The 55,593-nt window shown below is 58.7% G+C and carries 59 protein-coding genes (2 of these 59 only partly in view); 32 read left to right on the forward strand and 27 right to left on the reverse strand.

What is annotated here, in order from left to right; genetic code table 11:
- From DJ564_RS22865 to DJ564_RS22875, 3 genes are all read left to right on the forward strand, one after another.
- Window positions 1-288, forward strand: partial view of a hypothetical protein gene (locus tag DJ564_RS22865; protein WP_109633562.1) — the 3' portion only. Its footprint begins 183 nt before the window's first position; the window shows 288 of its 471 coding nt (coding positions 184-471); its start codon lies beyond the left edge, outside the window; the stop codon is at window positions 286-288.
- Window positions 289-708: 420 nt separating this feature from the next.
- Window positions 709-1,602, forward strand: coding sequence for a sensor histidine kinase (locus DJ564_RS22870; protein ID WP_109633564.1), 894 nt, complete (start codon window positions 709-711; stop codon window positions 1,600-1,602).
- A complete protein-coding gene (locus tag DJ564_RS22875) occupies window positions 1,599-2,258 on the forward strand; it encodes a response regulator transcription factor (protein ID WP_109633565.1) in 660 nt (219 codons plus the stop codon). The genes DJ564_RS22870 and DJ564_RS22875 overlap by 4 nt, the downstream gene beginning before the upstream one ends.
- Here the strand turns inward: DJ564_RS22875 and yegS are convergent.
- Window positions 2,242-3,159, reverse strand: coding sequence for a lipid kinase YegS (gene yegS, locus DJ564_RS22880; RefSeq protein ID WP_109633567.1), 918 nt, complete (start codon window positions 3,157-3,159; stop codon window positions 2,242-2,244). The genes DJ564_RS22875 and yegS overlap by 17 nt on opposite strands.
- Before the next feature lie 323 nt (window positions 3,160-3,482).
- Here yegS and DJ564_RS22890 point away from each other — a divergent pair, with 323 nt between their 5' ends.
- The gene (locus tag DJ564_RS22890) at window positions 3,483-3,791 is read left to right on the forward strand and encodes a hypothetical protein (RefSeq protein ID WP_109633570.1); all 309 of its coding nucleotides are present in this window, start codon (window positions 3,483-3,485) and stop codon (window positions 3,789-3,791) included.
- A 67-nt stretch (window positions 3,792-3,858) separates the two neighbouring features.
- Here DJ564_RS22890 and glp read toward each other — a convergent pair whose 3' ends face one another.
- Window positions 3,859-5,085 carry a gephyrin-like molybdotransferase Glp gene (gene glp / locus DJ564_RS22895; RefSeq protein WP_109633572.1) on the reverse strand — a complete coding sequence of 409 codons (1,227 nt, stop codon included), beginning with the start codon at window positions 5,083-5,085 and terminating at the stop codon, window positions 3,859-3,861.
- Window positions 5,069-5,608 carry a molybdenum cofactor biosynthesis protein B gene (moaB, locus tag DJ564_RS22900; RefSeq protein ID WP_109633573.1) on the reverse strand — a complete coding sequence of 180 codons (540 nt, stop codon included), beginning with the start codon at window positions 5,606-5,608 and terminating at the stop codon, window positions 5,069-5,071. Before moaB ends, glp begins: the two co-directional genes overlap by 17 nt.
- Before the next feature lie 81 nt (window positions 5,609-5,689).
- On the opposite strand from moaB, the gene mobA reads away from it, so the two are divergent.
- Window positions 5,690-6,292, forward strand: a complete 603-nt coding sequence (mobA, locus tag DJ564_RS22905) for a molybdenum cofactor guanylyltransferase MobA (RefSeq protein WP_109633575.1) — start codon at window positions 5,690-5,692, stop codon at window positions 6,290-6,292.
- 76 nt (window positions 6,293-6,368) lie between these two features.
- The gene (locus DJ564_RS22910) at window positions 6,369-6,590 is read left to right on the forward strand and encodes a YgdI/YgdR family lipoprotein (protein WP_109633577.1); all 222 of its coding nucleotides are present in this window, start codon (window positions 6,369-6,371) and stop codon (window positions 6,588-6,590) included.
- Between the two features lie 70 nt (window positions 6,591-6,660).
- Here DJ564_RS22910 and DJ564_RS22915 read toward each other — a convergent pair whose 3' ends face one another.
- From DJ564_RS22915 to DJ564_RS22925, 3 genes are all read right to left on the reverse strand, one after another.
- Window positions 6,661-7,551 carry a pseudouridine synthase gene (locus DJ564_RS22915; protein ID WP_109633578.1) on the reverse strand — a complete coding sequence of 297 codons (891 nt, stop codon included), beginning with the start codon at window positions 7,549-7,551 and terminating at the stop codon, window positions 6,661-6,663.
- A 71-nt stretch (window positions 7,552-7,622) separates the two neighbouring features.
- On the reverse strand, window positions 7,623-7,940 hold the full coding sequence (locus DJ564_RS22920; protein ID WP_109633580.1) for a transcriptional regulator: 318 nt from the start codon (window positions 7,938-7,940) through the stop codon (window positions 7,623-7,625).
- A 167-nt stretch (window positions 7,941-8,107) separates the two neighbouring features.
- Window positions 8,108-8,344 (reverse strand): glutaredoxin family protein, encoded by a 237-nt coding sequence (locus tag DJ564_RS22925; protein ID WP_109633582.1) that lies wholly within the window; start codon window positions 8,342-8,344, stop codon window positions 8,108-8,110.
- 206 nt (window positions 8,345-8,550) lie between these two features.
- Here DJ564_RS22925 and DJ564_RS22930 point away from each other — a divergent pair, with 206 nt between their 5' ends.
- Complete coding sequence (locus DJ564_RS22930) at window positions 8,551-10,263, forward strand: monovalent cation:proton antiporter-2 (CPA2) family protein (protein ID WP_109633583.1); 1,713 nt, start codon at window positions 8,551-8,553, stop codon at window positions 10,261-10,263.
- Window position 10,264: 1 nt separating this feature from the next.
- Here the strand turns inward: DJ564_RS22930 and DJ564_RS22935 are convergent, their stop codons facing one another.
- Entirely contained in the window at window positions 10,265-11,473 is a 1,209-nt protein-coding gene (locus DJ564_RS22935) for an ammonium transporter (RefSeq protein ID WP_109633585.1), read from the reverse strand.
- 303 nt (window positions 11,474-11,776) lie between these two features.
- Between DJ564_RS22935 and DJ564_RS22940 the strand changes: the two genes are divergently transcribed.
- The 9 genes from DJ564_RS22940 to DJ564_RS22980 all read left to right on the forward strand — a co-directional run bounded on the left by DJ564_RS22940 (window position 11,777) and on the right by DJ564_RS22980 (window position 23,621).
- Entirely contained in the window at window positions 11,777-12,091 is a 315-nt protein-coding gene (locus tag DJ564_RS22940) for a YqjD family protein (protein ID WP_109633587.1), read from the forward strand.
- Window position 12,092: 1 nt separating this feature from the next.
- Window positions 12,093-12,482 (forward strand): phage holin family protein, encoded by a 390-nt coding sequence (locus DJ564_RS22945; RefSeq protein ID WP_109633588.1) that lies wholly within the window; start codon window positions 12,093-12,095, stop codon window positions 12,480-12,482.
- Window positions 12,479-12,820 (forward strand): hypothetical protein, encoded by a 342-nt coding sequence (locus DJ564_RS22950; RefSeq protein WP_109633591.1) that lies wholly within the window; start codon window positions 12,479-12,481, stop codon window positions 12,818-12,820. The genes DJ564_RS22945 and DJ564_RS22950 overlap by 4 nt, the downstream gene beginning before the upstream one ends.
- Window positions 12,821-12,946: 126 nt before the next feature.
- The gene (locus DJ564_RS22955; RefSeq protein WP_109633592.1) at window positions 12,947-14,110 is read left to right on the forward strand and encodes an EAL domain-containing protein; all 1,164 of its coding nucleotides are present in this window, start codon (window positions 12,947-12,949) and stop codon (window positions 14,108-14,110) included.
- Between the two features lie 67 nt (window positions 14,111-14,177).
- Window positions 14,178-15,509: a deoxyguanosinetriphosphate triphosphohydrolase gene (locus DJ564_RS22960; protein ID WP_109633594.1), complete on the forward strand. Its 1,332-nt coding sequence runs from the start codon at window positions 14,178-14,180 to the stop codon at window positions 15,507-15,509.
- Window positions 15,510-15,694: 185 nt separating this feature from the next.
- On the forward strand, window positions 15,695-16,087 hold the full coding sequence (locus tag DJ564_RS22965; RefSeq protein WP_109633595.1) for a response regulator: 393 nt from the start codon (window positions 15,695-15,697) through the stop codon (window positions 16,085-16,087).
- A gap of 254 nt (window positions 16,088-16,341) precedes the next feature.
- A complete protein-coding gene (locus DJ564_RS22970; protein WP_109633597.1) occupies window positions 16,342-16,968 on the forward strand; it encodes a response regulator transcription factor in 627 nt (208 codons plus the stop codon).
- A gap of 10 nt (window positions 16,969-16,978) precedes the next feature.
- Window positions 16,979-20,623, forward strand: coding sequence for a transporter substrate-binding domain-containing protein (locus DJ564_RS22975; RefSeq protein ID WP_109633598.1), 3,645 nt, complete (start codon window positions 16,979-16,981; stop codon window positions 20,621-20,623).
- Window positions 20,624-20,672: 49 nt separating this feature from the next.
- Complete coding sequence (locus tag DJ564_RS22980) at window positions 20,673-23,621, forward strand: HD domain-containing phosphohydrolase (RefSeq protein ID WP_109633600.1); 2,949 nt, start codon at window positions 20,673-20,675, stop codon at window positions 23,619-23,621.
- Here the strand turns inward: DJ564_RS22980 and DJ564_RS22985 are convergent, their stop codons facing one another.
- Both DJ564_RS22985 and DJ564_RS22990 read right to left on the reverse strand, forming a co-directional pair.
- Complete coding sequence (locus DJ564_RS22985; RefSeq protein ID WP_109633602.1) at window positions 23,622-24,104, reverse strand: GAF domain-containing protein; 483 nt, start codon at window positions 24,102-24,104, stop codon at window positions 23,622-23,624.
- Window positions 24,101-24,991 (reverse strand): ATP-binding protein, encoded by an 891-nt coding sequence (locus tag DJ564_RS22990; protein ID WP_109633603.1) that lies wholly within the window; start codon window positions 24,989-24,991, stop codon window positions 24,101-24,103. Before DJ564_RS22990 ends, DJ564_RS22985 begins: the two co-directional genes overlap by 4 nt.
- Before the next feature lie 168 nt (window positions 24,992-25,159).
- Here DJ564_RS22990 and DJ564_RS22995 point away from each other — a divergent pair, with 168 nt between their 5' ends.
- On the forward strand, window positions 25,160-27,481 hold the full coding sequence (locus tag DJ564_RS22995) for a response regulator (protein ID WP_109633605.1): 2,322 nt from the start codon (window positions 25,160-25,162) through the stop codon (window positions 27,479-27,481).
- On the opposite strand, the gene DJ564_RS23000 is transcribed toward DJ564_RS22995, so the two are convergent.
- The 3 genes from DJ564_RS23000 to msrB form a co-directional block, all read right to left on the reverse strand.
- Window positions 27,465-27,926, reverse strand: a complete 462-nt coding sequence (locus DJ564_RS23000; RefSeq protein WP_109633607.1) for a MarR family winged helix-turn-helix transcriptional regulator — start codon at window positions 27,924-27,926, stop codon at window positions 27,465-27,467. The two genes, DJ564_RS22995 and DJ564_RS23000, sit on opposite strands and share 17 nt — an antisense overlap.
- The gene (locus DJ564_RS23005; RefSeq protein ID WP_109633608.1) at window positions 27,923-28,408 is read right to left on the reverse strand and encodes a glutathione peroxidase; all 486 of its coding nucleotides are present in this window, start codon (window positions 28,406-28,408) and stop codon (window positions 27,923-27,925) included. The genes DJ564_RS23000 and DJ564_RS23005 overlap by 4 nt, the downstream gene beginning before the upstream one ends.
- Before the next feature lie 163 nt (window positions 28,409-28,571).
- The gene (gene msrB / locus DJ564_RS23010; RefSeq protein ID WP_109633610.1) at window positions 28,572-28,967 is read right to left on the reverse strand and encodes a peptide-methionine (R)-S-oxide reductase MsrB; all 396 of its coding nucleotides are present in this window, start codon (window positions 28,965-28,967) and stop codon (window positions 28,572-28,574) included.
- A 226-nt stretch (window positions 28,968-29,193) separates the two neighbouring features.
- Between msrB and DJ564_RS23015 the strand changes: the two genes are divergently transcribed.
- Window positions 29,194-30,405 carry a pyridoxal phosphate-dependent aminotransferase gene (locus DJ564_RS23015; RefSeq protein ID WP_008030363.1) on the forward strand — a complete coding sequence of 404 codons (1,212 nt, stop codon included), beginning with the start codon at window positions 29,194-29,196 and terminating at the stop codon, window positions 30,403-30,405.
- A gap of 316 nt (window positions 30,406-30,721) precedes the next feature.
- On the forward strand, window positions 30,722-31,609 hold the full coding sequence (htpX, locus tag DJ564_RS23020; protein ID WP_109633611.1) for a protease HtpX: 888 nt from the start codon (window positions 30,722-30,724) through the stop codon (window positions 31,607-31,609).
- A gap of 191 nt (window positions 31,610-31,800) precedes the next feature.
- Here the strand turns inward: htpX and DJ564_RS23025 are convergent, their stop codons facing one another.
- On the reverse strand, window positions 31,801-32,457 hold the full coding sequence (locus DJ564_RS23025; protein WP_109633613.1) for a thiopurine S-methyltransferase: 657 nt from the start codon (window positions 32,455-32,457) through the stop codon (window positions 31,801-31,803).
- A 103-nt stretch (window positions 32,458-32,560) separates the two neighbouring features.
- On the opposite strand from DJ564_RS23025, the gene DJ564_RS23030 reads away from it, so the two are divergent.
- Window positions 32,561-33,328, forward strand: coding sequence for a class III extradiol ring-cleavage dioxygenase (locus tag DJ564_RS23030; protein ID WP_109633615.1), 768 nt, complete (start codon window positions 32,561-32,563; stop codon window positions 33,326-33,328).
- 92 nt (window positions 33,329-33,420) lie between these two features.
- Here the strand turns inward: DJ564_RS23030 and DJ564_RS23035 are convergent, their stop codons facing one another.
- Window positions 33,421-35,094 carry a DEAD/DEAH box helicase gene (locus DJ564_RS23035; protein ID WP_109633616.1) on the reverse strand — a complete coding sequence of 558 codons (1,674 nt, stop codon included), beginning with the start codon at window positions 35,092-35,094 and terminating at the stop codon, window positions 33,421-33,423.
- 422 nt (window positions 35,095-35,516) lie between these two features.
- Here DJ564_RS23035 and DJ564_RS23045 point away from each other — a divergent pair, with 422 nt between their 5' ends.
- Entirely contained in the window at window positions 35,517-36,308 is a 792-nt protein-coding gene (locus DJ564_RS23045; RefSeq protein WP_109633618.1) for a crotonase/enoyl-CoA hydratase family protein, read from the forward strand.
- A gap of 138 nt (window positions 36,309-36,446) precedes the next feature.
- Here DJ564_RS23045 and DJ564_RS23050 read toward each other — a convergent pair whose 3' ends face one another.
- The gene (locus tag DJ564_RS23050; protein WP_109633620.1) at window positions 36,447-37,202 is read right to left on the reverse strand and encodes a spermidine synthase; all 756 of its coding nucleotides are present in this window, start codon (window positions 37,200-37,202) and stop codon (window positions 36,447-36,449) included.
- A 149-nt stretch (window positions 37,203-37,351) separates the two neighbouring features.
- On the opposite strand from DJ564_RS23050, the gene DJ564_RS23055 reads away from it, so the two are divergent.
- On the forward strand, window positions 37,352-38,698 hold the full coding sequence (locus DJ564_RS23055) for a class II 3-deoxy-7-phosphoheptulonate synthase (protein WP_109633622.1): 1,347 nt from the start codon (window positions 37,352-37,354) through the stop codon (window positions 38,696-38,698).
- Window positions 38,699-38,764: 66 nt separating this feature from the next.
- Here the strand turns inward: DJ564_RS23055 and DJ564_RS23060 are convergent, their stop codons facing one another.
- Window positions 38,765-39,994: a winged helix-turn-helix domain-containing protein gene (locus DJ564_RS23060; protein WP_109633623.1), complete on the reverse strand. Its 1,230-nt coding sequence runs from the start codon at window positions 39,992-39,994 to the stop codon at window positions 38,765-38,767.
- 64 nt (window positions 39,995-40,058) lie between these two features.
- A complete protein-coding gene (locus DJ564_RS23065; protein ID WP_010461302.1) occupies window positions 40,059-40,274 on the reverse strand; it encodes a DUF1127 domain-containing protein in 216 nt (71 codons plus the stop codon).
- 96 nt (window positions 40,275-40,370) lie between these two features.
- Here DJ564_RS23065 and DJ564_RS23070 point away from each other — a divergent pair, with 96 nt between their 5' ends.
- Entirely contained in the window at window positions 40,371-41,225 is an 855-nt protein-coding gene (locus DJ564_RS23070) for a LysR substrate-binding domain-containing protein (RefSeq protein ID WP_109633625.1), read from the forward strand.
- Here DJ564_RS23070 and DJ564_RS23075 read toward each other — a convergent pair.
- On the reverse strand, window positions 41,215-41,949 hold the full coding sequence (locus tag DJ564_RS23075) for a sulfite exporter TauE/SafE family protein (RefSeq protein ID WP_109636166.1): 735 nt from the start codon (window positions 41,947-41,949) through the stop codon (window positions 41,215-41,217). The genes DJ564_RS23070 and DJ564_RS23075 overlap by 11 nt on opposite strands.
- Before the next feature lie 124 nt (window positions 41,950-42,073).
- Here DJ564_RS23075 and DJ564_RS23080 point away from each other — a divergent pair, with 124 nt between their 5' ends.
- From DJ564_RS23080 to DJ564_RS23095, 4 genes are all read left to right on the forward strand, one after another.
- Entirely contained in the window at window positions 42,074-43,030 is a 957-nt protein-coding gene (locus DJ564_RS23080; protein ID WP_109633626.1) for a LysR family transcriptional regulator, read from the forward strand.
- Window positions 43,031-43,099: 69 nt separating this feature from the next.
- On the forward strand, window positions 43,100-43,561 hold the full coding sequence (locus DJ564_RS23085) for a MarR family winged helix-turn-helix transcriptional regulator (RefSeq protein WP_109636168.1): 462 nt from the start codon (window positions 43,100-43,102) through the stop codon (window positions 43,559-43,561).
- A 348-nt stretch (window positions 43,562-43,909) separates the two neighbouring features.
- A complete protein-coding gene (locus DJ564_RS23090; protein ID WP_047527178.1) occupies window positions 43,910-44,329 on the forward strand; it encodes an organic hydroperoxide resistance protein in 420 nt (139 codons plus the stop codon).
- 33 nt (window positions 44,330-44,362) lie between these two features.
- Window positions 44,363-45,379, forward strand: a complete 1,017-nt coding sequence (locus DJ564_RS23095) for an alpha/beta hydrolase (protein ID WP_109633627.1) — start codon at window positions 44,363-44,365, stop codon at window positions 45,377-45,379.
- A 135-nt stretch (window positions 45,380-45,514) separates the two neighbouring features.
- On the opposite strand, the gene DJ564_RS23100 is transcribed toward DJ564_RS23095, so the two are convergent.
- Both DJ564_RS23100 and earP read right to left on the reverse strand, forming a co-directional pair.
- The gene (locus DJ564_RS23100; protein WP_007943632.1) at window positions 45,515-46,084 is read right to left on the reverse strand and encodes an elongation factor P; all 570 of its coding nucleotides are present in this window, start codon (window positions 46,082-46,084) and stop codon (window positions 45,515-45,517) included.
- Between the two features lie 48 nt (window positions 46,085-46,132).
- On the reverse strand, window positions 46,133-47,275 hold the full coding sequence (gene earP, locus DJ564_RS23105) for an elongation factor P maturation arginine rhamnosyltransferase EarP (RefSeq protein ID WP_178082353.1): 1,143 nt from the start codon (window positions 47,273-47,275) through the stop codon (window positions 46,133-46,135).
- Between the two features lie 133 nt (window positions 47,276-47,408).
- On the opposite strand from earP, the gene DJ564_RS23110 reads away from it, so the two are divergent.
- Window positions 47,409-47,819 carry a hypothetical protein gene (locus tag DJ564_RS23110; RefSeq protein ID WP_109633631.1) on the forward strand — a complete coding sequence of 137 codons (411 nt, stop codon included), beginning with the start codon at window positions 47,409-47,411 and terminating at the stop codon, window positions 47,817-47,819.
- Window positions 47,820-47,833: 14 nt separating this feature from the next.
- On the forward strand, window positions 47,834-48,316 hold the full coding sequence (locus tag DJ564_RS23115) for a GreA/GreB family elongation factor (RefSeq protein WP_109633633.1): 483 nt from the start codon (window positions 47,834-47,836) through the stop codon (window positions 48,314-48,316).
- A gap of 6 nt (window positions 48,317-48,322) precedes the next feature.
- Here the strand turns inward: DJ564_RS23115 and cysB are convergent, their stop codons facing one another.
- From cysB to DJ564_RS23140, 5 genes are all read right to left on the reverse strand, one after another.
- Window positions 48,323-49,297 carry an HTH-type transcriptional regulator CysB gene (gene cysB, locus DJ564_RS23120; RefSeq protein WP_109633635.1) on the reverse strand — a complete coding sequence of 325 codons (975 nt, stop codon included), beginning with the start codon at window positions 49,295-49,297 and terminating at the stop codon, window positions 48,323-48,325.
- A gap of 114 nt (window positions 49,298-49,411) precedes the next feature.
- Window positions 49,412-49,915, reverse strand: coding sequence for a universal stress protein (locus tag DJ564_RS23125; RefSeq protein WP_094468374.1), 504 nt, complete (start codon window positions 49,913-49,915; stop codon window positions 49,412-49,414).
- Window positions 49,916-50,010: 95 nt separating this feature from the next.
- On the reverse strand, window positions 50,011-50,916 hold the full coding sequence (locus tag DJ564_RS23130) for a 5'-nucleotidase (protein ID WP_109633637.1): 906 nt from the start codon (window positions 50,914-50,916) through the stop codon (window positions 50,011-50,013).
- Between the two features lie 25 nt (window positions 50,917-50,941).
- Entirely contained in the window at window positions 50,942-51,898 is a 957-nt protein-coding gene (locus tag DJ564_RS23135) for a putative 2-dehydropantoate 2-reductase (RefSeq protein ID WP_109633639.1), read from the reverse strand.
- Complete coding sequence (locus DJ564_RS23140) at window positions 51,895-52,281, reverse strand: co-chaperone YbbN (protein ID WP_109633641.1); 387 nt, start codon at window positions 52,279-52,281, stop codon at window positions 51,895-51,897. Before DJ564_RS23140 ends, DJ564_RS23135 begins: the two co-directional genes overlap by 4 nt.
- Between DJ564_RS23140 and DJ564_RS23145 the strand changes: the two genes are divergently transcribed.
- On the forward strand, window positions 52,280-52,723 hold the full coding sequence (locus DJ564_RS23145; protein WP_109633643.1) for a PilZ domain-containing protein: 444 nt from the start codon (window positions 52,280-52,282) through the stop codon (window positions 52,721-52,723). The two genes, DJ564_RS23140 and DJ564_RS23145, sit on opposite strands and share 2 nt — an antisense overlap.
- 161 nt (window positions 52,724-52,884) lie before the next feature.
- Window positions 52,885-53,961 (forward strand): 3-deoxy-7-phosphoheptulonate synthase, encoded by a 1,077-nt coding sequence (locus tag DJ564_RS23150; protein WP_017339811.1) that lies wholly within the window; start codon window positions 52,885-52,887, stop codon window positions 53,959-53,961.
- A 73-nt stretch (window positions 53,962-54,034) separates the two neighbouring features.
- Here DJ564_RS23150 and DJ564_RS23155 read toward each other — a convergent pair whose 3' ends face one another.
- A complete protein-coding gene (locus DJ564_RS23155; RefSeq protein ID WP_109633645.1) occupies window positions 54,035-54,322 on the reverse strand; it encodes a GNAT family N-acetyltransferase in 288 nt (95 codons plus the stop codon).
- A 641-nt stretch (window positions 54,323-54,963) separates the two neighbouring features.
- Between DJ564_RS23155 and oprI the strand changes: the two genes are divergently transcribed.
- The gene (gene oprI, locus DJ564_RS23160; RefSeq protein WP_003172710.1) at window positions 54,964-55,215 is read left to right on the forward strand and encodes an outer membrane lipoprotei OprI; all 252 of its coding nucleotides are present in this window, start codon (window positions 54,964-54,966) and stop codon (window positions 55,213-55,215) included.
- Between the two features lie 123 nt (window positions 55,216-55,338).
- Here oprI and DJ564_RS23165 read toward each other — a convergent pair whose 3' ends face one another.
- On the reverse strand, window positions 55,339-55,593 hold the 3' end of the coding sequence (locus DJ564_RS23165) for a L,D-transpeptidase family protein (RefSeq protein ID WP_109633646.1). It continues 717 nt past the right edge of the window; only the last 255 of its 972 coding nucleotides appear in the window; its start codon lies beyond the right edge, outside the window — the gene reads right to left on this strand; the stop codon is at window positions 55,339-55,341.

A 55,593-nucleotide genomic window follows, 5' to 3' on the forward strand; every position in this document is an offset into this window, starting at 1 on the left:
CTGGAAGCGGTGTCTGAATTTTCGCTGCACATCCATGGCTTGTTGAACCACGCTCAAAGCCACATGGAGCTGCATGATCAGGCCTTGGGCGCGCTGAAGGACTGCTTCACGCTGATGGCCTGGCAACTCGAACTGATCGACCAGACCACCGGCCAACTCAGCCTGGATGACAGCGAACAGACTTCGCTGATCGAAGCCTTTGCGTTTCAGGTCGGACAAAGTCATTTTCAATTACCGGTTAATTCCAAACCGTTCACGCTCGTTTCCTATTCGGAGCGCCAGGCTTAATTCGTCCGATAACAATGCCGTGTTGCGTATTCTTATTGCCATGACGCCGCTCAAAAACTTGAGTGCGCTCATGTCGCAATTGAATATTTCATACCTGTAAACGGCAGTTCGATACGAATAACTATTCCCCCCGCCAAAACTTTTTCCATCGTAGAACTATCGTCCAAAACCTTTATTCCTGACCGAATAGACATATATAGCGAACGCGACCGACGGTATCTTAAGTGGTATTATGCCGACCATTAGTTGACGTCAATTAATGGCAAAGTGACTTCAGATGAGATCGGCCGGTTATATCAAGGCTGTAGTTTCAACCCTGGAGGGCACTGCTAATACGAGTCACTAATGATTTTCAGACAGAGACCCGTCAACCACGATGGCCGGTCTGCCCGCAGCGAACATCCATTGGCTCCATCCGCTATGTACGCCAGTCTCAAGTCAATCATCCTATGGCCACCCTCTCAAAAAAACGCGCGACGTTTTACGCTTCTGCTGTGTACCGGCTCGGCACTTGGCAGCTTGCTGGCGTTCAGCCTGTCTGTTCCACTGCCGGTGAGCCTGCTGCTCCTCAATATGGCAGCACTGGCCTGCGTCTGGGTACAACATGGCCTCTCACGTAAATCAATAAAATTTCAGCCACAAGAGCTGGCGGACCGTCTACTGGAAGTACAGGAAAACGAACGTCACCGACTCAGTCGAGAACTGCATGACGACATCGGTCAATTATTGACCGCTGCAAAACTTCAAAGTGAATGGCTCAAACGCCGGATGCCGGAAGACATGCAAGGCCAGTGTTCGGTGCTTTGCGACACGCTGGATGAAACCCTGGCCAAGGTTCGTGATGTCTCGGCCATACTCAATCCAAGGCAGTTGGCCAGTCTCGGGCTGGAGGCCAGTTTGCGTGCTCATCTGCTCAAGACCCTGGCTAATACTTCGGTGCACTGGAGCCTGGAATGCCATCAACGCTTGACCGGCATTCCTGAAGAAATGGCGGTGGCCGCCTTTAGAATCACTCAGGAAGCGGTGACCAATATTCTTCGCCACGCCGAAGCGAATAACCTGTTGATCCGCCTGCAACGCATGCCCCAGGGACTCGCGCTGTTGATCAGCGACGATGGCCTGGGGTTCGCGCCAGCAGCCGACCCCGGTCGAGAGGGACAGCGTGGAATGGCCGGGATGGTGGAACGGATCGATCAGTTGGGCGGTACTCTGGTCGTGACCAGCGAACCGGGCAAAGGCACTCAAATCGAAGCACTCTTTCCCTGGGCGCCCCGTGCGCTCGAACGGGCCAGTACGAATAAGGTTATGCATTGACTTGTAACTTACTTCTGGTGGATGACCACTCGCTTATCAGGGCCGGCGTGCGCGCTCTGGTGCTGGATATTCCCGGCTATGCGGTTATTGGTGAGGCCAATGACGGTTCGCAGTTACTCGAGATGGTCGAGAAACTGGTGCCTGACATTGTTCTGCTGGATATCTCAATGAAAGAGACCAGCGGCCTTGAGGCCTTGCAACGACTCAAACGGGTGCGCCCGCAAAGCAAGGTGCTGATCCTGTCGATGCACACCGATCCTGCACTGATCATGCAGGCGCTTGAGTCCGGTGCTCATGGCTATTTGCTCAAGGACACCACGGCCACCGAGCTGGAACACGCCCTGGATGCCTTGCGCAACAACGAACGCTACCTGAGCCCGGCCATCGCCCACACGGTCATCAACCAGGCACTGATCCGCAACCAGAAACACCAGCCCGAGCCTGCGGACTCGCACAACCTGACGGCCCGTCAGCTGGAAATCCTGCGACTGATCGTTCGCGGCAAATCCACCCGGGAAATCGCCAATGGCCTGGGCCTCAGTATCAAAACCGTTGAAACCCACCGCTCGCAGATCATGAAGCGGTTGCAGATCTACGACGTGGCCGGCCTGGTGCTGTTTGCCGTGCGCGAGCAAATCATCAGTCTGGACGATTAACCGCTCTCGAAGCGCTCAGCAGCGGCGAGTCCGCCGGCAAATGCACGCGCAATGCCGCTGGGCGCGCCGAGAATCGCAGGCTCTCGCCCTCAATAGGTTCGCCATCCAGATTGATGTAGAGGCCTTCGGAGACCTTGATCTCGACCCATGGAAGGCGAGCTCGCACAAACATGTTGTCAATGCCGAAGCCATCGGCCAGCAATGTTTTCAGCGTGCCGACCACTTCCTGCGGCGCGGGCAAGATGCTGATATCCAGCAGGCCATCGTCAGCCAGCGCCTCCGGGCATAGCACATGACCACCGCCCGCCTGCCGACCATTGCCGATACCCAAGGCCAATAGCTCACCGCTCCAATGAAAGTCCGGCCCCTGCAACTCGCCGTAGGCAGCATGCAACTCGCTGAAACGCGATAAGCCAGTGAACAGATAAGCTGCGCCGCCGAGGACTTTTTTCAGGTCTTCCGAGGTGTTCGCCGTGACCTGGCTACCAAAGCCGCCGGTGGCCATGTTCAAAAAGACCTGCCCGCCCACCTCACCCAGGTCGATAGCGTGCGGGGCTGCTTCCAGAAGGTCCAGCGCCAGAGCGGGTTCCAGCGACACACCGGCGGCGCGGGCAAAATCATTGGCGGTGCCCAACGGCATCAACACCAGGCTGGCCTGCGTCGAATGCGAGGCCATGGCTTCGGCGATATCACGCAACGTGCCATCACCGCCGCCGGCAATCAGTTGCGTATAGCCTGCATTCAGCGCCTCTTCCACCAGCCGCTGCGCGTCACCTGCCTCCCAGGTCACTCGGACCGCCAGCTCCCAGCCCTGCTGGCGCTTGTCGTCGACGGCCGCGCGGACCTCCTCGTTGAGTGCCTGCTTGCCATGCAGAATCAACAGCGCTTTGCGCTCACTCATTATTGTCGCTCCCATGTTTGGAATCCGTATGGGAGATGTTGACCTCACCAGCCCCTATAAAAGTCGCATGGATCTGATTTTTTTTGACGCGTGCAGCCTTGAGGTCCTACAGGGCGGGACATTTTCTTACAAGATGTACGGAATCGGCTCAATTGACCAACCTTGGCGATTGGTACACCTTGGTCTCCGCAGCATCAGTCATCAACATTAAACACACAGGGATGTGCAAGCCATGAGTAGACCCTCTTCAAGGGCCATACAAAGCGCAATCAACAAAAGTGTCGGCCACCCCATGGGCATTCAAGCAAGGAGCGTTTCAGCCCATGCAAAGTCATGACATCAGGTTACCGATCAGCCAGGTCGCGCCATTGGCAGACAATCGCGCCAATCACCAGGCTGAATTCAATAACAGCGCAAAGCCCGCCGGAGGAGCTGACATGGAACCTCGCGTCATTGAACTCGAGACACACCTCAAATACATCCGAAGACACATGGAAGAGGTCCGTGGTGATGTGAAATCCATCAAACACCGGCTGGCCTATTCCGCAGGTGGAATAGCCGTAGTCCTGGGGCTGTTGGGCTGGATCGCCAACAGCCGCTTCGATCAGGTCGTTTCACTTCTGGCCCGTTAATCGCTAGCCATGCACGCAAGCCGCTGCACGATCGACCAGGGCTTGCGTGGCAAGGCTGTACCCAGAATCAGCTCAGGACTTCGCTCAGCGGAATGAAGTTAACGTAATCACCTTCGATCAACGTGTGGTCTTCCAGCACTTCAACCAGACCATCGGCCCAGGCAGCACTGCGAAGCACCCCAGAGCTCTGATTCTTGTAGATGATTGCCCGCCCACTCTCCAGGCGCCCACGCAGATACTCTCGGCGATTGCCTGCCTTGGGCCATTCGAACCCGGCCGGCACCTGAAACTTCAACGGTTCAACCTCTTTCACGCCTTGGCGACGCAAGAGATAGGGCCTCGCCAACAAGGCAAATGTAACCAGCGTCGATGCCGGGTTGCCGGGCAAACCAATCACAGGAACGCCGCGAAAGTGCCCGAACGTCAGCGGCTTGCCCGGTTTGATGGCGAGCTTCCACAGGGTCAACTCGCCCTCTTCGCGCAAGGCAATGCCAAGGAAATCGGCCTCTCCTACAGACACGCCGCCAGTAGAAAGGATCAGGTCGACATCTTTCAACTCGCCAAGGCGGGCGCGGGTGGTCGGTAAATCATCTGGAAGAATTCCGGCATCGATCACTTCACAGCCCAAGTGCTGCAACCAACTGCACAGCAACACGCGATTACTGTTGTAAATCTGTCCCGGCCCAAGGGGCTGGCCCGGTTCAATCAACTCATCGCCGGTAGACAGGACCGCAACACGAACCTTGCGAACCACGTCCAGTTCAGCGCATCCCAGCGACGCCGCCAGCCCCTGTTCGATAGGTCCTAGACGTGTTCCAGCCGGCAAAACAAGTTCGCCAACGGTGGTTTCCTGGCCTTGTGGCCGGATGTTTTGACCCGGAGTCATCGTCTCGATAAAACGGACGCGCTCATCCGCCTGGACCTCGGCGTTCTCCTGCATCTCGACGCAATCAGCACCCGCCGGCACTGGCGCACCGGTAAAGATCCGGGCGCAGGTACCTGGCTTCAGCGGTTCGGGAGCCTGGCCGGCAAAAATCCTCTGGCTGACCAGCAATGGTTCTCCCGTCCAGTCAGCAATGCGCAAAGCGTAGCCGTCCATGGCACTGTTCGGCCAGGGCGGCAGATCAAGCGTCGAGACCAGGTCCTCGGCCAGTACACGTCCTTCAAGCTGCGCCAACGGCAAACGTTCACGCTCATGTATCGTTGATGCCTCAGCCATTTCCAGCAAACGCGCCAACGCCACCTCGACCGCCATCAAGCTGCCGGTTTTACCAGGCTTACCCACGGGATTCACAGGGTGCCGCCTGTTTCAGGTGAGTCACAAAATTGCAGGGACGGTGCCGCGAATCCAGCTGTTCAGCGAGGATGCCATCCCAGCCAGTACGCACGGCGTTAGTCGAACCCGGCAAGCAGCAAACCAGCGTGCCATTGGCCAATCCCGCCAGGGCCCGGGACTGAACAGTCGATGTGCCAATGTCCGCGACCGAAATTTGCCGGAACAGCTCGCCAAAACCATCGACTTGTTTGTCCAGCAGACAGCTCACCGCTTCCGGGGTACTGTCGCGCCCCGTGAAACCGGTACCGCCGGTGATCAACACCACCTGCACGACATCGTCGGCAATCCAGCTGGCGACTTGCGCGCGAATTTTGTAGAGATCATCTTTAAGCAAAACCCGAGCGGCCAGGTTGTGACCGGCAGCGCTCAAGCGGTCGACGAAGACCTGGCCTGACGTATCGGTTTCCAGGGTGCGGGTATCGCTGACAGTCAACACCGCGATGTTAAGCGGCGCGAAAGGTACTTCAGCCTTGGCTTTCATAGGCTCGTCCAGTTGTAGGATAAACAGCCCGGTGTTATATCACAGCGCCTCGTTTTTTCGCCGCCCCCATGGAGACTTGCCATGATCTCGAATACTCAATTGCCGCCCTGCTCCATTCTGCTCCTGGCAGGTGGCCGAGGCCAACGCATGGGCGGCCAGGACAAGGGTTTGCTGGAATGGCAGGGCGAGCCGCTGATAGCGCACCTGCATCGTAAGACCCGCGAACTGAGCGATGACCTGATCATCTCCTGCAACAGGAACCTGGAAAAATACGCGCCTTACGCCGACCAACTGGTCCATGACGATGAAGGCGATTTCCCGGGACCCTTGGCCGGTATTCGCGCCGGTCTCAAGGCCGCACGCCACCCCTATCTGCTGGTGTTGCCGTGCGACGTGCCGCGCATCGATGCCGCCCTGCTCCAGAGCATGCGCGAAACTGCCCACCAGCATCCGGACAACCCGCTGATGCTGCGCCATGACGATCACTGGGAACCGTTGCTGTGCATCATCCCCGTGGTGCTCTCGGCGGATTTCGAACAGGCATGGCACGAAGGCGAACGCAGCCCGGGACGCCTCATGCGCAAACTGGGCGTTACGGCCCTGCAATGCCCCGACAACGACCCGCGGCTGGCCAACCTCAACACGCCAGAGCTGTTAAGCACACACCACACTGTGTCAGACTGACACGAGAAGGAACTTGCGCGCGTTGTATACGTCTCAAGCTCAGTAACCAAAAGAATTCATATTCGGAGATACACTCATGACTCAACGGACCCTCGCCACTTTCATGCTCGCACTGGGCCTTGCGACCCTCGCCGGTTGCGCATCGCCTACAGTGATCACCTTGAATGACGGTCGCGAAATCCAGGCCGTCGACGCGCCAAAATACGATGACGAATCGGGTTTCTACGAGTTCGAACAGCTGGACGGCAAACAAACCCGCATCAACAAGGATCAGGTTCGTACCGTTAAAGAGCTGTAATCTTTACGGCACCACCGGATACAGAAAAGCCCGCTTTATAGCGGGCTTTTTCGTGCCTGAAGCATTGTGATCACCATTGCAGGGTGATGGTGCTCTCGAATTCACGTTGCTGGCCGGTGACCGGGTCGACAAATCGCAATCCCTGGGCCAGCAGCTTCAAGGGATTGGCATAGTCATCCTCAACATCCTTGAGCACCTGCGGGTAGAACGGGTCGTTACAGATGCTGGCACCCAAAGCGGTCATGTGCACCCGCAACTGATGTTTTTTGCCGGTCACCGGGTAAAGTCCATAACGCCAGAAATCGCCGTTTTTCTCACGAACCTCGACTGCCGTCTCGGTATTACTGACGCCCGGCCCCTCCTGCATGCGAAAGAATGGCTCGCCATCGACCAGCCGACTTTTATGAACCAGTGGAAAGGTGAGTTCAGGCAATGCGCGAGCGATGGCTTCGTAGCGTTTTTCGATTTGGCGTGTAGGAAATAATGACTGGTAAGCCGAGCGGCTCTCGGGGTTCGCTGAAAATAACACCAGTCCCGCCGTATGCCGGTCAATGCGATGCAAAGGCACCAGATGCGGGTTATCCAGTCGACGGATCAACCGTCGCAACAACGTCTGCTCCACGTATTCGCCAGCAGGCGTCACTGGCAGAAAATGCGGCTTGTCCGCCACCACCAGGTGGTCGTCGGCGTACAGGATCGATTCGACCACCGGGATCGGTTTTTCGTCCGGTACTTCACGGAAGTAATGAATCCGCAGGCCTTCCTTGTAACGCAGGTCAAGGGCAATCGGTTGACCTTGCCCGTCAAGCACGCGACCGCGAGCAATTCTGTCCAGCCATTGTTCACGACCGATGGCGCTGAAGTGTTCGCACAGGCAATCGAGCACGGTCTGCCACGGACCCGGCGGCAAGTAGAGCGTGCTGGCCTGATTGTGTGCAGCAGAAAAAGATGAAGTGGACATTCGAAAGCTCTGACCCTCAATGCAGGGCAGCATTATCCAACAGTGGCCGGAACGAACCTAGAAGAGAATCCTCAAGCCGGAATCTGCGCGCGCGCCGCCGCTTCAGTGAACTCCTTGAGCCAGCGCAACACATCGACCGCTTCCCAGCGACCGGGATCATAAAGCGCATACAGCAAGCCCTGGTAACCCACGACATCGAGCTGGCGGTGATAACCCGCGCGCTGGAACAATGCTTCGATTTCGGCAAAACAGGTATTGAAGTGCAGTTTGTTGAAAGGGGTTTTTCCTTCAAGGACGAGACCATCCAGACGCAGCTCGAGGACCGCCTCGCGCACAACATCGACCGACATCCGGTTCACGCTGTTTTTCAATTGTTCGACATTGACCACGATGTATCCCTCTCACGCCCGGAACTGCCTGCTCAAACCTGAATACCAGAAGAAAACGGCAACATTACGAATAACTGTATGCGCATACAGTATCGAAGAGCATCGGTTAAGCCAAGGGGATAAATCGCAAAGTTCGACAGACGGGACTTAGCTACCAAAAAATCTGTTTAACGCAGGAACGCTACCACCTCATCGGCACTGAATGGCCAGCCCAGCTCCGCACCGGTATCAACCCGCCGCAACACCGGAATACGTAAGCTGTAAGCTTCATACCATGTTTCATCGTCAGCGATATCCACCAGTTCCACCAGCAGACCACGTTCGACAAACTCCATTAGCATGGCTTCGGCCAATTCACAGAGATGGCACCCAACGGTGCCGAACAACTGACATTCAGGAGGCATGAGCGCTCAACCTAAAATATTAAGAGACTATTCTAGGCCCACCCTGAAAAGCCGTCGAGCCGTCGAGTTTCCTGCGCTGAAACACGACCCGCAATCGCAACGGCAAAACCCTGATGCATATCAGTCGCTTCAGAAGCCATTTACACGATGCTCAGGTTTTTTTTACCTCTACGCTTGAATAGCCAGCCCTATCACCGGAGTTATTAGTGTTCGCCAACCTCTTGATCATCCTCGCTTCCTCCTTGGTGGTGATTGCACTGTTCCAGCGCCTGCGTTTGCCACCGGTGCTGGGCTATCTGTGCGTGGGCCTGATGATCGGGCCGACGGCGTTCAACTGGGTGAATGAAAGCGACGAACTACCAGACCTTGCCGAGTTGGGCGTGGTGTTCCTGCTGTTCTCCCTTGGGCTGGAGTTTTCCCTCTCGAAAATGATTGCGTTGCGTAGGGTGGTGTTCGGACTCGGCAGCCTGCAAGTGCTGGGGACGGGGATAGTGCTGGGCGGCTTGTTGATGCTGCTCGGCATGGCGACAACGCCTGCGTTGTTACTCGGTGCCGGTCTTTCACTGTCTTCCACAGCCATTGTCAGCAAAGAGTTGAGCAGCCTCGGCGAGATTTTCAGCAGCCACGGTCAGAATGCCATCGCCGTGCTGCTGTTCCAGGATGTGGTGGCGGTGCTGCTGCTGACCCTGGTGCCGGTGTTCGCCGGCAACAGCGATCAGGCCTGGTACTGGGCATTGCCGATCACATTGGGCAAGACCGTTCTGCTGTTCGTCGGTCTGCTGATGGCCAGCCGCTGGTTGCTGCCCCGCCTGTTTCATGAGGTCGCCGCCGCACGCTCTCCGGAGTTGTTCGTGCTGCTGGCCCTGGTCATCGTTTTGCTGACAGCGTGGCTGACTCACCTGCTCGGTCTCTCCCCTGCCCTGGGTGCATTTCTCGCCGGTATGCTGCTGGGGGAAAGTCATTATCGGCATCAGATCGAAGCGGACATCCGCCCGTTCCGCGACATTTTGCTCGGGTTGTTTTTCGTCAGCATCGGCATGCTGATCAACTTGCAGCTGTTTGCCAGCCACGGCCTGATGATCCTCGGCCTGACACTCGGGTTACTGCTGATCAAGGGCACCGTGGTCGCGCTGTTGGTCAAATGGCGCGGCAGCGACGGCGAGACCGCGTGGCGCAGCGGCCTGGCATTGGCTCAGGGTGGCGAGTTCTGCTTTGCGCTGATGGCACTGATGCAGCAAAACAAAATGATGCCCGCCGACTTTGGAGGTCTTCTGCTGGCCGCGACATTCTGTTCAATGCTGGTAACGCCGTTGTTGCTGCGTGCCGCACCTCACCTTGCGACACGCCTGCATCGCAACCCCAACGAAGAAGTAAAACTGGCAGAAATCAGCGCGCTCAACGCCGATTTGCACAATCACGTCGTGATCTGTGGTTATGGTCGCGTGGGTCAGTCCATCGGCCGCGCGCTGCGCAATGCGTTGCAACCTTACCTGGCACTGGACACCGACCCGGTGCGTGTCCAGGAAGCCGCCGTGGGTGAAAACTGCGTGCATTACGGTGACTCTCGGCGCGGTGAACTGCTGCTGGCGGTAGGCCTGTCGCGTGCCAGGCTGCTGGTGATTGCCGTGGACCAGACTGACATCGCGCTGCTGATTCTCCAGGAGGCGCGCCGATTGAGCTCAACGATTCCGATCCTGGTACGCACTCGGGACGACAGTCAACTGGCCGAGTTGAAAGCGGCCGGCGCCAGCGAAGTCGTGCCCGAACTGCTGGAATCGAGCCTGATGCTCGCCTCCCACGCCCTGATCATGCTGGGTTTACCCGCGCATCAGGTGCAGGAGCGGGCCGACCAGATACGGCATGATCGCTATCGTCTGCTGCACGGTTTTTATCCCGGGAGCGATGATGAAGAAAAGTGAGTCAGTCCTGGCTCACGGCGCCGATCTTGTGCACCGACAAGTCCGCGCCGTAATACTCCTCTTCCTGGCTCAGGCGCAGACCATGCAACGCCTTGATCGCGCCGTACACCACAAAACCACCGAGGAGCGCCACGATCACGCCCAAAGAGGTCCCGATCAACTGGCTGATCAGGCTCACCCCGCCCAGACCACCCAAGGCGCTCTGGCCGAATATGCCGCAGGCGATTCCACCCCAGACACCGCACAAGCCATGCAACGGCCAGACACCCAGCACATCATCGATGCGCCATTTGACTTGAGCAGCGGTGAAGCACCAGACAAACAACGTCCCGGCGATCACGCCTGTGATCAGTGCGCCCACCGGGTGCATCAGGTCGGAACCGGCGCAGATCGCCACCAGCCCGGCCAGCGGGCCGTTATGCAGGAACCCCGGGTCATTGCGCCCCACTATCAGCGCCGCCACAGTGCCGCCGACCATGGCCATCAGCGAGTTCACCGCGACCAATCCGCTGACGCCTTGCAGCGTTTGTGCGCTCATGACGTTGAAGCCGAACCAGCCGACGATCAGGATCCACGAACCCAGTGCCAAAAAGGGAATGCTCGACGGTGCGAACGCCACCAATCGCCCTTCGCGATAACGCCCATGCCTCGGCCCGAGCAACAACACCGCCGCGAGCGCCAGCCATCCGCCCATGGCGTGCACCACGACCGAGCCTGCGAAGTCATGGAAGCTGGCGCCATATTGTTCAAGCAACCAGGCCTGCAGCCCGAAATTGCCGTTCCAGATCATGCCTTCAAAGAACGGATAGATGAACGCCACGATCAGCGCCGTCGCACACAACTGCGGGACGAACCTGGCGCGCTCGGCGATGCCTCCGGAAATGATCGCCGGAATCGCCGCCGCAAAGGTCAGCAGGAAAAAAAACTTCACCAGCCCATAGCCGTGATCGGCGTTGATGACCGCCGCCGGTTGCATGAAGGTGACCCCGTAGGAAATCCAATAGCCTATAAAGAAGTAGGCGAGGGTCGAAATGGCGAAGTCGCTGAGGATCTTCGACAAGGCATTGACCTGATTCTTTTGTCGAACCGTACCGACTTCAAGAAAGGCAAAACCGGCGTGCATGGCCAGAACCATGACCGCACCGATAAGGATGAACAACGTATTGGAGCTATGGACCAGACTGTCCACAGCGCTTTGCAGATTTTCCATGGGGTTGGCAGACCTGAAGGCTAAAAAAGCACCAAAGCGGTTCGCGCAGGAAGTCAGTGCACCAAGTTGCGGCCCGCCGGATCAAGGTGTTGATCGCGATGAACCGCTTTGGCGCACAAGGCCGATACCCTGACGCGCGTATTAATTGTTTGAATCAGGGTTTTCCTGAAATCATGCCCGGCAACAGCGCAACGACGCGGGCTGACGCACCATGACATAGCAAAAGTTGTACCAGTCATTTGTACTGAACCTTCACACAAGGCTCATACTCGAACGCTCAGAAGCCACTTACGGAGATCACCAATGGCCAGCATCAAAGCAAAGACTGCTCAAGAAATCCTCATGAACGATTTTCAAACACTAGTGAGCGACACCGAACGGTTGCTGGAACACACCGCAACCCTGGCCGGCGATCAGGCCGATGAGCTGCGCAGCCAGATCCACGACAGTCTGCTGCGTGCCCGCGAAACCCTGAAGCTCACCGAAGATTCTCTGCGCGAACGCGGTCAGGCTGCCGTTACCGCTGCCGAGGATTACGTGCAGACCAATCCATGGCAATCGGTCGGGATTGCGGCGGGCGTCGGCTTTTTGATTGGCCTGCTGGCCACTCGGCGCTGATATGTCTATCGGTGAATCCAGCTCGTCCGCGACGGGCACAAGCTCCTCATCGCGGCGCCTGGGTGCCGCTTTTCTTGGACTGTTGCACAGCCATGTCGAACTGTTTGGCATCGAGTTGCAGGAACAAAAAGCGCGTACCGTAAGCCTGTTGCTGTTCGCAGGCCTGGCGCTGGTGTTTGCATTGCTGTTGCTGGTGGGATTGTCGACGCTGGTGCTGATCCTGTTTTGGGACACCTACCGTTTGCCAGCAATCATCGGGCTCTGCGTGTTCTACACCTTGGCTGCAATATTCTGTGGGATGCGCCTGAAAGCGGCGATTTTCGATGAGTCCTCCCCCTTCCACGGCACCCTGGAAGAATTGGCCAACGATAGGGAGCGTCTGCTGCCATGAGCCTGCCTGAACTGCCCCATAACAGCTCGCGCACCGAAATGCGCAAGGCATTGATACGCCTGCGCATGGAAATGCATCGCCAGGAAATTCGTCACGAATCCGCGCAGCTGCTGCAACCCTTGAAGCGGGTACGCGGGATGACACAAAACCTGCACGACGGCTTCGGCATCAAGCACGCCCCGCTCTGGGGCATGGCGGCCGTGACGCTGCTCGGTTTTCTGACCGGTAAAGGCGCCAAGAGCGGCGGTACCAGCAGCCTGACTCGGCTGGTTCGCCTGGGCACAACGCTCGGGCCCTTGATCAAGTTGGTCATGCAGGGTTCTTCGCGCAAAGACTGAATAGCCACTATCTGGCTGCATTCTTGCAACACCACCGGGATTAACCTCTTTATCGAGAGGTTCAATCCTGTGTGCCTACCCGGTAAGCGGGTTAATCCAAAAACAAGACCTTACTAAGGAGGCCTCGTGATCGACGGGCAACCGCTCGCCTGCTTTCAGCCATTTATCGATACCGCCACGGGCCGTATTGCGGGTGTGGAAGCGCTGGGTCGACTCCGTCAGTCCGACGGTCAACTGGCCTCGGTAGGACCGCTGTTCGCCGATCCGCGAACCCCCGCCATCGCCCTTCGTCGTCTTGATCGCCAGATACGCGACAACGCTCTGAGCCGTCTGCATGAAGCGCCTGCGGACTGGTTTCTGAGCCTGAACATCTCACCGCGCTGGATCAGCCGTTTACGGCAGGACCAGGCGCTGCCGAGCCTCAAGCAAATGAGCCGGCACAACGTCGATCCGCAACGCGTCGTCTTTGAGATCACTGAACTGGGCGGCAACATCCAGCGCTTGGCCGAGGTCGTGGCCCGTTACCGACAGGCCGGGGCACGGATCGCCATCGATGATTTCGGTGCCGGCTACTCACAACTCGATCGCGTGCTGGCCCTGCAACCGGACATTCTCAAGCTCGACATGCGATTGTTCCAGGCCGCTGCACTGGGCGGCCCCAGTAGCGACGTGGTGAAGGCCCTGGCGCAAATGGCCGAGAAAACCGGTTGCTGGATCATCGCCGAGGGAGTTGAAACAGACGCTCAACTGAATTTCGCCCTGGAATGCGGTTCACGTTACGTGCAGGGGTTTCTGTTCGCCCGGGCGCAGGCAGACTTCTTTGCCACCGACGCCTTTGTCGAACGTTTCGCACAACTGCGCCAGCGTTATGTTCAGCAGAAACTGGGCGAGCGCGGACGACTGATGATCATGCGCCAGCAACTTTGCGAGTTGATGGCCATCCTCCAAGCCTGGGCCCTGGCCCGCGCGCCACTGAGCGCGCTGCCACAGCTGCAGGCATTTCCCTGGCTGTTGCGTTTCTATCAATGCGACCGTCACGGCACCCAATTGACGCCCAATCTGGAGTGGCGCAACAACGGCTGGGAAGCCGATAACCGCTACCTGGGCCATAACTGGTCGTGGCGGCCCTACTTTTATCACCTGCTGGCCGAGGGCTGGGACGAGCGGCGCCTGACACTGTCCACGACCTACCGCGATGCCACCAGTAATCAGTACTGCCTCACCGCCGGGCAATTTTTCGACAACGGCGAGCGACTGCTGCTCATCGACATCGACGCCGCCGGGCTCTAGTTCCGCTTGCAGGCACCGGCATGAACCCGGAAGCTAGAGGCTCAGTCACCTGACGGAGAGTCCAGCCTTGGATTGGCAAACCCTGCTTACCCGCGAACGCCTCGGAAAGCCTCTGCATAGCCCGGAAGAACTCGGCCGCAGCCCTTTTCACAAAGACCACGACCGCATCATTTTCTCGGGTGCCTTTCGCCGCCTCGGACGCAAGACTCAGGTTCATCCGGTCACCAGCAACGATCACATTCACACGCGCCTGACCCACTCGCTGGAAGTCAGCTGCGTGGGCCGGTCGCTGGGCATGCGCGTCGGCGAAACCATTCGCAGCGCCCTGCCCGACTGGTGCGAACCGAGTGACCTGGGGATGGTGGTGCAATCGGCTTGCCTGGCCCATGACATCGGCAATCCGCCCTTCGGGCACTCCGGCGAAGACGCAATCCGACACTGGTTCCAGCAGGCCGCGGGTCGTGGCTGGCTGGACGGCATGAGCGAAGTCGAACGCAACGACTTCCTGAATTTTGAAGGCAACGCCCAAGGCTTCCGGGTACTCACCCAACTTGAATACCATCAGTTCGACGGTGGCACCCGGCTGACCTACGCCACGCTGGGCACTTATCTGAAGTACCCGTGGACGGCAAAGCATGCCGATTCATTGGGCTACAAGAAGCACAAGTTCGGCTGCTATCAAAGCGAACTCCCGCTGCTGGAGCAAATCGCCCTTAAACTCGGCCTGCCGCAACTGGAGGAACAGCGCTGGGCGCGCCATCCGCTGGTGTATCTGATGGAGGCCGCGGACGACATTTGTTACGCGCTGATCGATCTGGAAGATGGCCTGGAGATGGAGCTGCTGGAATACGCCGAGGTCGAGTCTTTGCTGCTCGACCTGGTGGGTGACGATCTGCCGGAAACCTATCGCCAACTGGGCCCTCAGGATTCGCGCCGGCGCAAACTGGCGATCCTGCGAGGCAAGGCCATCGAGCACCTGACCAATGCCGCCGCCCGGGCCTTCGTCGAGCAACAGGACTCGTTGCTGGCAGGCACATTGCCCGGTGATCTGGTGGAGCACATGCATGGTCCGGCCAAGCGCTGCGTGTTGAATGCCAAGGACATGGCACGCAAAAAGATTTTCCAGGACAAGCGCAAGACGCTGCACGAAATCGGCGCTTACACCACCCTCGAAATCCTGCTCAACGCGTTCTGTGGTGCCGCACTGGAACAACACAACGGTCGAACGCCGTCTTTCAAGAGTCGCCGTATCCTCGACCTGTTGGGCAATAATGCGCCCGATCCTCACGGGCCTTTGCACACCTCGTTCCTGAGAATGATCGACTTCATCGCCGGGATGACCGACAGCTATGCCAGCCAAATGGCCCTGGAAATGACCGGTCGTTCAAGCCACGGCTGACAGTGCATCGATCAGCCACGCCATATTTTTTGCATGGCTGATCGATTTTTTGCGTATTTTTCAATTCAATCCCGACGTCAATAGAATTGCCCTACACCTTGTGCAGAGCCGACTGATCGCCTGAGCGGTCTGATCGCGAAATAATCATGCTCCCTCTGCTCCATAGATGAAGCATGAAAAATCTTATGTCTGAACAAGATTGGCGCATCCTGCTGGTGGAAGACCATCCCTTTCAGCTCAGGGCAACCCAATACCTGCTGGAGAGTTATGGCTTCACGCAACTCACCGCAACTGACAGCGCCGAAGCCGCCATGCAGCAAATGCTCAAGGCGTCGCAACCCTTCGACATCCTTCTGTGCGACCAATGCCTGCCCGATCTTCCGGGCCTTGATTTGATCGAATTCGCCAGTCAACGGGGAATGATCAAAAAGGCAATACTGCTGAGCAGTCTGACAACCCTTGAATTGGACGGTCTTGAAAAAATGGCCGGCGAACACGGACTGCCCTTGTTGGGTTACTTGATCAAGCCCCTGAAACAATCAGACTTTAGAAACTTATTGACCTCGGCCCAACTATAAAAAAACACAACAAAGTATTACTACGAAAATATTCAAGCACGTATGTAAAAGCTTTAAACCGATCTTTCCTACCCGCCGAACATACATACAAGAACTGAACGGATCCTCATGCAAAACCTAGTTGATCCGTAGTCCGATTCTTTTTACGCCGTAGGATTTGTCCTATATTGCCCCTATAGGTCCGTCAGTTCATGCCCCCCTCAACTATCTGAGCTAAGGTGCGCGCTTTATCTGAGCGCGTATGGGATTTGATTATGAACTCCGTTTTTATTGTCGACGATCACCCCGTCATCCGTCTTGCCGTCCGAATGTTGCTCGAACATGAGGGTTACAAAGTCGTCGGCGAAACTGATAATGGGGTCGACGCCATGCAGATGGTTCGTGAATGCATGCCCGACCTGGTCATTCTCGACATCAGCATCCCCAAACTGGATGGTCTGGAAGTTCTCTCCCGTTTCAACGCAATGAGTTGCCCCCTGAAAACACTGGTGTTAACGGCCCAGTGCCCGACACTTTTCGGGATCCGCTGCATGCAATCCGGCGCATCTGGGTATGTCTGCAAACAGGAAGACCTGAGTGAACTGGTGAGCGCGATTAAAGCCGTACTATCAGGTTACAACTATTTCCCCAGCCAAGCCTTGAATCCTGTTCGTGCTGACGATGAACGATACGCTGACCTGGAACTGTTCAAATCGGTCAACGACCGAGAGTTAATGGTATTGCAACTTTTCGCGCAGGGCCGCACTAACAAGGAAATTGCCAAAGGTATGTTCCTGAGCAACAAGACTGTCAGCACTTATAAAAAACGTCTCATGCAAAAACTCAAAGCCAAATCGCTTGTTGAACTCATTGATATGGCAAAACGCAACGCGTTAGTGTGAGAGAGACAGGATGCCCAGTCGTTTAAAGGATTATCTGACACTGCTGACCGCGGGCTTATGCCTGAGCACCTCAGTGCACGCGGAACAGACTGCAAGCGAGCATTACACCCTGCTCAGTCGCTCAATGAACGGACACATGGAAGTCCAGCTGGATAAATCACAACAACAGTGGCTTAACAATAAGCGTGAACTGATACTTGGCACTTCCGCCCCCGACTATCCTCCTTTCGACCTGACCATCAGCGGCCGCGACTACGAAGGCTTCACCGCTGATTACGCGGGCATCCTGGGCATGGCCACCGGTTTGCCAGTCAAGGTTCAGCGCTACGCGACCCGGGGAGACGCGATCGAGGCGCTGGAAGAAGGTGTGGTCGACATGCTCGGTACCGCCAATGGTTTTGAAGCCCGCAATGCCGACATCGTACTGTCCACTCCCTATGCCGTGGATCAGCCGGTTCTGGTGACAAGGGTAGGTGAAACCAGATCGCTGAGCGATGGCCTCGCCGGGCTACGGCTGAGCATGGTTTATCACTATTTGCCGCTGGACGAAGTCAAAGCCCTTTACCCGAAAGCGATCATTACCTCCTATCCTTCCTACCAGAATGCAATCAATGCGGTGGCTTTCGACCAGGCCGATGTTTTTCTTGGCGACACCATTTCCACCCATTACATGATCAACAAGGGCTACCTGAACAACATCCGCATGGCCAACTTCGGTAAACACGAAGCCCACGGATTCAGCTTTGCAGTGCATAAGGACAACCCGGATCTGCTCGGGATCATCAACGCCATCCTCAAGGCCACCCCTGCCAGCGAGCGAGAAAACATCGCCAAACGCTGGAGTGCGGGCAGCGACATTCTCCTCACCGATCAGAAACTGCAACTCACTGACCGCGAAGAACGCTGGCTGACTCGACATCCGGTCGTACGCGTCGTGGTCAATGAGGCGTTGGCGCCGCTGACTTTTTTCGACAGCGACGGCAACTTTCGCGGAGTCTCCGCCGACTTGCTCGAGCTGATCAGATTGCGCACCGGTTTGCGTTTCGACATCCATCGCAGCCGCAACGATGACGAGATGATCGAGCAGGTCAACAGCCATCAGGCCGACCTGATTGCCGCACTGCTCCCCAGTGCGCAACGGGAAACGCTGCTGAACTTCAGCCGCCCTTATCTGGAAAACTCGGTTGTCCTGCTGACTCGCAAAGCAGCCAGCAGCCCGTCAAACCTGACACAGCTGACGGGCAAGCGCGTTGCCATCGCCCAAGGCAATCCAATGGCGGATTACCTGCGCCGCGAGTTCCCGCACATCCAGCTGATCGAAACGCCGGACACCTTCAGTGCCGTGGAGTTACTCGCCGAGGGTCAGGCCGAAGGTGCGGTGAGTTCGTTGGTGATCGCCAACTATTTCATCTCATCGCGGATTTTCGAGCACACCCTTCAGATCAGCACCACCATCGGCACCCGGCAAGCCGCGTTCTCCCTGGCGACCGGGCGCGACGCCGAAGAGCTGGCTTCGATCCTCGACAAGGCATTGCTGAGCATCGCACCAGAGGAACTGGGCATTATCAACAGCCGCTGGCGAGGCTATTCATCGGCCTCGCAAAGCACCTGGCGCAACTATCACCGGGTGTTCTTTCAGATCATGCTTGGTATCGGTTTGCTGCTGCTGATTTCCGTGACCTGGAACGCCTACATGCGTCGCCAGATCAATCAGCGGCTGGCCGCGGAGCTCGCCCTGAACGACCAACTTGAATTCATGCGGTCACTGGTCAACGGAACGCCTCATCCCATCTACGTGCGCGATCGTCAGGGTTTGTTGCAAAGCTGCAATGACAGTTACCTGGAGACCTTCAGCGCCAGACGCGAAGACGTGATTGGTAAAAACGTCGTGCAGGGCAGCATGAGCAACTCATTTGAAGCTCAGGAATATCAGGCGGACTACCAGCGCGTCGTGGCCGAAGGTACGCCGCTGATTCTCGACCGGCCAATGCATATCGGTGGCCGCATGCTGACGATTTATCATTGGATACTGCCCTACCGGGATTCCAGCGGTGAAGTGCAAGGCATCATCGGGGGCTGGATCGACATCAGCGAGCGGCGACAACTGTTCGATGACTTGCGTGCCGCGAAAGAGCGTGCGGACGAAGCCAACCGCGCGAAGAGCACCTTTCTGGCGACCATGAGCCATGAAATCCGCACGCCGATGAACGCCATCATCGGCATGCTCGAACTGACCCTCAAACGTATCGATCACAGCCACCCGGATCGCCCGGCCATTGACGTGGCCTATCACTCGGCGAAAGACCTGTTGAACCTGATCGGCGACATTCTAGATATCGCACGAATTGAATCCGGGCGGCTGAGCCTGACCCCGGAGCGCGTCAACCTCAAAGAAACCGTGGCCTCGGTGGTGCGGATCTTCGACGGACTGGCCCGCCAGAAAAACCTTGGCCTGCGGCTGGACTTCAACCCGGCAGAACCGCTCACCGATGTCCTGCTGGACCCGATGCGCTTCAAACAGGTGCTGTCCAACCTCGTCAGCAACGCCATCAAGTTCACCGAACAGGGTCAGGTCCGTATTGTGGTGGAGCTGTATCCATGCGACGAACCCGACCGGGTGCTGCTGCAGTTGCAGGTCCAGGACAGCGGAGTCGGGATCAGTGAACAGGATCAACGCCGCTTGTTCGAGCCTTTCGCCCAGGCCGATCACTCCGCGCAATCCGCCAGAGGCGGTGCGGGGTTGGGCCTGGTGATCAGTCGCAATCTGTGCGAGATGATGGGCGGCAGCCTGCAATTGAGCAGCCAGACCGGTGTCGGCACTCAAGTCCAGGTCTCGCTGAACCTTGCAACGCTGCCAACCGAGCGGGTGACGGAAACCGTTCAACCGCCTACCCCAACCACTGCGGCTGCGCTGAACGTCCTGGTGGTCGACGACCATCCCGCCAATCGCTTGCTCATGTGTCAGCAACTGGAATTCCTGGGGCATCAGTTCAGCGCCGCAGAGGATGGAGAGGCTGGGTTGAGTGCCTGGAAAGACGGGTTGTTCGATCTGGTGATCGTCGATTGCAACATGCCGATCATGAATGGCTACGAACTGGCTCGCTCCATTCGCCAACATGAACAGCAAATGCAGTGTCGGCCTTGTACTGTGCTGGGATTCACCGCCAATGCACAACCCGAAGAAATACAGCGCTGCAAACAAGCCGGAATGGACGACTGCCTGTTCAAACCCCTCAGCCTCACTGCCCTGAGTCAATGGGTTGGAGATATCGCGCCGGTGCTCCGCGACCCGGCCTTCAGCCTTGAAGGGCTGCATCTGTTAACGGGCGGCAACCCGAAGCTGGACCAACGATTGTTGTCCGAACTGCTGAACAGCAACCGTCTGGACCGGCAGGAGTTGCTGGCGTTATCTCCCTCACAGGACCCGCAGTCCTTCATCGACGTGGCCCACAAAATCAAGGGCGCTGCGCGAATTGTCCAGGCAGGCCGATTGATCGACAGCTGCGAAGCACTGGAAAACGCCTGCCATGAAGTGTTCCACCCTGACGAAGTCGTCAAACGCACCAAAGCCATGGAGCGCGCGATGCTCGAACTGGAGCAGGCGTTGGAGCAACAGATTGGTCACAACGACAGAAGCAGAATGATGGAGCCTTAACTATGCTTGGACGCTGAGCAGTGTGTTAAACATCATGGAGAGACCCGCAATGCCCAGCCCACTGCGCCCGGATCAACGCCGGTTTCCCCTGCACATCCATATCAGTGTGATGTTCACCTTCCTGTTATTGCTGACCGGTGTGGTGCTGGGTATTTTCAACTATGGACAAACCACACAGATCATTCTTTCCAGCAGTGAAAAGCTCTTCAACCGCATCGAGCAGGATGTCCGCCTGGACCTGCAAGGCACCTACGAACCGATTCGCCATCTGCTGAGCCTGTTGGCGGACTACCCGGCGACCCGGGCATCGGATCTGGAGCAACGCCTGGCGTTGCTCAAACCCTTCAGCCAGTCGCTCAACGACAACCCCAACCTGGCATCGTTGTACCTTGGCTACGGTAACGGCGACTTTTTCATGGTTCGCCCCCTGCGGACCGCCGCCTTGAGAAGCGGGTTGAAAGCCCCGCAGACAGCGGCGTTTCAAGTCTGGAGCATCGAACATGACGGCAGCAGTGGTCAGATCCGCTCTCAATCCCTGTTTTTTGATCAATCCTTGACGCTTATCAACCGCTTGGACAATCCCGACGAAACCTACGATCCCCGCACCCGCGCCTGGTTCTCCAGCGCCCTCGGCGACGAGGACCAGATCACCACCGAACCGTACGTTTTTTTCTCCACTCGCAACGTCGGCACCACCCTGGCCCGGCGCAGTGGTAAAAACGCGGTGATGGGCGCCGATCTGACGCTGGCGGAACTGTCAGCCACCCTGGCCAAACATGTGGTGACGCCCCATACCGAAATCGTGCTGTTCGATGCCCAGGGCAATGCCATCGCTTACCCCGACACCAGCAAACTGATCATCGATGACCAAACCGCTCACCTGAACAAGGCTGCCGACCTGAGCCCAGGCCTCGGTGCCCTGCTTTCCAATCCACCCGCCGGCAATCGCCTCGACGCCGCCGGTCGGCAATGGATCGTGGCGCGCAGCAGCATGTCGGAGGGTGGCCCCCAGGGACTGCAACTGGCGTTGCTGGTGCCAGAAGACGAATTGCTCGCCGATGCCTACCGCATGCGTTGGCAAGGCGCGCTGATTACCCTTGCGACATTGTTGTTGTGCCTGCCCGTGGGCTGGTTGACCTCAAGGGTCCTGGTCAAGCCGTTGCGCGCACTGGTACAGGAAGCCGATGCGGTGCGCAGTTTCAATTTCAACTTTCCGGTAGGCCGCAGTTCGCCGGTGCTTGAAATTGATCAACTGAGCGTGTCGATGGCGCGCATGAAGGACACCCTCGGCAGTTTTTTCCAGATCACCGATAGCCTGAGCGCCGAGACCCGCTTTGCGCCGTTGCTGCAGCGGGTGTTGTTTGAAACCGTGAAGATCGGGCAAGCCCAGGCCGGCCTGATTTACCTGCGCGAACGTGACAGCGATCGCATGGAGCCCCAAGGCCTGGTCATCAATGACACGTCACAGGCGTTGCCCTCGTTCGGTGTTCAGGGACACGAGTTTCAGGATCCGCAGAGCCCTCAGTGGTTGCAGCAGTTGTCTAATGCCGACAATGTCGTCACCAACCTGGGTTTCGAACAGGCGGGGGATTTGCAGAAAGTAATGCTCGCGCTGGAATGCCCCCGGGTGCACCTGATCGGCATCCGGCTGCACAATCGGCACAACGAAACCGTGGGCCTGTTGGTCCTGTTATTAGCCGACAGCGGTACACAACGTGACCTGGAAAAATTGCGCCCGGACCGCATTGCGTTTCTCCAGGCTGTTTCCGGCGCGGCCGCCGTGAGCATTGAGAGCCAGCGCCTGCAAGCCAAACAGAAACAACTGCTGGACGCCTTCATTCAGCTGCTGGCCGGCGCGATCGATGCCAAGAGTCCCTACACCGGAGGTCACTGCCAGCGAGTGCCGGAGCTGACCCTGATGCTTGCCCAAGCGGCGGCTGCCAGTCAGGCCCCGGCCTTCAGCGATTACCAACCGACCGAAGATGAGTGGGAAGCGCTGCACATTGCGGCCTGGCTGCACGACTGCGGAAAGGTCACGACACCTGAATACGTGGTCGACAAAGCCACCAAGCTTGAAACGCTGAATGACCGCATCCATGAAATTCGCACCCGCTTCGAGGTTCTCAAGCGCGATGCCTGGATCAACTATTGGCAGGCTATCGCGCTGGGCGGTGACGAGCAGCACCTGGCCGAATTACGCAATGCCAACCTGGCCGGGCTGGATGATGATTTCGCCTTCGTCGCCCGCTGCAATCTGGGCGCTGAGGCCATGGCCGAGGCCGATCTGCAACGTCTGCGCAGTATCGCCGAACGCAACTGGACCCGAACCCTGGACGATAGAATCGGTGTGTCCTGGGAAGAAAACCGCCGCCAGGCACAAACTCCGGCACCGACCTTGCCGGTCAGCGAGCCGCTGTTGGCGGACAAGCCCGAGCACCTGCTCGAACGCGCCGAAAGCGAGCTGATCCCGGAAGATAATCCCTGGGGGTTCAAGCTTGATGTGCCGCGCTACAAGTACAACCGGGGCGAGCTCTACAACCTGAGCATCGCCCGGGGCACGCTGACCCGCGAGGAGCGTTACATCATCAATCACCACATGGTGCAGACGATCCTGATGCTCAGCCACTTGCCCTTCCCCGGCCACCTCAACAACGTCGCGGAAATCGCCGGCGGCCATCACGAAAAAATGGATGGCACTGGTTATCCGAAACAGTTGAAGCGCGAAGAAATGAGCCTGCCGGCACGGATGATGGCCATTGCCGATATTTTCGAGGCGCTGACCGCTGCCGACCGCCCCTACAAGAAGGCCAAGACCTTGAGTGAAGCGCTGGGCATCATGGCCACCATGTGCCGCGACGCCCATATCGATCCGGAGTTGTTCGGGCTGTTTATCAACGCCGGCATCTACTTGCAGTATGCCGACCGGTTCCTCGATCCACGACAAATCGATGCGGTCGACCTGTCAAGCCTGCTGGTCAAGGCCGGCTTGAGGGCATGATCAGCAATCGGTCAGGCGCAGGAAAATTGCCGCCAGTTGTTCGATACCGGCCTGATCGTCAGCGGTAAACCGCGCAAGTTTCGGACTGTCGAGGTCCAGCACGCCGATCAGGCGACCGTCCTTGACCAGCGGCACGACCAGCTCGCTGTTCGAGGCACTGTCGCAAGCAATGTGCCCGGGGAACGCGTGAACGTCCTCGACAAGCTGGGTCTGCAAAGTCGCCGCCGCCGTCCCGCACACGCCGCGACCGAACGGAATGCGCACACAGGCAATCTGCCCCTGAAACGGGCCGAGCACCAGTTCTTCATTACGATTGAGATAGAAACCGGCCCAGTTCAGGTCGTCGAGCTGGCTGTACAGGAATGCCGAAAACTGCGCGGCGTTGGCGATGAAGTCACGCTCGTCCGCCAGCAACGACTCTAGCTGCGCCCATAACATGCCGTAACCGTCCAGGCCTTGGCCACTCTTCTGTAAATCGATCATGCTTTGTGCTCCAACAGCTTGAGCCCCACCCAATAGCGGGCAAATTGATACGCGCAACGTCCATTGCGGTTGCCCCGGCCGGTTGCCCAGCGCACGGCGAGGATGTCCAGTTCTTCGTTGCGCTGCCACTCAAGGCCGGATTTTTCGGCCAATTGACCGATCCAGTGCTCGACGACGTCAAGGAAGTGCTCTTGAGTAAACGGATAGAACGACAGCCACAATCCAAAACGGTCCGACAGCGCGATCTTGTCTTCCACCGCCTCGCTGGGATGCAGCTCGCCATCGACCCGTTTCCAGTTTTCGTTATCGCTTTCCTTCTCCGGCACCAGGTGGCGACGGTTGGAGGTGGCGTACAGCAAGACGTTATCCGGCGCCTGCTCAAGCGAGCCGTCGAGCACGCTCTTGAGCACGCGATAGTCGCCTTCGCCCGATTCAAACGACAGGTCATCGCAGAACAAAACAAACCGTTGAGGCAGCCTGGCGATCTGTTCGACCACACGCGGCAGGTCCGCCAAGTGATCGCGCTCGATCTCGATCAACCGCAAGCCGGCCTTGGCGTGCTCGGCCAGCAAGGCGCGCACCAGCGACGATTTGCCGGTGCCGCGCGAGCCCCAGAGCAACGCGTGGTTGGCGGGCATGCCATCGAGGAACTGCTGGGTATTTCGCCCCAGTTGCTCCACTTGCCGGTCGACACCGATCAGGTCGGACAACCGTGTGTCGAGGCTGACCTGCAGCGGCAGCAGAAAACCGCTGCGGCCCTCGCGCTGCCAGCGCGCGGCCAGGCATTGCGTCCAGTCGATGGCTTGCCGAGGTGCAGGCAAGAGCGGTTCGATACGGGCCAGGACGGCATCGGCGCGTTCAAGAAAAGCATTCAATCGGGAATCCACGTCTTCTCCTCAGGCACGTTCACAGTGATGATGGCATTACAGCGACGCAACACAGCGCCTGGCGTCCCTTTAACCCCTTGTCGCACAAGGGCTCGCGCGAACATCGGTATCCATGCATGATCGACTATGCTTGAGCAGCGAAGGGAAACGGAAGTGGTTCAACACCCCATGGATATCAAGTTCACCCACCGGCTGTCGTACAAGCAAGCCCGGCTGACTGTGCTCGTCGGTTTCATTCTGGGCACGCTGCTCAGTCTGCTGCAAATAGGCATCGATTATGCCAGCGAAGACGCCTCCATCAACCGCGAAATCCTGTCTTTGCTGGAAATCAGCCATAACCCCGCGTCCCGTATCGCCTACAACATCGATGCCGAACTCGCCCAGGAACTAACCATGGGCCTGTTGCGCTCACCTGCAATCCTCGGTGCGCAACTGACAGACAACAACGGAACCGTTCTGGCCAGCGTCAAACGCCCGACCCAGCAAAACAACTACCGGATGATCAGCGACTTCCTGTTCGGCGCCAACCGTCAGTTCGAAGACCGCCTCTACCTCGACCAGTTGCCGGATGAATCCCTCGGCACCTTGCGCCTGGAAGTCGATACCTACGCCTTCGGCAGCCGTTTCCTGCGTCGGGCCGAGGTGACGCTGCTCAATGGTTTCGCGCGCAGCCTGATCCTGACCGGCATCCTGTTGGCGCTGTTCTACGTGATGCTGACGAAACCGCTGGTGCGGGTCATCCGCGAACTCAGCGGACGCGATCCGCGCAGCGCTGAACCGACCTGGCTGGAATACCCGAGCGGGCATAAAAACGATGAAATCGGTGTCCTGGTCAAAGTGGCCAACCAGCAATTTGAAAACATCGCCACCGAAATCCAGCAACGACGCAACGCTGAAAACCGCCTGACCGACTACCTCGGGCAACTGGAAAACATCGTCTCGGCCCGTACCGCGGAGCTCAAGGCGATCAATGCCAGGCTGAGTCAATCCAACCAGGAACTGGAAGTTGCGCGAAGCACCGCCCTGGATATGGCCGAAGCACGCTCGGTGTTCCTCGCCAACATGAGCCATGAAATCCGCACGCCACTCAACGGCCTGCTGGGCATGATCGCGCTCTCGCTGGACGGCCCACTCAATGCCGAACAACAGCAACAGCTGTCCATCGCCCATGACTCGGGCAAAGTCCTGGTGGAGTTGCTAAACGATATTCTCGACCTGTCGAAATTCGATGCCGGCCAACTCGAACTCGAACACATTCCGTTCGACCTCGGATCGCTGATCGAAGACACCGCCAACCTGCTGTCGCAGAACGCCGCACCCAGCGTCGAGTTGACCTGCCTGATCGATCCGCACTTTCCGGCGTTGGTACTGGGGGATCCGACTCGCGTCCGGCAGATCGTCAGCAACCTGCTGTCCAACGCCCTCAAGTTCACCCGGTTCGGTCGCGTCGATGTGCGCCTTTCAACGTTTGAGGATGGCGTCAGAATCGAAGTCTGCGACACCGGCATCGGGATTGCCCAGGATGCCCAGGTCAAAATCTTCCAGCCCTTCACCCAGGCCGGGGCCGGCATTACCCGGCAGTTTGGCGGCACCGGGCTGGGGCTGGCGCTGACTTATAATCTGTGCGAAGCCATGCAGGGGCGGCTGACCATCAGCTCGGAAGCGGGTTTTGGCAGCCAGTTCTGCGCCGACCTGCCGTTACCCTGCCACACCCGGGCCATGCCCCTGCAGCCTCTATCCGGCAAGATCATCGCGATCACTGCCGCCAACAGTGGTCTGGCGGAACTGTTGAAAAACCTGTTGCCCGGCTGGGGCCTCGATTATCAACAACGCGCCATCGATGACTCGTTGATCGGCCTCGACCCGGATGTGCTGATCACCGACTGCCCCGAATGCCTGTTCGGCCTGCGCCCGACCTTCGACGCCCCTATCCTGCTGGTGACCGCCTATGGCAGCTTCATGCCCAGCGAAGAAGCGAGCGCCCTGGCGCCCCTGCAACAACAGGCGCGGCCTCTGGCCCGCAATGCGCTTTACCAGACCTTGCGCCGGGTGTTGCAGCCGGAAAGCAACCTGATCAACGGAGCCCGGGTCGAAGCCCTTACCCCGCAACGGCGCGGACGCGTCTTGCTGGTGGAGGACAACCCGGTCAATCAATTGGTGGCCAAGGGCATGCTCGGCAAACTCGGTTGCGAGGTGATCGTCGCCGCTCACGGTGCCGAAGCCCTGGATCAGCTCGAGCACAACGAATTCGATCTGGTGCTGATGGATTGCAACATGCCGGTGATGGATGGCTACGAGGCCAGTCGGCAGATCCGCCGCAGCGGGCGCTGGCCACAATTGCCCATCGTGGCTTTGACCGCCAACGCCATGTCCGAGGAACGCGAACGCTGTCGTGTGGCGGGCATGAGCGACTACCTGGCCAAGCCTTTCCGCCGCGAAGAACTGGCTGCCCTGCTCGACCTGTGGATACCGACTACGACAGTGCCTTGATTTGTCCCAACAGGTGATCGAGGCCTTCACGCAGATCATTCAGGCGATCCAGATCGACGCCGCTGTCGCACAACAACCGGGCCTTGAGCGGCCCGACCTGATCACGCAAGGCCTTGCCGGCAGGCGAAAGACTCAGGTGCACCTCTCGCTCATCGCGCGCCGAACGCTGGCGCTGCACCAGTTGCAGTTGCTCAAGACGCTTGAGCAACGGCGTCAGGGTGCCGGAATCCAGCGCCAGGCGTTCGCCCAGCGCCTTGACCGTCGGCTGCTCCGGCGCCGCTTCCAGCCATTCCCACAACACCAGCATTGCCAGGTATTGCGGATAGGTCAGGCCAAGCTGATCGAGCATCGGCTTGTAGGCACGAATCACCGCTCGCGAGGCCGCATACAGTTTGAAGCAAAGCTGGCTGTCGAGCTTCAGGGAATCGACGGACAAGGTGTTCATTTGAGTAGGGCTTCGATCTCGCCGCTCAGGTCCTGCGGCTTGGTCGCCGGAGCGAAGCGCTTGACCAACTGACCGTCCTTGCCGATCAGGAACTTGGTGAAGTTCCACTTGATACCCTGGGAGCCCAGCACGCCCGGTGCACGCTTCTTCAACTGCACGAACAGCGGATGGGCGTCGGCGCCGTTGACGTCAATCTTCTTGAACAGCGGGAAGCTGACACCGAAGTTCAACTCGCAGAACTCGGAAATCGCCCCTTCGTTACCCGGTTCCTGCTTGCCGAACTGATTGCAGGGAAAGCCGAGCACCACCAGGCCTTGATCCTTGTAGGTCTGCCACAATTCTTCGAGGCCTTTGTATTGCGGGGTGAAACCGCATTTGCTGGCGGTGTTGACCACCAGCACGGCTTTGCCGGCGAAATCGGCCAGGGTTTTCTGTTCACCTTTGATGGTGGTCACCGGGATGGTCAGCAGGTTGTCGCTCATGGGGTCAGGCTCGATAGGAAGGAACGAGCACCAAACATAGCGAGCAATTGAATTGTGTGCAATTTAAATTATTCGACGCCGATCACCGTGGACGCCGGGCTTGCCCGCGCTGGCGTCCTTCAGGCCGCCAGCGCGAGCAAGCCCGGCTCCCACAAGGCTCGTCTTACTCGCGTGGCACCAGGTCCAGGCACACCGAGTTGATGCAATAGCGCAGGCCGGTCGGCGGCGGGCCATCCGGGAACACGTGCCCCAGGTGCGCGTCGCATTTGGCGCAGACCACCTCAGTACGGATCATGCCGTGGCTGACATCACGGATCTCGACCATCGCGCTGTCGCCGATCGGCGCGTAGAAGCTCGGCCAGCCGCAGCCGGAGTCGAATTTGGTCTTGGAGTCGAACAGCGGCTCGCCGCAGCAGATGCAGTTGTAGACGCCGTCGGTCTTGGTGTCGTTGTATTTGCCGGAGAACGGCCGTTCGGTGCCCTTGAGACGGCAAACGTTGTACTGCTCTGGATCGAGCATCGCCTTCCATTCTTCCAGGGTTTTATCCAACTTTTCCATCGTCACACCTCAGCAGCTGAAAAAGCCCGATCTGTACCTTTTCCACGGATCGGGCGGCACGTATGATTGCGCCTCGTCAAACGCCAGTCTGGCAGCCAGACCACGCGCATTCAAACGGATTTATGAGTGCTGCCTCTCAAGGCGTCAGGCCTGTGTGAATACGCAGGATTCCCAGCACGGTCGTTCATACGCCGCCTGGATCGTTCATTTTCGGGAACACATCGCCATGCAGGTCAGCAAATCGAACAAGCTCGCCAACGTCTGCTACGACATTCGCGGCCCAGTGCTAAAGCACGCCAAACGCCTGGAAGAGGAAGGTCATCGCATCCTCAAGCTGAACATCGGCAACCCGGCGCCCTTTGGTTTCGAAGCGCCGGACGAAATCCTCCAGGACGTGATCCGCAACCTGCCGACCGCTCAAGGCTATAGCGACTCCAAAGGCCTGTTCAGCGCGCGCAAGGCCGTCATGCAGTACTACCAGCAAAAGCAGGTGGAAGGCGTCGGCATTGAAGACATCTACCTGGGTAACGGCGTTTCCGAGCTGATCGTGATGTCGATGCAGGCCCTGCTGAACAATGGCGACGAAGTACTGGTGCCAGCGCCGGACTATCCGCTGTGGACCGCTGCCGTGAGCCTGTCCGGCGGCAACCCGGTGCACTACCTGTGCGACGAGCAGGCCAACTGGTGGCCGGACCTGGCCGACATCAAGGCCAAGATCACCCCGAACACCAAGGCCCTGGTGATCATCAACCCGAACAACCCGACTGGCGCCGTGTATTCGAAAGAAGTGCTGCTGGGCATGCTGGAGCTGGCTCGCCAGCACAACCTGGTGGTGTTCTCTGACGAGATCTACGACAAGATCCTGTACGACGACGCCGTGCACATCTGCACCGCGTCCCTGGCGCCGGACTTGCTGTGCCTGACCTTCAACGGTCTGTCCAAGTCCTATCGCGTCGCTGGTTTCCGTTCCGGCTGGATCGCCATTTCCGGCCCAAAACACCACGCCCAGAGCTACATCGAAGGCATCGACATGCTGGCCAACATGCGCCTGTGTGCCAACGTGCCGAGCCAGCACGCGATCCAGACCGCACTCGGCGGCTATCAGAGCATCAATGACCTGGTGCTGCCGCAAGGTCGCTTGCTGGAACAACGCAATCGCACCTGGGAACTGCTCAACGACATTCCAGGCGTGAGCTGCGTCAAGCCGATGGGTGCGCTGTATGCGTTCCCGCGGATCGACCCGAAAGTCTGCCCGATCCACAACGACGAGAAGTTCGTGCTCGACCTGCTGCTCTCCGAGAAGCTGCTGGTGGTGCAAGGTACGGCCTTCAACTGGCCTTGGCCGGATCACTTCCGTGTCGTGACCTTGCCACGGGTGGATGACCTGGACATGGCCATCGGCCGGATCGGCAACTTCCTCAAATCCTATCGCCAGTAAGCTGAACTTCACCGTGCGACGCGCGCGTCTGTCGCACGGTGATTAATTCAGCAACACATCTTTGCACCCCGCCAGACATCGCTGCCGCCATCGCTGACTGATGCCACGTTTCGTGACCGCGTCTAACAAAGACGGGGGCTGTGACGCGAATTGGCTGTCAAACGCGTCCGGCGTCCCCGTCGGAAATGCCCTGCAAGCAGCTAGACTGTTGCCGTAGGACACAGTTTGAAATAGTCACTCGGTTGAATAGCCCGGTGCAGCACCTTATATACCCCGCAGTACGCTACATCTTTAGCATGAGGAGATTTCTACAACCATGATGCGCATCCTGCTGTTTTTGGCCACTAACCTGGCGGTCGTGCTGATTGCCAGCATCACCCTGAGCCTTTTCGGCTTCAACGGGTTCATGGCGGCCAACGGGGTTGATCTCAACCTCAATCAGCTGCTGATTTTCTGTGCGGTCTTTGGTTTCGCCGGTTCGCTGTTCTCGCTGTTCATCTCCAAATGGATGGCGAAGATGAGCACCAGCACCCAAATCATCAGCCAGCCGCGCACACGTCACGAGCAATGGCTGCTGCAAACCGTCGAGCAACTGTCCCGCGAAGCCGGGATCAAGATGCCCGAAGTCGGGATTTTCCCGGCCTACGAGGCCAACGCGTTCGCCACGGGCTGGAACAAGAACGACGCATTGGTCGCGGTCAGCCAGGGTCTGCTCGAGCGTTTTTCGCCGGATGAAGTGAAGGCCGTCCTGGCTCACGAAATCGGTCACGTGGCCAATGGCGACATGGTCACCCTGGCGTTGATCCAGGGCGTAGTGAACACCTTCGTGATGTTCTTCGCGCGGATCATCGGCAACTTTGTCGACAAGGTGATCTTCAAGAACGAAGAAGGCCAGGGCATCGCCTACTACGTGGCGACCATCGTCGCCGAACTGGTCCTGGGCATTCTGGCCAGCTCCATCGTCATGTGGTTCTCGCGCAAACGCGAGTTCCGCGCAGACGAAGCCGGTGCACGTCTGGCAGGTACCAGCGCGATGATTGGCGCCTTGCAACGCCTTCGTGCAGAACAGGGTCTGCCGGTGCACATGCCGGATACGCTGAATGCCTTTGGCATCAACGGTGGCATCAAGCAAGGGTTCGCTCGTATGTTCATGAGCCACCCGCCGCTGGAAGAGCGTATTGACGCGTTGCGTCGTCGGGGCTGATAGCGCTCGCACTACGCAGTAAAAGAAAAGGCCCGCAGTGAATGCGGGCCTTTTTTTGTCTGCCGATTGATGCGGTGTTCATTCAGGCCCCATCGCGAGCAGGCTCCCACAGGTAACCGAATGATCCGAATAGACGCGATCTCCTGTGGGAGCGGGCTTGCTCGCGAAGGGTTCAGCAAACTCAACGCATCTTAATGGCTGGAAACCCGATACACCCGCTCTTCAAGCCGCGTGACGCCACTCTCGACAAACTTCCAGCTCTCGCCCAGCACGTCCTGGTCTTCCAGTATCTTCAGTGCCCAGGTCGCCCCGAACAACCGTTGCACTTCGTCGTCCAGCACCGCAAACGGCGGGCCGTCCATTTGCGCCTGGTCGTAATCCAGGGTAATCAAAATCCCCAGCGAATCCTTCGGCATAATCCGCTTCAGATGTTCGGCGTATTGCTCGCGCATGGTTGGCGGCAAGGCGATCAAGGCAGCGCGGTCGTACAGCGCACTGCAATCGGCGACATCGCCGGCAGTCAACGCGAAGAAATCACCGCACCAGATTTCGATCGAACCTGCTCGATAGACCGTAAAAGGGCCCTGGTCGCTGACGTCCGGATCAAACTGATGCTCGTGGAAAAAGTCTTCCACGGCCTTTTCCGACAGCTCGATGCCCAACACCTCGTGACCGCATTTCGCCAGCCACAGCAGGTCCAGGCTTTTCCCACATAACGGCACCAGTACACGCGCGCCCTCCTCCAGGCCCAACTGCGGCCAGTACCGTTGCAGATATGGATTCACTTCCGGCAGGTGAAAACCGATCTGATTCGACGTCCACCGCTTGTGCCAAAACTCCGGCTGCATAATTAATCCCGAAAATTCGATCAAAAGACCCTAAAACTTATATTAGATTTAGATCAATGATCTGACTGAAGATGCTGCCATCTTACCCCTCAGGAGCTCATTCATGTTCCCCAGCCTTTACATATCCCATGGCTCGCCCATGTTGGCACTGGAACCGGGTGCCAGCGGGCCCGCCCTCGCGCGGCTCGCTGCAGAAATGCCGAAACCGAAAGCCATCGTGATTGTCTCTGCGCACTGGGAAAGTAACGACTTGCTGGTCAGCGGCAATCCCCGTCCTGAGACGTGGCATGACTTCGGTGGCTTTCCCAAGGCTTTGTTCGAGGTGCAATATCCGGCGCCGGGCGATCCGCAACTGGCGGCGGAAGTTGTCGAACATTTGAAAGCCGACGGCCTGCCTGCACGCATTGATGCCGAGCGGCCCTTCGATCACGGAGTCTGGGTGCCGTTGTCATTGATGTATCCGCAGGCGGACATCCCGGTGGTGCAAGTCTCGCTACCCACCCGTGGCGGCCCTGTCCTGCAAACCCGGGTCGGCCATGCCCTCGCCAGCTTGCGCGAACACGGCGTGTTGTTGATCGGGTCTGGCAGCATCACCCACAACCTGCGTGAACTGGACTGGCACGCCGGCCCGGAAAGCGTCGAACCGTGGGCCAAGACGTTTCGCGACTGGATGATCGAAAAACTCGCGGCCAACGATGAACTCGCGCTGCACGATTATCGCCAGCAGGCGCCGAATGCGGTGCGCAACCATCCCAGCGATGAGCATTTGCTGCCGTTGTACTTTGCTCGCGGGGCTGGCGGTGAGTTCAGCGTTGCCCATCAGGGTTTCACCATGGGTGCGCTGGGGATGGATATCTACCGTTTTGGCTGACAGATCTCAGGCCAGGCACAAACAGCAGGCCAAAAAAAATCCCCGAACCAGTCGGGGATTTTTTATGTTCGATCAATCAGCCCGAAAGCGGATCAATCTTCGCGGTAGCGACGCAGCTTCAACTGCTTACCGGCAACGCGAGTGTCCTTCAGCTTGGTCAGCAGACGCTCCAGACCATCTTCCGGCAGCTCGACGAGGCTGAAGCTGTCACGCACCTGGATGCGACCGATTGCTTCGCGAGCCAAGCCACCTTCGTTGAGGATGGCGCCCAGCAGGTTCTTGGCAGCGATACCATCACGCGCACCCAGCGCGGTACGGCAACGAGCACGACCTTCAGCCAATGGAACCGGAGCACGACGCTCACGATCACCACGGTCCGGACGGTCACCGGTACGCTCTGGACGATCGCCACGCGGTGCGTTGTTCGGCACCAGTGGACGTTCTTTCTCGATTGCAGCCAGAGTCAGCGCTTGAGCGTTGGTTGCCTTGCGCAGCAGAGCAGCGGCCAGTGCACGCGGGGTGCAGCCGATGTCGGCAGTCAGGCGATCCAGCAGTTCACCGTGAGTCGACTCGGCATCACCAACCAGCGGCGACAGGCTGTTGGTCAGTTTCTTGATGCGGGCATCGAGAACAGCCTGGGCGTCCGGCAGGCGAACTTCAGCAACTTTCTGACCGGTTACACGCTCGATCACTTGCAGCATGCGGCGCTCACGCGGAGTCACCAGCAGCAGTGCACGACCTTCGCGACCGGCACGGCCAGTACGGCCGATACGGTGAACGTAGGACTCAGGATCGTAAGGCATGTCAACGTTGAACACGTGAGTGATGCGCGGAACGTCCAGGCCACGGGCAGCAACGTCAGTCGCCACAACGATGTCCAGACGGCCATCCTTGAGGGATTCGATTACGCGCTCACGCTGGTTCTGAGCAATGTCACCGTTCAGCGCAGCGGCTTTGTAGCCTTTGGCTTCCAGGGCACTGGCCAGGTCCAGGGTCGCTTGCTTGGTACGCACGAACATGATCAGGGCGTCGAAGTCTTCCACTTCCAGCAGGCTCAATACAGCCGAGGTCTTCTGGTCAGCGTGAACCAACAGGTGAGCCTGTTCGATCGCGGTAACGGTCTGAGTCTTGGTCTGGATCTTCACGTGTTGCGGATCGCGCAGATGGCGTTCAGCAATGGCACGGATCGACTGAGGCAGGGTGGCCGAGAACAATACGGTCTGACGGGTTGGCGGCAGAGCCTTGAAGATAACTTCGAGGTCGTCCATGAAACCCAGTTTGAGCATTTCGTCCGCTTCGTCGAGAACCAGGTGGTTCACGGTCGACAGGACTTTTTCGTCACGACGCAGGTGGTCGCACAGACGGCCCGGCGTGGCGACAACGATCTGTGCGCCATTACGGATTGCTTTCAGTTGTGGGCCCATCGGGGCGCCGCCGTAAACGGCCACAACGGTAACGCCCGGCATTTGCTTGGCGTAGGTTTCGAAAGCGGTTGCTACTTGCAGCGCCAACTCACGGGTTGGCGCCAGGATCAGGGCTTGCGGCTCGCGCTTGGCAGGATCGATGCGGTGCAGGATTGGCAGAGCGAACGCGGCGGTTTTACCGGTACCGGTTTGCGCCTGGCCAATCATGTCGTGGCCGGCCATGATGATCGGGATCGATTGCTGCTGAATAGCCGAAGGCTCTTCGTAGCCAGTCGCGATGACGGCTGCAAGAATATTCGGATTAAGATTAAAAGCGGCGAAGCCGCCGGTTTCCTGGGTCATGGGTCTGCCTCTAAGTGCATCCGCAAAGACCCATGCTCCAAAGCTGCGCATGCCGTGTAAGACTCAAGAGTCGCCCTGGCTGCTTTGTCGGCGGGGATTTGCGAAAACGAATGAATGAAAAAGATTCGTCAAGGGAGAGTCCGCTGTGCGGACGTGCAGCCGAAGCTGACTTCGGGAAATTGCGCTACCTAAACGCGGCCCGGTTAAAGGCCGGCGCGCACTATACCGGAATTCGCTCAAAAAGGGAGCATTATTTGTCGGAAAACTGACGTATACACCGTTGTGTCACAGGCTTTGCGGATAATCGTGCAACGGTCTATTTTTCAAAGGCCCGGCCCCGCTGGCGATGGCGCTAAAACGGTTCACCGATGTGACGCAGACCCGCGGTCTGACACTCCCCTTCCCGCCCGAGGAAATGCTCCATGAATCAGCCCGCCCCCAGTCGTGTCACCCGTGAAAAACACGGCCATGTCCTGTTGATCGGCCTGGATCGGGTGGCCAAGCGCAACGCGTTCGACCTCGACCTGCTCAACGCGCTGAGCCTGGCCTATGGCGAGTTCGAGGCGGACAGCGAAGCGCGGGTGGCAGTGGTGTTCGCTCATGGTGAGCATTTCACCGCCGGACTCGACCTGATCAATGCCAGCGCGGCCCTGGCCGACGGCTGGCAAGCGCCGCCCGGCGGTTGCGATCCGTGGGGGGTGTTTGCAGGGCCCCGGGTGAGCAAACCGGTGATTGTCGCCGCGCAAGGCTACTGCCTGACCATCGGCATCGAGCTGATGCTGGCCGCCGACATCAACCTCTGCGCCAGCAATACCCGATTCGCCCAGAAGGAAGTGCAGCGCGGGATCTTCCCCTTCGGTGGCGCCACGTTGCGTCTGCACCAAGTCGCCGGCTGGGGCAATGCCATGCGCTGGCTGCTGACCGGCGATGAATTCGATGCGCATGAAGCGTTGCACCTGGGGTTGGTGCAGGAAGTCATGGCCAGCGAGGATCTGCTGCCGAGGGCGATTGAATTGGCTGAACGGATTGCCCGGCAGGCGCCGCTGGGGGTTCAGGCGACGCTGATGTCGGCCCGGCAGGCGCGCTATGAAGGGGAAACGGCGGCGGCGCAGGGATTGCCGCCGTTGGTGAAGAAGTTACTGGCGAGTGAGGATGCCCGGGAAGGTGTGCGGTCGATGGTCGAGAAGCGACCGGGGGTCTTCAAGGGCTACTGACAGATTTGCTTTTGTGGCGAGGGAGCTTGCTCCCGCTGGGCTGCGAAGCGGCCCCAAAATCTTCGCAATCAATGCAAATCTTGTGAGTGCTGCGCACTCAAGCGGGAGCAAGCTCCCTCGCCACAAGGCCTCATTGCATCAGGTTGCCGGTCGAATCGCCTTGATCAACGACTGCAACGAATACCCCAACCGCGGCGCCAGCTCTTTGGCCCGGGCGGTCAATCCTTCCAGATCCAGCTCCTGATCCAGCTCCGAAGGCACGATCAAAATCACGTTGCCCTCCTTCACCGGCAACTCCCAGTAATGCCGGTGATAGAGCCCACGCAACAACGCAGCGCCCAACGGCTTACCGTCATCGGTGGCCCACTGATTGATCACCAGCCAGCCGCCCGGATTCAAGCGTTTCTGACAGTTTTCCAGGAAGTTCCAGGCCAGATGCCCGACACCCGGACCGACATCGGTATAAAGGTCGACGAAAATCAGGTCCGCCGGCTCGGCGGTATCGAGCAACTCCAGCGCATCGCCGACGCGGATATACAGTCGCGGGTCGTCATCCAGCCCAAGGTATTCGATGGCCAGACGCGGTACGTCGGGGCGCAGCTCGATGGCCTCGACATCTTCTAGCGGCAGGAACTTGAGGCACGCTTGGGTCAGCGTGCCGGCGCCGAGCCCGAGGAAAAGCGCGCTTTCCGGCTGTTCGTGGCACAGCGCACCAATCAGCATCGCGCGGGTGTAATCGTACTCGAGCCAGCTTGGGTCCGCCGTGAACACGCAACTCTGCTCGATGGCATCACCGAACTCGAGAAAACGGTAATCGGCCACTTCCAGCACGCGAATCACGCCGAATTCATCCTGTACCTCGGCGAGCAGATGCTCGACGCGCTCCTCAGTCATTTCGTCTCCTGATCGTCGCCAGGCCCGGCAACGCGATAAACCGCAACATGAAGCGGCAAAGGCGCGATTGTCCGCGAAGCAAGCGGAACAGGTCACGCACTAATTTGCTGATAACATGAACGCCCGAGCGTAAAACAACCGAGACCGTGATGAGCCAACCCTGGAGCCCTGACAGCTGGCGCGCCCTGCCGATCCAGCAACAACCCCACTACCCCGACGCGGCGCATTTGCTGCAGGTCGAGCAAACCCTGGCGAGTTATCCGCCCCTGGTGTTTGCCGGTGAGGCCCGGGAGTTGCGCCGTCAGTTTGCCCAGGTCACCCAGGGCCGTGCGTTTCTGTTGCAAGGTGGCGACTGCGCCGAAAGCTTTGCCGAGTTCTCCGCCGCAAAAATTCGCGACACCTTTAAAGTCCTGCTGCAAATGGCGATCGTCATGACCTTCGCCGCCGGTTGCCCGGTGGTCAAGGTCGGGCGCATGGCCGGCCAGTTCGCCAAGCCGCGCTCGGCCAACGACGAAACCATCGATGGCGTGACCCTGCCCGCCTACCGTGGCGACATCGTCAACGGCATCGGTTTCGACGAAAAAAGCCGCGTGCCGGACCCGGAGCGTCTGCTTCAGTCCTATCACCAGTCCACCGCCACCCTGAACCTGCTGCGTGCGTTCGCTCAGGGCGGTTTCGCCGACCTGCATCAGGTACACAAGTGGAACCTGGATTTCATCGCCAACTCCGCACTGGCCGAGAAATACAGCCACCTGGCCGATCGCATCGATGAAACCCTGGCATTCATGCGCGCCTGCGGCATGGACAGTTCGCCGCAATTGCGCGAAACCAGTTTCTTCACCGCCCACGAGGCGCTGCTGCTCAATTATGAAGAAGCCTTCGTGCGCCGCGACAGCCTGACCAACGATTACTACGATTGCTCGGCGCACATGCTGTGGATCGGCGATCGCACCCGTCAGCTCGACGGCGCCCACGTTGAATTCCTGCGCGGTGTGAACAACCCGATCGGGGTCAAGGTCGGCCCGAGCATGAACCCCGAAGACCTGATTCGCCTGATCGACGTGCTCAACCCGGACAATGACCCGGGCCGCTTGAACCTGATCGCACGCATGGGCGCGAACAAGGTCGGCGATCACTTGCCGGCGTTGATCCGCGCGGTGCAGCGTGAAGGCAAGCAAGTGCTCTGGAGCTCCGACCCGATGCACGGCAACACCATCAAGGCCAGCAGCGGCTACAAGACCCGCGACTTCGCGCAGATCCTCGGTGAGGTGAAGCAGTTCTTCCAGGTTCACGAAGCGGAAGGCAGCTACGCCGGCGGTATCCACATCGAGATGACCGGGCAGAATGTGACCGAGTGCATTGGTGGCGCGCGGCCGATTACAGAAGACGGGTTGTCGGACCGGTATCACACCCATTGCGACCCGCGAATGAATGCGGATCAGTCGTTGGAGTTGGCGTTTCTGATTGCCGAGACGCTGAAGCAAGTCCGGCGGTGAATCGCGTCGCTCCCACAGAGATTGCGCTGAACCTGTGGGAGCGAGCCTGCTCGCGATGGCGCCAGTTCAAACAACACTGAGTTGTGCCAATGCCACCCGCAACCGCGCCGCACTCGCCCGCGGGCAATTCAGCTGAACCTGCGCAAGCCCCAGCCAGTCCGCCATCTGCCGCAGATTGACCGCCAACGCCAGCATCCCCTCGTCATCCAGCCCCGGCTCTTCCTCATGCACAGCGTGCACAGCCAGCCGGCCCAATGCTCGCTCGGCGCGCAAATCCACCCGCGCGGCGATCCGTTCATTGTGCAAAAACGGCAGCACGTAATAGCCGTACACCCGCTTGTCCTGCGGCGTGTAGATCTCCAGTCGATAACGGAAATCGAACAACCGCTCGGTCCGGCTGCGCTCCCAGATCAGCGAATCAAACGGCGACAACAGCGCACTGGACTCGACCTTGCGCGGCACTTTCGGCTCGGGCAGGCAATAGGCTGGTTGCCGCCAGCCCTGCACCTCGCAGGTCAGCAATTCACCCGCCTCCACCAGTTCCGCCAGCCGCAGCCGGCTGTCTGCCGGGTTCAGGCGGAAATAATCGCGCAGGTCCTTTTCCGTGCCGACACCCAATGCCGTCGCAGCATGCAGCAACAGCCCGCGCTGGGCCTCGGCCTCACTGAGTAACGGCTGTTGCAGGATGGCCGAAGGAATCACCCGTTCCGGCAGATCGTAAAGCCGCTCGAATCCACGGCGCCCGGCAACCGTCACTTCACCGGCGGCGAACAGCCATTCCAGCGCATGTTTTTCAGCGCTCCAGTCCCACCATGGCCCGGCCCGCTCCTGACGAGTCGACAGACTTCCAGCCCCCAGTGCGCCAAGCTGCTGCACCGAGGCCAGCACCCGGCGAATCGTGTCCTGCTGCTCGCGACCGAAACGTGCCAGTTGCTGATAGATATCTTCGCCGCGCGTCGCACGCTGCATGCGCCAACGCATCAAGGGGTACATCGACAAGGGCAGCAACGACGCTTCATGGCCCCAATATTCGAACAACGTGCGCCGACGGCCCTGGCTCCAGGCGGCCTGATCAAGCAAATCGGGAGAGTAGTTTCCGAGGCGGGAAAACAAGGGAAGGTAGTGCGAACGCACCAACGCATTGACCGAATCGATCTGCAGGATGCCCAGGCGTTCGATCAGCCGGTTGAGCTGAACCGGTTTGATCGCCGCTGGCGGTTGCCGCCCGTTGAACCCTTGGGCGGCCAGCGCCAGACGTCGAGCCTGTTTGTTGGAAAAGGACAGCGTTGCGGGCATGAATACCTCCGTGTCTGCTCGCAACCTACCTCACCAAAGAGGGGTTTGTGTAGCGATGGCATCATCATTTATGCATCGGATCATCCCAGAACGGCCGGACCGATTCATGTTCCACATCTGCACGACTCACGCCGATGTCCTTCAGTGCTTCGTCGCTCAAGCTTGCCAGCAGTTCACGTTCACGGTGAAGTTCGTACCAGCGACTAAACTTGTGCAACAGATCGGATACCGCGTGGATTGAGAATTTTTCTTCCGTTACATGCTCGTTATGACCTTTCATCTTGCTGCCCTCCTTTAGGGATGGCTCAAGTCTCGCCTCAGCGCTAAGATCAATCCAACGAATGTTTCTGATGGTAACCATCTCGGAGATTGATGGATGTCGGCGTACCCTAGTATCGATACTGACGTGCTGCGCACCTTTGTCGCCATCGCCGACCAGGGCGGATTTACCCGCGCCGGTGAAATGGTCAACCGCACGCAGTCAGCGGTGAGCATGCAGATGAAGCGTCTGGAAGAAGACGTATTGCAGCGCCAGTTGTTCGAGCGGGATGGACGCCAGGTCAAGCTGACCGCCGAAGGCCAGGTCTTGCTGGGTTACGCGCGGCGCATCCTCAAACTTCACAGCGAAGTCTTCAATACGTTGCGTGAGCCGCACATGGTCGGCACCGTGCGCATCGGCACGCCCGACGATTACGTCATGCGCTTCCTGCCGGGGATCCTGTCGCGCTTCGCCCAGTTTTACCCGCTGATCCAGATCGAAGTTCACTGCGAATCAACCAAGCAATTGTTGCAACGCCAGGACCTGGACTTGTCCATCGTCACCCGCGAGCCCGGTACTGAAATCGGCCAATTGCTGCGCAAGGAACGTTTCGTCTGGGCCGAAGCACAATGCTTCAGCGCCCACGAGCAGACGCCGCTGCCCCTGGCGATGTTCAACAGTGATTGTTTCTGCAGGCTATGGGCATGCAATGCGCTGGACGCGATGGGCCGCGATTACCGCATTGCCTACAACAGTTCCAGCCTGTCGGCGTTGATGGCCGTGGTCAGTGCGGGCCTTGCAGTGACCGCGCAACTGGAAAGCCTGATCACGCCGGACATGCGCATCCTGGGAGAAGCCGAAGACCTGCCGCTGTTGCCGGAAGCCTGCATCATGCTGGTGCGCAACCTGCACAATCCGTCACCGATCACCGAGTGCCTGGCCGAGCACATCGTCGAAGGCTTCAAACTTTAAACGCGAGCATCACCGCGCACAGCACCAGGAAGCCGCAGAACAGCCCGCGCAATAGCCGCTCCGGCATGGCGTGGGCGATCTTCACGCCCCAACTGATGCTCATCAATCCGCCGACGGCCAACGGCAAACCGATCATCCAGTCCACTTGATGATGCATCGCGTACGTCACCAGTGTGACGCCGGTGCTGGGCAGCGCCAGAGCCAGCGACAAGCCTTGGGCCACCACCTGGGTGGTGCCGAACACGCTGGTCAATACCGGCGTCGCCACCACTGCCCCACCGACTCCAAACAACCCGCCCATGGTGCCGGACGCCGCACCGAGCACACCCAGCCATGGCCAGGAATAACGCATTTGTGCAGAGGCCGGCGCGTTGGCGGTGAACATGCGCACCAGGTTATAGGCCGACAGGACAATCAAGAACGCGACAAAGCCCACGCGCATGGTTTGCGCGTCGATGCCTACCGCCCAGATCGACCCGATCCACGCGAAGCAAAACCCCATTGCCGCCAATGGCAACGCGTGACGCATTTCGATGCGATTGCGCTGGTGATAACGCCACAGCGCCAGCATCACGTTGGGCACAACCATGACCAACGCCGTGCCTTGGGCTATTTGCTGATCGAGACCGAACAGCACGCCCAGCAACGGAATCGCGATCAAGCCACCGCCAATGCCGAATAGCCCGCCAAGGGTTCCTAAGGCTGCGCCGAAGACCAGATACATCACGAACTCAATCACAAGCGAATTTCCTTTTGTCAGGGCATTCATCCTACGCAGTCGGCGCTGGCGGGGAAACGCACAGCAACGCACAATGGCTGTGCCAACTTCGCATAAGCGCAGATACACCATGAACCCCAATCAATTGACTGAACAGCTCGGCCTGTTCCTCGATGTGCTGGAAACCGGGAGCTTTTCCGCTGCGTCCCGCCGCCATCCGTTGACGCCTTCGGCCGTGGCGCGGCGCATCGACAGCCTGGAAAATGCAGTCGGCAGCCAGCTGTTCATTCGCAGCACCCACGCGGTGCGCGCGACGCCTGCCGGCTTGGCGTTTGCCGAACGTGCGCGGCGCATCGTTGCGGAATTGCGCCTGGCTCGGGCTGAAGCCGTGTCCCTGAGCAGTGCACCGGAAGGCTTGATCCGCATCGATGCGCCCGCGGCGTTCGGCCGTCGGCACCTGGCACCGGTGATTGCCGACTTCTTGATGCTCTACCCCGGCCTGGACGTGCAGTTGCACTTGATCGACAGTTTTGTCGACATGCAAGGGCTGAACCTGGGCAAGGTTGACCTGGTGCTGCGCGCCGGGCAAATGGCCGACACGAGGCTGGTGGCCACGCCGCTGGCGAGTATGGTACGCATTGCCTGCGCCAGTCCCGAGTACCTCAAACGTCGCGGCGTCCCGACCGAGCCGGCGCAGTTGATCGAGCATGACGGTCTCGACTGGGACGGTCTGGCCCCGCCCTTCGCCTGGCGCTTCGAACGCGATGGGCACATGCACTTGCATCGCCCGGCGCGCATCCGCATGAGCGCCAACAATGCCGAGGCGCTGGTGTGTGGTGCATTGGCCGGGTTGGGCATCGCGCACTTGCCGACCTGGCTGGCCAGCGAGTACCTGTTGCGCGGCGAATTGCTGCCGCTGTTTTGTGAAAACGGCCTGCCACCTCCCGAATCCACCGGCATCTATGCGTTGCGTCTTGAGCAGCAACCCAATTCCCGCAGTCGCTTGTTGCTGGAATATCTGAAAACCCGCTTCAGCCCGATTCCGCCGTGGGACCTGGCGCTACAAAACACCCTGGACCGGCACTAGTCCAGAATTGTCTGGTGCATTAAAGATTCGTCCGCTAGATTCATGACGATTACTGATCAAGGCTTTGAAATGACCACCGAACGCAACACCCCGGATAACTGCGACCAGCTGCTGCTGGACAATCAGGCTTGCTTCGCCCTGCATTCCACCTCGCTGCTGATGACCAAGGTGTACAAGCCGCTGCTGCAAGCGCTGGGCCTGACCTATCCGCAGTATCTGGCGATGATGGTGTTGTGGGAGCGGGACGGGTTGACCGTAGGCGAAATCAGCACGCGACTGCTGACAGACCCCGGCTCACTGACGCCTTTGCTCAAACGCCTGGAGGTCGAGGGTTTGCTCAGTCGCACCCGCAGCCGTGAAGATGAACGGGTGGTGATTGTCGAGCTGACCGAACAAGGGCGCGCGTTGCGGGAGAAGGCGCGCGGCATTCCCCAATGCATCCTTGGTGCTAGCGGAATGACACTTGAGAGACTGCAGAAACTTCAAGCGGAGTTGCAAGAACTGCGCAGCAATCTGCAAGACAGCCTCTAACCTTCAAACCACCCCAGATCCCCTGTGGGAGCGGGCTTGATCGCGAAAGCGGTGTTGCCAGTCGACAAAAATGTTGCCTGATGCATCGCTTTCGCGAGCAAGCCCGCTCCCACATTTGTTTTGTGGTGTCCCTGTCGATCTCGCGTCCTCTTTCAAAAAAATTCTCCGCTGAAAAATCCTGCCGCGACCGCTCTAACTCGACACATCCAATCCGCTGCCCTCTCCAATCCAAAACTTTTTCAAAAATTTATCTTGCGCACTAAATATTGGCGCGATACATTCACTTCGCACTTACTTAGCGCGCAAACATTTAGCGCAAACCAATCAAACCCGAACGAGGCTTACACCATGCAAACTCTCTACACCGCAATCGCAACCTCCACTGGCGGCCGTGACGGTCGTGCGGTTTCCAGTGACAACATCCTCGACGTCAAACTCGCTACCCCCAAAGAACTCGGTGGTGCCGGTGGCGCTGCGACCAACCCTGAGCAACTGTTCGCTGCCGGCTACTCCGCTTGCTTCATCGGCGCGCTGAAGTTCGTCGCCAGCCAGACTAAACGCAGCATCCCGAACGACGCATCGATCACCGCCCATGTCGGCATCGGCCAGATCCCTGGCGGCTTCGGTCTGGACATCGATCTGCACATCAGCCTGCCGGGTCTTGAACAAGCCGACGCGCAAAGTCTGGTCGACGCAGCACACCAGGTCTGCCCGTACTCGAACGCGACCCGTGGCAACGTCGATGTGCGCCTGCACGTGACCGTCTAACTGCTGGCTACCAGGCCCAAACAGGAAACGAACATGAACACTTTCAGCAAAGTCTTGACCGGCACCCTTCTCGCTTTGTCCATCAGCAACGTGTTTGCAGGCGATGGGGTTGAACACAACACCCAGGCGTTCCTCGATGTCCTGAATGCCGGCACCGGCAAACCAATGGAACAACTCACCCCCAAAGAAGCCCGCGCGGTGCTGGTGGGTGCGCAAGCCTCGGTGAAACTGACACTGCCAAAAGCCGATGTCAGCGAGAAGACCATTCAAGTCGATGGCCAACCGCTCAGCCTGACCATCGTCCGGCCGGCCGGGGTCAAAGGCGAGCTGCCAGTGTTCATGTTCTTCCACGGCGGTGGCTGGGTGCTGGGGGACTTTCCGACCCACGAACGCCTGGTTCGCGACCTGGTGACGGGTTCGGGTGCGGTGGCGGTGTTCGTCAATTACACCCCGTCGCCGGAAGCGCATTACCCGGTGGCGATCAACCAGGCTTATGCCGCGACGAAATGGGTGGCCGAGCACGGTAAAGAGATCAACGTCGACGGCAAGCGCCTGGCCGTGGCCGGCAACAGCGTCGGTGGCAACATGGCGGCCGTGGTTGCGTTGATGGCCAAAGACAAGGGCACCCCGGCGATCAAGTTCCAGGTGCTGCTGTGGCCGGTGACGGACGCCAACTTCGAAACCGCGTCCTACAACCAGTTTGCCGAGGGGCACTTCCTCACCAAAAACATGATGAAGTGGTTCTGGGACAATTACACCGCCGACGCCAAGCAGCGTAACGAGATCTACGCCTCACCGCTGCGGGCAACCACCGCGCAACTGAAGGGCTTGCCACCTGCCCTGGTGCAGACAGCCGGTGCCGACGTGTTGCGCGATGAAGGTGAAGCTTATGCGCGCAAACTGGACGAGGCTGGCGTGCCGGTCACAGCGGTTCGCTACAACGGCATGATTCACGACTACGGTTTGTTGAATGTGGTGAGCCAGGTTCCAGCAGTACGCTCGGCGATGCAGCAGGCGTCGGAAGAACTGAAACAACACCTGAAGAAATAACACAGGTCAAAATGCGGGAGCGGCGGTGCGACGATTCGACTTGCTCGCTCCCACAGTGTTCATGGTTGAGCCTGAAACTGCGCCCACAAAAAAGCCCGACTCAATGGTCGGGCTTTTTCATTCCTCAAGCGGTGCTTATTTAGCACGGCCTTTGTAGGAACCGCCTTCGCGGGTATCGATCTCGATCATATCGCCGATTTCGATGAAGTCAGCAACCGACAGCTCGGTACCGTTCTTCAGTTTGGCAGGCTTCATCACCTTGCCGGAAGTGTCACCGCGAGCGGAACCTTCGGTGTAGTCAACCTGACGCACGATGGTGGTCGGCAGTTCTACGGAAACCAGACGCTCTTCGAAGAAGATCGCTTCGCAAACATCGGTCATGCCTTCTTCAACGAAAGGCAGAACGGCTTCGATGTCTTCAGCGTTCAGCTCGTACATGGTGTAGTCGGTGGTGTCCATGAACGTGTAGGTGTCGCCGCTGATGAAGGACAGGGTCGCTTCTTTGCGGTCGAGGATTACGTCGTCCAGTTTGTCGTCGGCGCTGTAAACGATCTCGGTCTTGTAACCGGTCAGCAGGTTTTTCAGCTTGGTCTTCATGATCGCGCTGTTACGACCGGATTTGGTGAATTCAGCTTTCTGAACCAGCCAAGGATCGTTTTCGAGACGGATCACGGTACCGGGTTTCAGTTCTTTACCAGTTTTCATTGCGAATATCCGAATTTGGATGGGATTTACAAAAATCTAGGCCGCGTATCATATCCAATTTACATAAAACTGTACCAGCGCTGCGGCAAGATCAGCCTGCAAGGCTTGTTCCAGACACCACGTCTCGGCGTGTTTTTGCAGCTCCGGCCAGTGTTTGCAGGTCGCTAACCAATGGTCGGACATATCATGACCCGCATTCCACGCACGCCAAAGACCGCTGATCGCCTCGCTGGCGGGCCCGGACAGGCCTTGGGTGTACAGAGCCAGGAAGGCGTCGAGCTTGTCCAGATGGATATCTTCGTCCTGCTGATAGATGTGCCAGAGCAGCGGCCGCCCTGCCCATTGCGCGCGAACAAAGGAATCTTCGCCGCGCACGGCGTTGAAATCGCAGCACCACAGCAAATGATCGTATTGATCCTGTCGGACGAACGGCAGGACTTGCACGGTCAATTCACCGCGCACGTGCACCGCGCCTGCCGCCAGTTGATCGACACCCAGCCAGCATTCGACATCCCCGAGAATCCGGCTTTCGGGCACCAGCAGATGCGTGGGAATCGAATCGGCGGCCAGCACGTCCAGCCAACTGGCCAATCCGCTGTTTTCGTAGGCAAACAGTGAGATCAGTTGAGCGTTCGGTGCGCGATCGATCCCCAGGCCTTGCAGGAATTCGCGCTGGGCTTCGGGGTTTTGCTGAAACTGCTGGCGACGTTCAAGCAATCCGTTTTCGCGCAGCAAGCCACCCGTGCCTTTCTGGAACCCCGGAAAGAAGAAGTACTTCTGCACGCTCTTGTACTTCACCGATGGCAAACCGTGACAGCCGATCACCCAGTCTTCGGCGCTCAGGTAGTCGAGGTTCATCCACAGCGGCGGCTTTTCCCGCGAGGCCATGGCGTCCATGTAGGCGCTCGGCAACTGGCAGGCGAACGCGGCGATCACCACATCAGCCGCTTCAGCGGGTTGCCATTCGGTGGGCCACTGACACACCTCCACACCCTGCTGCCATTGCTGCGTGGCGCTGATGTCGATTTCCGGACAGATGCGTTCGAAGGCCCGCAGGTCATCGACCCACAAGCGCACCTCCACGGCATGCTCGGCCACCAGTTGTCGGGCCAGGCGCCAGGTCACACCGATGTCGCCAAAGTTGTCGACCACGGTGCAAAAAATATCCCAGCGGGTTTTCACTTGAGGCATTTCAGGCATTCCAGGCTCCCGTTGGCAAAGGCGCCGATTGTCCGCATAAATTACCTCGCGCAGAAGAGCCGACGGCGATTAATCTTCGTGCGACAATCGCCACTCGCCCGCGACCACCCGCCAGGAGGCAGCCATGCCCTACCGTCCCAACCCGCGCCGTCCGTTGCCGATTCAGCTCAATGCGCTGCAATTGACCGGCAGCATTGCCCTCGGTCTGTGGCTTGGATTCCTCGCAATCGCGCTGACTTGCTGGCTCGCCTCGCGCCTGCTGTTCAGCGAGCAACTCGCGCCAGTCGCCGCCGCGGTAGAGCAACTGGCCAAGCCGCCGGTGGTAGTGCAACCGGTGCCGGACATCCCGCCGCAGAGCCCACTGTTCGAACAGTATGAAGAGAACCTGCGCAAGAACGAGCAGCAGCAACGCATGGATCAGGCCCGCAGCAGCGGCCGCAATCTGTCCAATCCGAAATGCCAGTTGTGGCTGCAACAGGACAAGACCGCGCCGAGCGAAAAAAGCCGCGCCAACGTTCTGCAATTCTGCGACTGACCATGAAGCTCTCTATGCACAAGCCAGCCGTCCACCGACTGATTATCGACAAGCTTCGGGTCGATCTCGACATCGCCGAGCGTGCCGCGCAAACCGCTTACGAAACCGCGACCCACGAAGAAAACATCGCCGAAAACAAGTACGACACCCTAGGCCTGGAGGCGTCTTATCTGGCTGCCGGACAGGCCAAACGCGTGGAAGAAATCAGGCAGTCACTGACGTTGTGCCAGAACCTGACCTTGCGTCCTTATGACGAACAACGCGGGATCGAAGTCGGCGCCCTGCTCGGCCTGGAAGACGAAAAGGGGCGTGAGCAATGGCTGTTCCTGGCCCCTGACGCGGCGGGCCTGAAAGTCGATATGGTCGGGCAAATGATCACTGTCATCACCCCTCGCTCGCCGCTGGGCAAAAGCCTGCTGGGCAAGTTCGAAGGGGACGAAGTGGAGATTCTGGTGGCGGGCGCTCGGCAACAGTTTGCTGTCACCGAGGTGATCTAAACAGGGTTAGTGGACCGGCAGTTCGACGCCGTCGAACAGCTCTTCCAGTTCCTGTTTGTTGTGGCACTGAATGGCCTTGGCCATGACTTCTCGGGTCAGGTGCGGCGCGAACTTCTCGATGAAATCGCACATGAAACCACGCAGGAAAGTGCCGCGACGGAAACCGATTTTAGTGATGCTGGATTCGAACAAGTCGCTGGCGTCGAGCATCACGAGGTCGCTGTCGAGTTTGGCGTCGACGGCCATTTTCGCCACGATGCCCACGCCCAGGCCCAGGCGAACGTAAGTCTTGATCACGTCGGCGTCGGCGGCGGTGAACACCACTTTCGGTGTCAGGCCGCGATGGCTGAAGGCTTCGTCGAGTTTTGAACGACCGGTAAAACCGAACACGTACGTCACGATCGGGTATTCGGCCAGGGCTTCCAGGGACAGCTTCGACAGCTTGGTCAGCGGGTGGCCCTGAGGCACGACCACGCAACGGTTCCAGCGGTAGCACGGCATCATCACCAGGTCACCGAACAGTTCCAGCGCTTCGGTGGCGATGGCGAAATCCACGGTGCCGTCTGCGGCCATTTCGGCGATTTGCATCGGCGAACCCTGATGCATGTGCAGGGCAACGTCCGGGTATTGCTTGATGAAATTGCTGATCACTGGTGGCAACGCATAACGTGCCTGAGTGTGCGTGGTGGCGATCGACAGGGTGCCTTTCTTCTCGTTGGAGAATTCCTGGGCGATCTGCTTGATGCTTTCAACCTTGCGCAGGATCTCGCCGGCGGTGGTGATGATGCGCTCGCCGGCCGGAGTGACGCGGGTCAGGTGCTTGCCGCTGCGGGCAAAAACCTCGACGCCCAATTCGTCTTCCAGCAGACGGATCTGCTTGCTGATGCCCGGTTGCGAGGTGTAAAGGCTTTGGGCTGTAGCGGAAACGTTGAGGTCGTGGTGCGCCACTTCCCAGATGTAGCGCAGTTGTTGAAGCTTCATATGAATCCCTCAAAGCAAGGTAGACGCCACGGGCATCAGCGACGGTATATAACTATATTAATGGCTTGAAGAATAAATCTAGAACTTTTTTGTCAAATTGCCACTATTCGCTTTCTAGCGATCCCCTTGGCGACGACGTTCAACGAGTGGCACCAGATAAACCGGCACCCGAGACAGTTGCAACACCCGCGCAGCGGTCCTGCCCAGAGGCGTTTCCGCGCCAGCACCATGGCTATGACTACCTACGATCAACAAATCCACGGAGAGTTTCTGCGCCTGGTCGAGAATCACCTGCGATGGGTCACCCTGCAGCACTCGCACCGCTTTGATCCGCTCCAGATCCTGCTCCCCTTCATCCCCCAACTCTTCACGAAAGCTGTCGAGCACCCGCTGCTCAATATTGGCGATCACCGTGCTCAGGCCCTGACTGTGAAACTCGTTCAAGGCCTGCTCATCGAGGTAACTCTGCAGCACTGATTCGGCAAACAACCCCATGGGCTCAACGGCGTGTACCACATACAAGTCGGCATTGAATGTCCGCGCCAGCGCCAAGGCATGCTGCATCACCAACGGTGCATACAGACCGAGGTCAGTGGCATACAGCATCGAATGAATCATATGACCTCCTCGCGTGCCAACATGGCGGAGATTTGATTCAGCTTAGCAGTGCCTTGGCGAGTACGACGGCCCGCGTAACGCGTTGAACCGCGGGCTTAAACCTTTTGCTCGTTGCTTATGCCGTGGGGCACGTGGCCGGTGGCGACCACCTCGCGGGCCAGCTCGCAATGACCGGCCTGATCGTCGAAAAACACGTCGGCGGCAAACGCTTCGAGGAATGCCGACTTGGTCAGGCCACCCAGAAACAGCGACTCGTCCAGACGAATGTCCCATTCGCGCAACGTGCGGATCACCCGTTCATGGGCCGGCGCCGACCGTGCCGTCACCAGGGCGGTGCGGATCGGACAGGCGTCATCAGGAAACTCGCGCTGCAACAGATTGAGGGCGGCGAGAAAACCTTTGAACGGCCCACCGCGCAAAGGCTCGCGAGCCGATTCGCGCTCGCTGGCCTGAAACGCTTCCAGGCCGCCGGACTGATAGATCCGCTCGGACTCGTCGGAAAACAGCACCGCATCACCGTCGAAGGCGATGCGCAATTCATCGCTGGCCGCACGGCTGGCACCGCCCGACAGAATGGTCGCTGCAGCGAACCCGGCATCCAGCGCGCTGCGCACGTCTTCGGCGTGGGTGGAGAGAAACAGGTCGCAGCCAAAGGCCTTGAGGTACGGATAGGGACTGCGACCGCCGACAAACGCCGCGCGGGAAATCGCCAGGCCATAGTGATCAATCGAGTTGAATACGCGCAGGCCGGTGTCCGCGCTGTTGCGCGACACCAGGATCACCTCGACCCGGGCGCGTCCAAGACTGGCATTAAGGTTCAGGAGTTTTTGCACCAACGGAAACGCATCCCCGGGCTCGAGGATTTCGTCTTCGTGTTCAATCTGATATTGCCGGTAGGCCTCGACGCCGCTCGACAGATAGACCTTGTGACTTTCGCTCAGGTCGAACAGCGCTCGCGACGAAATCGCCAGCACCAGTTTGTCGTCAATCGTCTTTGCCATGCCCTTCCCCCTCAGGTTGATCGACTCACGTGTTGCGTCGATCGATAAAGCTCAAGCTGCGATACAAGGCTTCGATTCGCGGCAATTCGCATCCCGCCGTTTTTGCCGCCGCCAGCGGTCGCGCATAAATCGCCTGGAGTTCCAGCGGTCGTTTGTGCAGGAAATCGTGGTACATGCTCGGCCAATAGTCGGGCATTTTCTCGGTCATCATGAACAAAAAGTCCGCGTAACCGGCCGGCATTTCGTGACCGCAAGCCTTGGCGCCCTGAACCACTTCGGCCATCAAGGCCTTGATCAGTTCCCGGCTGTCGGCATCGGCCATCAACGGCGTGGTGCCCGCGCCAAGCAGTACCGACAGTCCGTTGTAAGGGATATTCCAGACCAGTTTCTGCCAGCGCGCCTGATGCAGGTTCGCCATGGCCTGTGAGTCGATGCCGGCACTGCGGAACAACCCGGCGCCCTCCTCGACTATCGCCATGCGCGCCTGTTCATCGGTGGCGGGGCCACTGTGGTAGCCGACATTCACCGCGCCAAGGGCCTGATGAGTGATCGCCCCCGGACCGGTGCGATGGACGCAAATCAGGCAGAGCCCGCCGAGCAGGTGCAGCGTATCCGGGAGCAAGGCTCGCAGACTGTCTTCGACATCCAGGCCATTTTGCAGGAGCAAGACTTTGGCATTCGGCGCGGCGGCTTGAAGGATAGCGGGCGCCAGGTCTGCGTTGCTGGTGGTTTTCGCACCGACCAGCAACCAGTCGCAAGGCGGCATGTCTTCGGCCGACGAATAGGCCTGGACCGGATTCAATGTCAGCGCACCGTGTACCGCGCTGTCGACTTGCAACCCGCGTTCGGCGACCGCTGCAAATTCACTGCGCAACAAAAAGTGAACATCGAAACCGGCACGCGCCAGCATCACCCCGTAGAAACCGCCGATCGCGCCGGTTCCGATAATACCGATTGTCGGTTTGGCAACTGCCTCCATCATGGCAACTCCTCTGCATCACGACTGAGCGCCCGGCGCACGGCTTCATTGAGCCCGGTGCTGGTCAGGCGCGACTGTACTGGCCCGAAAAACTCGCCGTCGCGCACCACAAACAGCGCCGGCAAATGGAAAACCTGATAACGCTCGACCAACCCGCCATTGTCCCCGGCATCGATCCAGCACAGCCGGTCGATCGCCAGTTCGAGTCGCGGCAATTGCTCCCGGGCAAACCGGCAACTGGCGCAGCCGACACTGGTAAAAATCACCAGCGACACACCGCTCATCGCCAGCAGCCGTTGGTCGGCGTCGAAATCGGTCAGTTCCGATTCGACCACTATACTGGGGGAAACAATGTCAGATGGCCGACACATGGAGTCCGTGTTCATGGGACGTTTTTTACCTCACCCTGACGATGTGCCCGTCGAATTAACGTTGCTCAAGCATGAGTGCATTTCGCGGCAACGGCTGCACACTATCAGCCTCGGCGGCATGGCTTGCAATTACCACCGCGCCTGGCGCCACGGTACGGCGCTGGAAGTGCGCATGCCAACCCTGAATCCCGATTTGCGCTACCTGGGTTATGTAGCCTGGTGCCTGCGACGCAAGCATGGGTATCTGGTGGGCATTGCGTTCGTCGACGAACAGATGCTGTTCAGTGCGCGAATGGGCGAACAGGTCTGCCAGATCGAGCGTTATTGCCGCCTGCGTGACGCACACGATGACCTGCAGGATATTCAGGCCCTGGCCCTCGACTGGGTCCAGCAGCATGCCGACGAGTTCTCCCACGACACGGTTCGCAAGGCATTTGCACAGCCAGCATTGGGTTAGGCGACGCTCTCAATTAGTGAGAAAGCCCCTAAAACCGGTGTCTGCCCATTGTCGAGCAGGCGCTTAACGCGCTAAGGTTCGGCTCCCCGACGCGCTTAATTTGCTGTGCTCCGCCGCGCGGGTTCGCTGGCGGCCGGCACCCGTGACCTGACGAGTAAACGATGGCTGATTTACCGATCAACGACCTAAACGTCGCCTCCAACGAGACCCTGATCACTCCCGATCAGCTCAAGCGTGATATCCCTCTGAGCGACGCTGCCCTGCGCACCGTCACCAAGGGTCGCGAAGTCATTCGCAACATTCTTGATGGCACCGACCACCGCCTGTTCGTCGTGATCGGGCCTTGCTCGATCCACGACATCAAGGCAGCCCACGAATACGCCGAGCGCCTGAAAGTGCTCGCCGCAGAAGTGTCCGATACCCTGTATCTGGTCATGCGCGTGTATTTCGAGAAGCCACGCACCACCGTCGGCTGGAAAGGCTTGATCAACGACCCGTACCTGGACGACTCCTTCAAGATTCAGGACGGTCTGCACATCGGTCGTCAGTTGCTGCTGGACCTGGCCGAGATGGGCCTGCCGACCGCCACTGAAGCCCTTGATCCGATCTCCCCGCAATACTTGCAGGACCTGATCAGCTGGTCGGCCATCGGCGCGCGCACCACCGAATCCCAGACTCACCGTGAAATGGCGTCCGGCCTGTCTTCGGCCGTCGGCTTCAAGAACGGCACCGATGGCGGCCTGACGGTGGCGATCAACGCCCTGCAGTCGGTTTCCAGCCCGCACCGTTTCCTGGGTATCAACCAGGAAGGTGGCGTGTCGATCGTTACCACCAAGGGCAATGCCTACGGTCACGTGGTACTGCGCGGCGGCAACGGCAAGCCGAACTATGATTCGGTCAGCGTCGCACTCTGCGAGCAAGCGCTGAACAAGGCGAAGATCAAGCCGAACATCATGGTCGATTGCAGCCACGCCAACTCCAACAAGGACCCGGCCCTGCAACCGCTGGTGATGGAGAACGTCGCCAACCAGATCCTCGAAGGCAACCAGTCGATCATCGGCCTGATGGTCGAAAGTCACCTGAACTGGGGCTGCCAGGCCATCCCGAAAGACCTCGCCGACCTGCAATACGGCGTGTCGATCACCGATGCCTGCATCGATTGGTCTGCGACCGAAAACACCTTGCGCAGCATGCACGCCAAGCTCAAGGATGTGCTGCCGAAGCGCGCTCGCACCTGATCACGTTTCGCCGCACACAAAAACGCCGGGCTTAACCCGGCGTTTTTTTGTGTTCGTATTTTGCGTTTTGCGGTTACTGGCTCAGCTTGGCGGCATGCCGCTGGTGACGCTCCATGTAGCGCTCGACGTAAGAGCACGATGGAATGACGGTGTAACCCATTTCTTCAGCGTACTGCAGCGCCTGCTCGGTCAATGCCGCCGCGATGCCGCGACCACGCAACGCGTTAGGCACGAAGGTGCGATAGATATCCAGAGTCTGTTTCCCAAGATCCATATAGGTCAGGTAGGCACGATGACCGTCCACACTGGTCTCGAACTGATGACCAGCCTGGTCATGGTGGATGGACAACGCCTCGCTCATCACTACTCCTCGCGGGTCTTGAATTCTGACCCCTACCTTACCGATGTTTTTCCGGCGAAGGAACATCTACGCCACCCCGTGCCTGAATGGACACCGAGAAGAACTGCACCGATCTCGCGCAACCGGACACCCTCAAATAGTAGGCACCATTGGCAGAAATGCTCAAGATACGCTCGTCATCGGACTCAGGTGGCGGGTGCTGCTCCGGGTGACGCAGGGACGGCTCGACCGGAGATATCCGCGGGTCGATAGCCTGAACATTGCCGGATGTTGAGACTTAAGACGAACGCGCGCTCTTAAAGTCACCATCAAGATGGATAAAGATTATGAGAGCCGCTACGCAAAATCCGAACAAAAGTATGGACGAATCCATATAGGCAGACTTTAGCCAAGAATGAGAAAAACAGCGCTGAGTGCACGGAACTTTTTTTCGGCGGATCGCTCATCTCGGGCCTCCCAGCTGGATATTTTTTAAACAATGCAGTTAAAAGTTGCTCGAAAAAGAATCAACGCCTACAATTTTTTTTGCTTCTTGCTACACGTCAGTTTACTTACTAGAAGTAATGGGTAGTATGTACGCCGGCTATTTCCTCACTCTGAGGAGACAGCTACTTAATAGAAAGTCCTTGAAGGGGAACACGATGAACAACGTTCTGAAATTCTCTGCTCTGGCTCTGGCCGCAGTTCTGGCTACCGGTTGCAGCAGCGTATCGAAAGAAACCGAAGCACGTCTGACTGCTACTGAAGACGCAGCTGCTCGCTCCCAGGCTCGTGCAGACGAAGCTTACCGTAAAGCTGATGAAGCTCTGGCTGCTGCTCAAAAAGCACAACAGACTGCTGACGAAGCTAACGAGCGTGCTCTGCGCATGCTGGAAAAAGCTAGCCGCAAGTAATAGTCCTTCGGGATTGTTATCAAGCCGACCCATTTATGGGTCGGCTTTTTTATTGCCTGATATTTCCTGCCGGCAATAAAAAACCCACCGGCGCGGCCTGCGTCGGCGGGTTCTTTTCAAGCCTTACTGCAGCGGGTCAATCGGTGCAGTTGTCACCATCGGCGCGGAAGTGTTTGGTACTCCGATTTCCACCGGCAGGCCATCTTCAGCGGCAACCACGTCGCGGACCACGTCCCAGTTCATGCGCAGGTTATTGGTGATGTCCTCGCGCTTGAGCATCGCGTTGATCACAGCGGTGTGCTTGTCGACCACAGAAGGGTTGCCCTTGTCGTCCAGCGGCGTGTGCGCTTCCAGGTACACCTTGCCGCCACTGACGCC

The sequence above is a fragment of the Pseudomonas sp. 31-12 genome (genome assembly GCF_003151075.1).
Lineage (GTDB): Bacteria > Pseudomonadota > Gammaproteobacteria > Pseudomonadales > Pseudomonadaceae > Aquipseudomonas.

Bases quoted from the DNA above. Each gene is read 5' to 3' on its own strand.
- DJ564_RS23055 (WP_109633622.1), top strand. From the start codon at position 37,352: ATGAGCCAACCCTGGAGCCCTGACAGCTGGCGCGCCCTGCCGATCCAG.
- DJ564_RS23070 (WP_109633625.1), top strand. From the start codon at position 40,371: ATGTCGGCGTACCCTAGTATCGATACTGACGTGCTGCGCACCTTTGTC.
- DJ564_RS23075 (WP_109636166.1), bottom strand. From the start codon at position 41,949: ATGTATCTGGTCTTCGGCGCAGCCTTAGGAACCCTTGGCGGGCTATTC.
- DJ564_RS23125 (WP_094468374.1), bottom strand. From the start codon at position 49,915: ATGATTCATTCGATGCTGTATGCCACTGACCTCGGTCTGTATGCACCG.
- DJ564_RS23110 (WP_109633631.1), top strand. From the start codon at position 47,409: ATGCCCTACCGTCCCAACCCGCGCCGTCCGTTGCCGATTCAGCTCAAT.
- cysB (WP_109633635.1), bottom strand. From the start codon at position 49,297: ATGAAGCTTCAACAACTGCGCTACATCTGGGAAGTGGCGCACCACGAC.
- DJ564_RS23100 (WP_007943632.1), bottom strand. From the start codon at position 46,084: ATGAAAACTGGTAAAGAACTGAAACCCGGTACCGTGATCCGTCTCGAA.
- DJ564_RS23050 (WP_109633620.1), bottom strand. From the start codon at position 37,202: ATGACTGAGGAGCGCGTCGAGCATCTGCTCGCCGAGGTACAGGATGAA.
- DJ564_RS22910 (WP_109633577.1), top strand. From the start codon at position 6,369: ATGACTCAACGGACCCTCGCCACTTTCATGCTCGCACTGGGCCTTGCG.
- DJ564_RS22925 (WP_109633582.1), bottom strand. From the start codon at position 8,344: ATGCCTCCTGAATGTCAGTTGTTCGGCACCGTTGGGTGCCATCTCTGT.
- DJ564_RS23145 (WP_109633643.1), top strand. From the start codon at position 52,280: ATGGGACGTTTTTTACCTCACCCTGACGATGTGCCCGTCGAATTAACG.
- mobA (WP_109633575.1), top strand. From the start codon at position 5,690: ATGATCTCGAATACTCAATTGCCGCCCTGCTCCATTCTGCTCCTGGCA.
- DJ564_RS23005 (WP_109633608.1), bottom strand. From the start codon at position 28,408: ATGAGCGACAACCTGCTGACCATCCCGGTGACCACCATCAAAGGTGAA.
- DJ564_RS23140 (WP_109633641.1), bottom strand. From the start codon at position 52,281: ATGAACACGGACTCCATGTGTCGGCCATCTGACATTGTTTCCCCCAGT.
- DJ564_RS22915 (WP_109633578.1), bottom strand. From the start codon at position 7,551: ATGTCCACTTCATCTTTTTCTGCTGCACACAATCAGGCCAGCACGCTC.
- DJ564_RS23025 (WP_109633613.1), bottom strand. From the start codon at position 32,457: ATGCAGCCGGAGTTTTGGCACAAGCGGTGGACGTCGAATCAGATCGGT.
- DJ564_RS22945 (WP_109633588.1), top strand. From the start codon at position 12,093: ATGTCTATCGGTGAATCCAGCTCGTCCGCGACGGGCACAAGCTCCTCA.
- DJ564_RS22975 (WP_109633598.1), top strand. From the start codon at position 16,979: ATGCCCAGTCGTTTAAAGGATTATCTGACACTGCTGACCGCGGGCTTA.
- htpX (WP_109633611.1), top strand. From the start codon at position 30,722: ATGATGCGCATCCTGCTGTTTTTGGCCACTAACCTGGCGGTCGTGCTG.
- DJ564_RS22980 (WP_109633600.1), top strand. From the start codon at position 20,673: ATGCCCAGCCCACTGCGCCCGGATCAACGCCGGTTTCCCCTGCACATC.
- DJ564_RS23095 (WP_109633627.1), top strand. From the start codon at position 44,363: ATGAACACTTTCAGCAAAGTCTTGACCGGCACCCTTCTCGCTTTGTCC.
- DJ564_RS22870 (WP_109633564.1), top strand. From the start codon at position 709: ATGTACGCCAGTCTCAAGTCAATCATCCTATGGCCACCCTCTCAAAAA.
- DJ564_RS23000 (WP_109633607.1), bottom strand. From the start codon at position 27,926: ATGAACACCTTGTCCGTCGATTCCCTGAAGCTCGACAGCCAGCTTTGC.
- DJ564_RS23080 (WP_109633626.1), top strand. From the start codon at position 42,074: ATGAACCCCAATCAATTGACTGAACAGCTCGGCCTGTTCCTCGATGTG.
- DJ564_RS23155 (WP_109633645.1), bottom strand. From the start codon at position 54,322: ATGAGCGAGGCGTTGTCCATCCACCATGACCAGGCTGGTCATCAGTTC.
- DJ564_RS22995 (WP_109633605.1), top strand. From the start codon at position 25,160: ATGGATATCAAGTTCACCCACCGGCTGTCGTACAAGCAAGCCCGGCTG.
- DJ564_RS23035 (WP_109633616.1), bottom strand. From the start codon at position 35,094: ATGACCCAGGAAACCGGCGGCTTCGCCGCTTTTAATCTTAATCCGAAT.
- DJ564_RS23030 (WP_109633615.1), top strand. From the start codon at position 32,561: ATGTTCCCCAGCCTTTACATATCCCATGGCTCGCCCATGTTGGCACTG.
- DJ564_RS23115 (WP_109633633.1), top strand. From the start codon at position 47,834: ATGCACAAGCCAGCCGTCCACCGACTGATTATCGACAAGCTTCGGGTC.
- DJ564_RS22965 (WP_109633595.1), top strand. From the start codon at position 15,695: ATGTCTGAACAAGATTGGCGCATCCTGCTGGTGGAAGACCATCCCTTT.
- DJ564_RS23060 (WP_109633623.1), bottom strand. From the start codon at position 39,994: ATGCCCGCAACGCTGTCCTTTTCCAACAAACAGGCTCGACGTCTGGCG.
- DJ564_RS23015 (WP_008030363.1), top strand. From the start codon at position 29,194: ATGCAGGTCAGCAAATCGAACAAGCTCGCCAACGTCTGCTACGACATT.
- oprI (WP_003172710.1), top strand. From the start codon at position 54,964: ATGAACAACGTTCTGAAATTCTCTGCTCTGGCTCTGGCCGCAGTTCTG.
- DJ564_RS22970 (WP_109633597.1), top strand. From the start codon at position 16,342: ATGAACTCCGTTTTTATTGTCGACGATCACCCCGTCATCCGTCTTGCC.
- DJ564_RS23090 (WP_047527178.1), top strand. From the start codon at position 43,910: ATGCAAACTCTCTACACCGCAATCGCAACCTCCACTGGCGGCCGTGAC.
- DJ564_RS22940 (WP_109633587.1), top strand. From the start codon at position 11,777: ATGGCCAGCATCAAAGCAAAGACTGCTCAAGAAATCCTCATGAACGAT.
- DJ564_RS23135 (WP_109633639.1), bottom strand. From the start codon at position 51,898: ATGATGGAGGCAGTTGCCAAACCGACAATCGGTATTATCGGAACCGGC.
- moaB (WP_109633573.1), bottom strand. From the start codon at position 5,608: ATGAAAGCCAAGGCTGAAGTACCTTTCGCGCCGCTTAACATCGCGGTG.
- DJ564_RS23130 (WP_109633637.1), bottom strand. From the start codon at position 50,916: ATGGCAAAGACGATTGACGACAAACTGGTGCTGGCGATTTCGTCGCGA.
- yegS (WP_109633567.1), bottom strand. From the start codon at position 3,159: ATGAGTGAGCGCAAAGCGCTGTTGATTCTGCATGGCAAGCAGGCACTC.
- DJ564_RS22950 (WP_109633591.1), top strand. From the start codon at position 12,479: ATGAGCCTGCCTGAACTGCCCCATAACAGCTCGCGCACCGAAATGCGC.
- DJ564_RS22890 (WP_109633570.1), top strand. From the start codon at position 3,483: ATGCAAAGTCATGACATCAGGTTACCGATCAGCCAGGTCGCGCCATTG.
- DJ564_RS23065 (WP_010461302.1), bottom strand. From the start codon at position 40,274: ATGAAAGGTCATAACGAGCATGTAACGGAAGAAAAATTCTCAATCCAC.
- DJ564_RS23150 (WP_017339811.1), top strand. From the start codon at position 52,885: ATGGCTGATTTACCGATCAACGACCTAAACGTCGCCTCCAACGAGACC.
- msrB (WP_109633610.1), bottom strand. From the start codon at position 28,967: ATGGAAAAGTTGGATAAAACCCTGGAAGAATGGAAGGCGATGCTCGAT.
- DJ564_RS23045 (WP_109633618.1), top strand. From the start codon at position 35,517: ATGAATCAGCCCGCCCCCAGTCGTGTCACCCGTGAAAAACACGGCCAT.
- DJ564_RS22935 (WP_109633585.1), bottom strand. From the start codon at position 11,473: ATGGAAAATCTGCAAAGCGCTGTGGACAGTCTGGTCCATAGCTCCAAT.
- DJ564_RS22985 (WP_109633602.1), bottom strand. From the start codon at position 24,104: ATGATCGATTTACAGAAGAGTGGCCAAGGCCTGGACGGTTACGGCATG.
- DJ564_RS23085 (WP_109636168.1), top strand. From the start codon at position 43,100: ATGACCACCGAACGCAACACCCCGGATAACTGCGACCAGCTGCTGCTG.
- earP (WP_178082353.1), bottom strand. From the start codon at position 47,275: ATGCCTCAAGTGAAAACCCGCTGGGATATTTTTTGCACCGTGGTCGAC.